Origin of the sequence: Clostridium ljungdahlii, from assembly GCF_001636845.1 — a bacterium.
Taxonomy (GTDB): domain Bacteria; phylum Bacillota; class Clostridia; order Clostridiales; family Clostridiaceae; genus Clostridium_B; species Clostridium_B ljungdahlii_A.
The window spans coordinates 1-57,317 of record NZ_LITT01000001.1 but is presented as its reverse complement, the minus strand read 5'-3'; the positions used below and the strand labels follow the sequence as shown (position 1 = coordinate 57,317).

The window sequence follows — 57,317 nt, the reverse complement described above, 5'->3', positions numbered from 1 at the left end:
ATTTTCATCTCCAGCCATTTCTCCACACATTCCACATATTTTTCCCTGTTTATGTGCAGCCTCTATGGTCATCTTTATAAGTTTCAAAACTGCTGGATGCATTGGATTGTAGAGATAAGCTACTTTTTCATTCATCCTATCTGCCGCTAAAGTATATTGTATTAAATCATTAGTTCCAATACTGAAAAAGTCCACATACTTTGCAAGTTCATCTGAATTTACTGCCGCTGCAGGTATTTCTACCATTATTCCTGTTTGTAAATCCTTATTAAAACTCTTTCCCTCTTTAGTAAGTTCATCCATACACTCTTTTAATATTTCCTTGGCCTTTAGAACTTCTTCCAAAGAACTTATCATTGGAAACATTATTCTTAAATTTCCAAAAACAGATGCTCTCAAAAGAGCTCTTAGCTGGACTTTAAATATATCCGTTCTGTCCAGACAAAGCCTTATGGCCCTATACCCTAAGAAAGGATTCATTTCCTCTGGTACAGGTAAATAGGAAAGCTTTTTATCTCCTCCTATATCTAATGTTCTTATAATTACAGGTCTTTTACCCATTTTCTCCACTACAGTTTTATAAGCATTAAATTGCTCCTCTTCTCCAGGCATACTGTCCCTATCCATATATAAAAATTCGGTTCTAAAAAGTCCTATGCCCTCGCCGCCATTTTTTAGCACCTGATCTACATCCTCTGGCTTACCTATGTTTCCAAAAACCTCTACTTTCTTTCCATATTTTGTGAATACTTCTACATCTATTAAAGCTTTAAGTTTTTCTTTTTCTTTTTTATAATTTTCTTTTTTTATCTTATAAGTATCTAAAGTATCTTTATCTGGGTTTATTATAACTTCACCCTCTACTCCATCTACTATAATAATATCTCCATCTTTGACTAAATCTGTTATATCGTTTAAGCCAACTACTGCTGGTATTTCAAGGGTTCTAGCCATAATTGCACTGTGAGAAGTTCTTCCTCCAATGTCTGTAACAAAGGCTATTACTTTACTCTTATCCAGCTGTGCTGTATCTGAAGGAGTTAAGTCATGAGCTACAACTACCGTATTATTTTCCATGTCAATTATGGAAGAGTTGTTACCTGTAAGGTTTGCAAGTATTCTACTACCTACATCTTTTATATCTGCTCCACGTTCTCTCATATACTCGTCTTCCATAGCCTGAAAGGTTTTCATATATAAATCTACTATATCATAAAGTGCACTCTCTGCATTCACATGATCATTTTCTATCTTTACTGTTACTGCACCTGCAAATTCTACATCATCTAAAAGCATGATATGACTTTCAAATACTTCCGCCTTATCTTTGCCTACCTCTTTTTCAGCCTTTGCTTTAATTTTTTCCAATTGACTTTTTGATAATTCAAGGGCTTTTTGAAATCTTTCCTTTTCTTGTATCACATCATCTATATGCCTTTTCTCTATATTTATTTTAGTTTTCCTTTTTACAACTACCTTTCCTATTGCATAACCTTTAGAAGCCGATATACCTTTTTTCATTTATTTTCCTCCTAAAATTGTGTATTTATACAAAGTTGTATATAAATCTATGTTAATCTTGATTTAAACATTTATTTTTATACATAATTATACCTCATATTTAAAAATTTTTAAATATATGTACTATAAATTTACTGCCGCTGCAGGTATTTCTACCATTATTCCTGTTTGTAAATCCTTATTAAAACTCTTTCCCTCTTTAGTAAGTTCATCCATACACTCTTTTAATATTTCCTTGGCCTTTAGAACTTCTTCCAAAGAACTTATCATTGGAAACATTATTCTTAAATTTCCAAAAACAGATGCTCTCAAAAGAGCTCTTAGCTGGACTTTAAATATATCCGTTCTGTCCAGACAAAGCCTTATGGCCCTATACCCTAAGAAAGGATTCATTTCCTCTGGTACAGGTAAATAGGAAAGCTTTTTATCTCCTCCTATATCTAATGTTCTTATAATTACAGGTCTTTTACCCATTTTCTCCACTACAGTTTTATAAGCATTAAATTGCTCCTCTTCTCCAGGCATACTGTCCCTATCCATATATAAAAATTCGGTTCTAAAAAGTCCTATGCCCTCGCCGCCATTTTTTAGCACCTGATCTACATCCTCTGGCTTACCTATGTTTCCAAAAACCTCTACTTTCTTTCCATATTTTGTGAATACTTCTACATCTATTAAAGCTTTAAGTTTTTCTTTTTCTTTTTTATAATTTTCTTTTTTTATCTTATAAGTATCTAAAGTATCTTTATCTGGGTTTATTATAACTTCACCCTCTACTCCATCTACTATAATAATATCTCCATCTTTGACTAAATCTGTTATATCGTTTAAGCCAACTACTGCTGGTATTTCAAGGGTTCTAGCCATAATTGCACTGTGAGAAGTTCTTCCTCCAATGTCTGTAACAAAGGCTATTACTTTACTCTTATCCAGCTGTGCTGTATCTGAAGGAGTTAAGTCATGAGCTACAACTACCGTATTATTTTCCATGTCAATTATGGAAGAGTTGTTACCTGTAAGGTTTGCAAGTATTCTACTACCTACATCTTTTATATCTGCTCCACGTTCTCTCATATACTCGTCTTCCATAGCCTGAAAGGTTTTCATATATAAATCTACTATATCATAAAGTGCACTCTCTGCATTCACATGATCATTTTCTATCTTTACTGTTACTGCACCTGCAAATTCTACATCATCTAAAAGCATGATATGACTTTCAAATACTTCCGCCTTATCTTTGCCTACCTCTTTTTCAGCCTTTGCTTTAATTTTTTCCAATTGACTTTTTGATAATTCAAGGGCTTTTTGAAATCTTTCCTTTTCTTGTATCACATCATCTATATGCCTTTTCTCTATATTTATTTTAGTTTTCCTTTTTACAACTACCTTTCCTATTGCATAACCTTTAGAAGCCGATATACCTTTTTTCATTTATTTTCCTCCTAAAATTGTGTATTTATACAAAGTTGTATATAAATCTATGTTAATCTTGATTTAAACATTTATTTTTATACATAATTATACCTCATATTTAAAAATTTTTAAATATATGTACTATAAATTAACCATTTTAATACAAAATATTACAATTTGGAAAATAGCTGTCTAAGTTATGCATAAATAGTATCTATCTAATTAAATCTTGAAATTGACTTGAATCTTTTACAGGATCAAAATCCTTCTCTTCTCTAGCAATAGACTTAATATCTGGTGACATATCTACGGCTATTTTTAAAAATTTAACTGTATTTTCAACATCTCCCCGTCTGCCATATATGCTAGCCTTTCCATAATAACTCCAAATATACTTTTCTATCTCCAAATCTTTATCATACCAATTAAGTGCATCATCGTATTTGCCATAAAGTTCATAAGCCAGAGCTTTATTGAACCTGGCGTATCCAAAATTAGAGTTGATTTCAAGTGCTTTATCTATATTTTTCATACCTTCTTCATAATTATTACTGTAACATAATGCTATACCCTTTATATTATAGGCTTTATAAAATTCCTTATCCTCATTTATAATTTCATCTGCTTTGGCAATAGCATCAGAGTACTTTTTATTGCTAAAAAAATTTTGTGCTTCATCATATTTTTTCTCTTCATCTTTTTTCCCATCTGCAGGTTTTATAACTGAATTTTCTGTTATATTATTAGATTTTTGTATAACGTTTTCATTTTTTTTATTCACATAGATGTCTTTTCCTATAAAGGCTATGGAAATGATACAAAGAACACAAAATATTATCACTTTAGTCTTTAAAGAAAACTTTCCGAATAATCTGGAACCCATTCTTTTTCTATTTTTAAGAGCCATCTACTTCTCCCCCTAAAAAAGCTTATGAAGCCTATTCTCTATAATGTCTCTTCCTCTATCAGAATTTAAAAATTTCCAGGTAGATTGTGGAACAATTTTCTCTATTACATCCATTCTACCTGCACATAAAAGCTCCCTTACCTTAGAAGCACTTATATATTCTCCATTATACTTTTCTCTTTCAATTTCTACAACCTCTACATTATAGGTAGGCATAATTTTTTTCAAGGCTTCATTGTAAGTGCTAGTAACCTCACAATAAGGTTCCTTTCCTACAAATCTTTTTTTTATATTAAACCTCTTACAAATATACTTCCCAAATATGCCGCTGTCTATTTCTTCATAAGCCTGTAATCTTTCATCTGCTTTTTTTATGAAATAGTTGGGGAATGTAGCCTCAGATATAATATATTCTCCTGCTGGAATTACTTTAACATTTTTTAAATCTTGTGTTCCTGTTTTTACCATAGTATATCTATCAGAAAATGGGAAGTCAGATCTATCCTCCTCCACCAAAAACAATAAAACCTGATTACAGTTTTTAGCAGCTTCCTCTATCAAATACCTGTGTCCTTTTGTAAAAGGATTGCAATTCATCACTAAAGCAGTACTTTCTATACTATTGTCTATAGAATATTTTTTACCTATACTATCTAAAAATTTATTTATATTATATATACCATATTCTAAAAGGGCAGCTTTTTCTGCCCTATATAAAAGTTTAAAATTTAAAGAAGTAAATACATTGATTCTATCTGGTTTTGTAAATATAAAATTATGAAATATTCCCTCATTAAAACTCTTGTCAATTAAATGGGATATAAGTGATGAAGTTAAGTTTTCCCCTCTCATGTCTTCTGACACTGCAAAACATTTGAATATGTTTCCTGCCTTGGAGCAAGTTGCCTTTATATTTCTATTATTGTCTCTAAGTGCTACAGTGTAGTCTACATCTTCGTCCAGCGTCAAATTAAACTTTTGTAAAAAGCAAATTACCTCATCTTTTTCCTGCTCCGAACTCAAATCTATACTTTCAAGGGATAAATCGTACATAACCTCATCCTTCCTTCCCATCTTTTTATAAAATTAAGATATAACTTTTCTAACTACATCAATTACAGTTCCATCTCTATACTCAACTACTGCTACTATTTCATCAGAAGTTTTTATATCTTCTGGTTTTCCTGTCATCTTCTCAGCTGTTTCCTTTAATTCTTCTATAGTCATAACTGGCAAATTAGCTTTCTCTAATTTTTCTATTAAATCTTCTCTTTTTGGATTTACTGCTATTCCTCTATCTGTTACGACCACATCTATACTTTCTCCTGGTGTGGTTACTGTAGTTACCTTGTCCTTTATTATTGGCAGTCTGCCCTTTATAAGATTTGTAACAACTATGGCAAGCTTTGCTCCTGCTGCAGTATCGCTGTGCCCACCTGAGCCTCCCATTATCATACCATCTGATCCTGTTGTTACATTTACATTAAAATCTGTATCTATTTCTGTAGCTCCTAATATCATCACATCTAGATTATTTACTACTGATCCTCTGTTATGTGGATTGCCATACATAGAACCTGACATTGTCTGATGTTTTGGATTGTCTCTATAAGATTCCACTGCTTTTAAGTCAAAACACTGTACATCAAAAATGTTTCTAAACAGTCCTTCTTGAAGCATATCAACTATATATCCTGTTATTCCTCCTGCTGCAAAACTGCCTGTAACTTCTTTTTTCTTCATTATATCTTTTAATTCCATAGCTACTGCAAGAGAAGTTCCTCCTGCTCCTGTCTGAAAAGACATTCCTTCTTTTACAAGCCCTGATGCTTCTATTACCTTTGAAGCCATCTTTGCTATTTTAAGTCCTACAGGATCTTTTGTTATCCTGGTAGTTCCTGATACTATTCCTTCAGGGTTTCCTATGGAATCCATTTTTACTACATAATCTACATATTCCTGACTTATTTCTATTGGACATGCAGGATAAGGTACTAAGTTATCTGTAACTGCCACAACTGTATCTGCATACTGGGCATCTGCTATTGCATATCCGAGAGATCCACAAGCAGATTTACCATACACTCCATTTACATTTCCATAAGTATCTGCTGTAGGGGCACCAATAAATGCCACATCTATATGAAGATCACCACTTTCAATTGCCCTTGGTCTTCCACCATGGGTCATCATGATTGAAGGTTTCTTTGAATATCCCTTTGATATTGCTTCTGCTACTGGTCCTGATATATAATCCGCTATAATCTGGGTAACTACTCCATTTTTCATATGCTCTACCAGCGGCTCATGTATTGGAAATATACTACTTGCTGCTACAGTTATATCCTTTATTCCTCTTTTGGCAAGTGCATATATTACATTGTTAAGTACAAAATCTCCATTTCTCAAATGGTGGTGAAATGATACAGTCATTCCATCTTTTAATTCTATCTTATCTAGTACTTCATCTATACTATTTAATACCTTATTTTCTCCAGGTTTTACACTTTTTATTTTTACTCCTGCTTTTTCCCTTATTCCATAGTTTGCAAAGGCACCTTCAAAAGGCTTTACCTTTCCATAACCTTCTATGTAATCAGGAACTTCTCTTCCGACTGAATTTCTCACTGTAATCCCTCATTTCTACTTATTATTCTTAATTTATCCAATCAGATAAACAGAATTCTTGGCATCAAATAAATCCAAGTAATTTTGCTAGTTCTACAGTAGTTACTGCCCTGCTTATTACTGGAGCATCTACCATTTTCCCATCTAATGAAAATACCCCAAGTCCTTTTTGTTGTGCTTCATCTCTTGCTTTTAGTACTCTAACAGCATGGTCTATTTCTTCTTTTGCAGGTGCAAATACTTCATGTATGCTGTCAATTTGTCTTGGATTTATAGCTGCCTTTCCTGTAAATCCTAACTTTTTCGCTGTTGTTGTATCTTTTTTCAATCCTTCATAATCATTTGTATCTGTAAATGGTGTGTCTATAGCATCTACCCTAGCTGCCCTACAAGCTGTAGAAACCCTATTTCTTGCATAGAATATTTCCTGACCTTCCTTTGTTCTCTTTATTCCAAAGTCAGAAGTCAAATCTTCTGCTCCTAACAGTACAGCTGCCACTCTTTTTGATGAGTTTATTATGTTATATACGTTTTCAAGTCCATAGGCAGTTTCAACTATAGGTATTAACTTTATTGAACCTTTTTCAAATGATTCTTCTTCCTCTATGCCAGTTAATATTTTATCTATTTCCTCTAATTGTTTCTCTGTTGCCTTTGGAATCATTAATGAATCAGGTTTAACTCTAGCTATAGTGTCTATATCCTTTGGTCCATATTCTGTATCCAAAGGATTTACCCTGACTACAAGTTCTACCTTAGAATAATCTATATTACAAATAGCTTCTTTTACAAGTAATCTTGCACTATCTTTTTCTGTAAGACTTACTGCATCTTCCAAATCAAGTATGACAGAATCTGCTCCAAGTATAGGTGCATTTTGAAGCATACCTGGATTGTTTCCCGGCATAAAAAGCATTGTTCTTCTCAATTTTTTCATTACAATCACCTCTCTATAATGCTCTTCTCAAAGCTGTTTCAACTCTTGCTTTAATAGTATAGTCCAGTGCTCCCTTATCCTGAGCTTTTATCACCGCACTTTTTACTCCCAGCTCATTTACTTTATCTAATATGGTCTTTTTTATTTGTTTCCCAAATTGTTTCATAACTACACTCTCAAGTTCAAGTTCTATACCATCCTTGTCATTTGGCATTACCATGATGAGTATATCATTTGACTCAAGAGTACCTGCCTTTGCTGGTTTATTTATTTTCATAAAATGTTACCTCCTTAAAATATGGATTATCCTGCATAATGGCAGCATAATCCACATCAATTGTTTGCTTCTAAAATCTATCAATGAATCTTACTTAGACTGGCCCACAGAGTCCAAGTACTCTTTTCGTCCTGATTCATATAAATTATTGCCCTCTGAATCTATTACTACAATTACAGGTAGGTCTTTTACTTCTAATTTTCTTATAGCTTCAGAATCCAAATCTTCATAAGCTACTACTTCTGCTTTCTTTATGGATTTTGCTACAAGTGCTGCAGCCCCGCCTATTGCTGCAAAGTAAACAGCCTTATTTTTCTTCATGGATTCTATAACTTCTTTTGAACGAAGGCCTTTTCCTATCATTCCCTTTAACCCTATATCAAGCAATCTTGGTGCAAATGGGTCCATTCTATAACTACTTGTTGGTCCTGCTGAACCTATTACATGCCCTGGTTTTGCAGGACTTGGTCCTGCGTAATATATTATTTCATCTTTTATATTTATAGGAAGGGATTTACCTTCATCTAATAACTCAACCAATCTCTTATGAGCAGCATCTCTAGCAGTATATATTGTCCCTGATATTAAAACACTATCCCCTGCTTTTAAAGTTTTAACCTTTTCTTCCGTTAACGGAGTAGTTATCTTTTTTTCCATATATATGCCGTTAAATAAAACGGCTTTTCAACTCCTCTCTGAATTTCAAACTAAAATTTAATATTACAACTCTATTTCCTTATGTCTTGTAACGTGGCAATTTATATTTACGGCTACAGGTAATCCTGCTATATGCGTAGGATAAGTTTCTATATTTACTGCAAGAGCTGTAGTCTTTCCTCCTAGCCCTTGAGGTCCTATACCAATAGAATTTATTTTGTCTAAAAGTTCATTTTCTAAATCTGAATAAAACTTGTTTTCATTTCTTTCAGATAATGGTCTTACAAGAGCTTTTTTTGCAAGATTTGCAGCCTTGTCAAAAGTTCCTCCTATACCCACTCCTACAACCATAGGAGGACATGGATTTGGTCCTGCGTCCTTTACTACCTTTATTACAAAATCTTTAACACCCTTAAGTCCATCTGCTGGTTTAAGCATTTTTATCTGGCTCATATTTTCTGATCCAAATCCCTTAGGCGCCACTTTTATGTTAAGTTTATCTCCTGGAACTATTTCATAATATATCACTGCAGGAGTATTATCCTTAGTATTAACTCTATTTATAGGATCGGAGACTACAGATTTTCTTAAATACCCTTCTACATATCCCTGGCCTACTCCCTTATTTATTGCGTCTTCTAAACTTCCTCCTACTATATGAACATCCTGGCCAATTGTTACAAATACACAAGCCATTCCTGTATCCTGACACATAGGCACATCTTCATTTTTAGATATATCTATATTTTCAAGTATTTTACCTAAAATGTCTTTTGCAGTAGGCCATTTTTCTTCCTCTTCACATTCTTTTATCTTTTTCTTAACATCCTCCGAAAGATAATAATTGGCATCTATACAGAGATTTCTAACAGCTTTTGTTATAGTGGATACATCTACTTCTCTCATAATTTAACACCATTCTCCTTAATTGTATTTTTAATGTATAACAAGCTCATTATATAAGGTTTCAAAGCGAAAAATCAACTCGTTTTACGTATACTAATTTTTAATTACTAAAATACATCTAAAAATTAATAAAATATATTTTAGATCCAATAAAGTATATATGAAAAGGCAGTTTAAAAAACCGCCTTTTCATATATTTTCTATTTTCATATATTTTCTATTTTCTTCTATTTACTAATGCAACTACTCTATTCATTTCATTATTAACTATCATATATCCTTCATCTACACCCATACCTGGTTTTGCAATAACTTGTTTTGCACCGCAGGCCATTCCTATGTTGGTTGTAACTTCTGCGGATCTGTTTGTTTCATTACAAGTTCCTCCACAATAAGCTCCCATACCATGATCTTTACAATACATGATGGCATCAGCTATATTGTTAACTCCACCTAAATCTGGAGTTTTTATTTGAACCATATGACCTGCTTTATTGTCTGTAAAGAATTTAACATCATCTACTGTATTACACCATTCATCTGCTACTAATTCTACATCTATTTTTCTTCTATCTATTTCTGCTGTTAAATCCCTCAGAGCTTCCATCTGTTTTTGTCTATCTTCTACATCCATTGGTCCTTCAATTCTCAAATGAAATGGTTTTGCTGTTTCTGCAAGTGAAGCTATATAATCAGCCATAGCTTTTGTATTATATTTAAAGGCTATACCTATAGTTCCGTATACATCAATGTGGAATATTGGGTTGTAATCTTCAGAAGTTCTAAGCTCTATTACTCTATTTCTAAGCCACTTAACATATTCTAAAAGTTTTTCTCCATGCATTCCAAGCTTTTCTTCTACATTGTTTATAAGGGCATGTGGCATAACATCTGCACCTTTTATTATCATCTTATCTACGTTATCATATCTGTCATCGCCGGATTGTGTAAATATTGGGACTCTCTTTATTTCACCCTTTGGATTATATTCATCTCTTATAACTTCTGCCATTGTTATTTTTTTTGATTTTGCTACAGCATCTAATATAGCTTGTGTTATACCATATCTTATAGCTGTATGAAGTCTCTTACCATTTACCTTCATACTATCAAATTCTTCTGCTAGTGACTTAAACTCATCTAATTCTCTTCCTATTAGTTTTGGAGCTATTTCCTTTTCTATAACTGGTATAAAATCTTTAGCTAAAAATAATGGGTCTCTTCCACCTGCACCTGAATATTGAACAGCAGCACAATCACCATAAGCTACCTGTCCATCTTCTAGTACTAGCATTACAGATATAGCTTCTCCTGCCTGTCTAACTTTAGCAAATCCATCTGTTACAGGTTCGCCTACATAAGTAAATCCATTATGTTTAGCTCCTTTTTTTATAGCTCTCTGATCATCAAAATAAAATCCTGTTTTTCCTTCTGAGCAAATTACATCAACTATTTTCATTTTAAGTCCTCCTTGAAAATTAAACTGTTTTTTTAATTATTTTTCTTTTGGTCTTCCTATAAGCACTCCCTGTCCAACTGCAAATATATCATCTATAGTCATTTGAAAGCTTACTTCTCTATTTTCAAATTTTCCTCTTTCCTGTAACTTTCTCTGATTAAAGTCTTTTAATTCCTGATTAAAAGGAACATTTCCAAAGTGCAAATATCTAACTGCTCCTGTATTATCTCTTGCTGGCATCATCTTGCCTGCATTATATTTACTTGGTGCAAACGGTACATCTATAACTCCAGTTTCAAATGCCTTTACTGTTCCTACAGCTAAATCTCCCTTTCCAAGTTCAAATACCTTATCCAATATGCATTTTACTTCTGCTTTAATTACTGATATTTCATCTTCCAGATCTTTTGACATAGGAAGTCTTTGTCCACTTAACATATTTAAAGCCATTTTTGTAGCTTTTATTCCTGCTGCATTAGCTTCTTTAGTAGGGATTCCTATAGCTTCATGAGGTGTCTTAACTATAACTTTTGTTGCTCCTGCAAGGGCTGCTGTAGCTGCTCCTGTAGATATAACTCCAAAAGCTTTTGCTTCATCTGCAGGGAATCCTCCCATCCACTGATGAAATACTGTAGTTATATAAACATCATTGTATCCATACTTTTTCAAATATTCATCTATCTGCTGTTCTAATGCTTTCATAGCTGCTACATCCTGAATTAAATTACCACACTCGCCATATCCTACAGTTATATTTTTAACACCCTGTTCTGCTGCAAGTAACCCCTCTATTATAGCTACTGCATTTGAAGTACTTGGTGGTACTAATGTTCCTGTAAGCGGTCCAAACGGTTCCCTATTTATAGATACTCCATTTTCTTCATAAAACCCAACTAATCTATCGCAATACTGCCAATCTACAAGTGACTTAGCTATTGAAACATTCTTTGCATAAGGCACATTATAGGATATACATCCTCCTTCATTTGAAGTAAATCCACCTGCATGAATTATTTCTGCTAAAAGTCTTGAATCTGGAGTACCATGTCTAGCCTGTACTGGTAAATCCAATGCTTCTACTACTTGCCTACATCCCTTAACTCCATGATTTACTCCTGGGAATCCATTTAAAAGTGACCTTCCCTGAGCTTTACTTTCTTTTATACCTACTTCACATTCATCATATCTATTTTGTCTCGTATAACTATCTATAGTTGTTGGAAGGAGATCAGCTCCTCCTTCATCTTGTAAATGTTTTAATAATTTAATATGATCATCTATAAGTGCAACTCCAGCTCTTGGTTGGGCTAAAGTAATTCCCTGTTCTTTTGCCTTTATTAACTTTTTAGAGAAGCTTTTATGCTCAGGTAATTTCTTTAAATAATCTACTGCTTCCTTAAGATCAACTTCCTTACCTGTTGGCCATTGACTTAAAACTTCTTCTCTAACTTTAAAAAATTGTTCTTCTGACCATTTTTTATTTTTAAGTTCCATATCTTTACCCCCTTATATTTTCTATTTTGTTATACAACATATCTTTTTAGTGTTAACTAAATATTTTTTCATTATTCTAACTGCTATATCCGGATACTCTTCTGAAAGCAGTCCCATAGCAGATAATATATAACTTCTATCTATTAAATACTCTGGATTCTTTGGTTTCAAATGCATAGGATCTTCTGTCGTAAAAATTCCTGCTTTCAATATTTCTTCAGGATTCTCACTGTGAACCAATACTCCACCTGTTCCTATGAGATATTTAGTATTCAAAAGGTCTTTTCCTATCTGAGAATACACAACTCCACAAGGGGTATACACACTAGTTAAAACTCCAACGTGTCTTTCCATAGCCATTTCTGTAGCTACCTTTGCCATTGCTTCATCAAATTTTATATCCCTTTCATTATCAGGAATCATTTTTATATTTTCACTTCTATATTTACAGCCAGCCTCTATATCTATGCTTTTATCATCTAAATATTTGAGTACCCTTTTAGTACTGGCAGCTTCCCACAAGGACACTGCGGAATATCTCATTCCCAAGTCTCCTTCTACAGTTCTCTTTGCAAAAGGCTCCTGTAATCCTCTTAAAGTTACTGCTGGTTTTGTAGGTTCTCCGTCAGCCAAAGAGTGTACATCCGTAGTAGCTCCACCTATATCTACTACTACTAAATCACCTATGCCCTCTTCTTTATCACTTCCAAGACTCAAAGTTCTGGCAGCTTTTAATACAGCAGCTGGTGTAGGCATAAAGATACCATTTATATATTTTTCAGCATTTTTCATACCTTTAGCTTCAACTATTTTTTCCATGAATATTTTTCTTATTTCTTCTCTGGCTGGTTCAACATTCAAAGTATTTAGCTTAGGCATCACATTTTCAGCTACTTTATAAAACATTCCTGCATCTTCTAATATTTTTGATATTTCATCTTCTGCTACTTTATTTCCTGCTACAACTATTGGAATATCCATTCCACTTTTAGCTAGCAATTTAGCATTGCCAATTATACACTCTTTATTTCCTCCATCTGTTCCACCGGCTAAAAGTATCATGTCTGGCTTTGAATTTTTTATCTCTTCCATCTCTTTTGAACTCAAATCATAACTATAAACATGCATAACTCTTGCTCCAGCACCAAGTGCTGCCCTTTTAGCAGCTTCAGCAGTAAGCTCTGGTACAAGTCCTATAGCAACCATTTTTAGTCCACCTGCAGCAGACGAACATGCTAGTTTCTTTACAAAATCAACTTTTTTATCTTTTAATTTACTTTGTAATTCTGTATAGGCCCTATTAAAACCTATCATTATGTCATCTTCCACTGTAGTTATAGCTTTAGCTGTACCCAAAATCACTTCGTTTTCTATATCTACAGCTGTCAGCTTTGTATAGGTACTTCCAAAATCTATAAGCAAATATCCTTTCATAATTAACCACCTCTGTTCTCATAAAGAGGATTCAATAATTAGATTATTTTTATATTACTTTTATACATTTAAATCTTTTTTCAAATCATCAATTGTAATTTCAGGTAACGTTCCTGGTGGATATATTCTATCAAATCCCATACTCTTAAATTTATTATATACATCTTCCCACTTTTGTTTTCCAACCACTAAATTTCCACCTGCATAAATCAGTATACCTTTAAGACCTGATTCATCACATTTTTCTCTAAGTCCCCTGCAATCCATTTCTCCATGTCCATAAAGTGATGATACTAAAATAGCATCTGCTTTCGTTTCAATTGCAGCATTTATAAAATCTTCTTGTGGTGAAAGAACTCCTATATTTATTACGTTAAATCCAGCTTCCGTAATGGCATGATCTAATATTTTATTTCCAACTGCATGACAATCAGAGCCAATTACTCCTAAAACTATGGTTTTCATTATAAAACACCTCCAAATTGCATAAATACCAATTAGTTAAAATCTTTATTAACATACATTAATCATATATTAAAAAATAAATAATATTATTTATTTTCAATCTTATTAAATGTCAATTTGCATACTTTAGCTTAATTATTTTGGTTGAGTTCAACTATTTTTGATTTTAGATCTTTAATTGAATTATCATCGAGATTATATAAAAATCTCATTATATGCTTCTTGTCCACATTATGCGACTCAACATCTTTATATCTTCCTGGTGAAACTATCAATATATCTACATTATTTATAACTTTTTCAAGTTCCTGATCATTAAAAGTATTAGTAAATTGAATATCAATATCTCCAAGCCCTGCTCTTTCAAGTGCTCCTCTTGCTTTAAACATAAACTCCTTAGAAATACATACAAACGCAAATCTAGTATTACTAGGATACCTAGCAATCTTAACTATTGTTGCCAAATCTACATTTATGGCTACACCTATTACTTCTTTGTGTAATCCTTCCGTTAGTTTAATTACTTCATTCACATGGTTAAAAGTTGCTATTATAACTTGGCTTTTTTCTATAATCTCCCTAGTTTCGCTGCTTATATTCCTTATGTCATCAAGAGTAAAAGGTACTATATTCATGTCCGTGCTTTCCATAAGCTGTTTACTAAACATTCTAGATTGCTCTATATTACATTCCACATATACTGCACTAATTTTACTTATAAGTTCTTTCTTTTCCCTTATTCTTTGAGTGACAACTTCTAAAAATACATCTGGATCTATACCCGATTCAATAGCTTCTTCAAACGCAAGATCTATAAACTTTGTTATTTTTTCCTTTGTATTTTGAACTTTCCAAGGATTCGCTTCTTCTGCTACAAAAGTTCCTCGTCCCTGGTAAGATTTTAAAACGCCATCCTGTTCTAATTCATTATAAGCTGTGCTTATAGTATTTCTACTTACATTAAGTTTTTCAGATAATTCTCTTTCTGTAGGCATTTTTTCGCCTACCTTAATGAGGTTACCTTTAACTAAATCCATTATTTGGCTTTTTACTTGTAAATATAATGGTACTCCACTATCTTTATTTATTTTAATGTTTATGGCAATCACCTCAAATTATTGGATTAATGGATTAATCCATTACTTTACCTAAAGGGTACCATAATGCAAGATTAAAATCAATAGCTTTTTGTTAACTTTCAATTTTCAGAAAATTCTTATGAAATTGTTTTCAGAATGTGTTTTTAGAGGATTAGAGACTAAATAAAATGCTTCTTCAATTAGTCTAAATTTAAGGATGGCTGCCATTAATTAGTCCAATTTTACTTAACGCGAACATAAAGTCCAATTTTGAGAAATGTCTCCTGAAATAAAAGATTTGAACAATTCCCCCTTAAGAATTGCATATCCATATGCAATTCTTAAAATTATCCCTCTATAAAGGCTATTTTACTGTAAATATTGGGGAATATAATTTTTTCAGTATAGATTTTCAGTGTAGATATGTTAGATTTTTTATTTAATTATTATTTCCCTGAAAAACATCATCCTTTTTTTTAGTTACATTTTTATTAATCCCAAATGCATAATAACATATAATTAAACCTGCTATCCAAATAGGTCCTAATACAACTGCTATTAAAGTATCTGGATTAAATGCCATCATTATAAATACAAATACTAGATATGCCAAACTAATATAACTTACATAAGGATATCCTTTAGCTGGGAACTTCAATTTTTTTATTTGTTCTTGTGTGAGAGTTTTTCTAAATTTCATTTGTCCAAGTACAATCATAAACCAGGCAAAAAGCCCTGCAAAAGTTGCAACAGATGCAATATATGTAAATACTTGTGCTGGAAGAAAATAATTAAGTATAACACCTATAAGCATACATGCTGCAGAACCTAATATTGCATTCTTAGGTACTTTTGTACTACTAAGCTTGTTAAATATTTTAGGGGCTCCTCCTTGAAGAGATAAATTATATACCATACGTCCTGTGGTATAAATACCACTATTGCATGAAGACAGTGCTGCAGTAAGTACAACAAAATTTATAATTCCAGCTGCAGCTTTAATTCCTATTTTATTAAATGTTAAAACAAAAGGACTTCCTATTGTTCCTATTTTATTCCAAGGATAAAGTGACATAATTACTGTTAATGATCCAATATAAAATATGCAAATTCTCCAAAAAACCTTATTAATGGCTGATGGTATGGTTTTTTCAGGATTTTTTGCTTCTCCTGCCGTAATTCCTATAAGTTCAGTTGCGAAAAAAGCAAAAGTAACTAGTGGAAGTGCCTTTAGTAAACCTTTTATTCCATTGGGGAAAAATCCTCCATTACTCCATAAGTTTCTAAATCCTACTATCTTTCCTCCATTTCCTATTCCAGTAAATACCACAATTAAGCCTAAAATTATCATGGCAATAATAGCAACAACTTTTATAATTGCAAACCAAAATTCAAATTCTCCATAAGCTTTTACATTAGTTAAGTTTACAGTTATCATTAAAGCAAGTGCTACAAAAGCAGATATCCACCTTGGAACTGATGGAAACCAAAAATTTATGTAAATACCAATAGCCGTAATTTCTGCCATACAACATGAAATCCAATTTAACCAATAAGTCCATCCTGTTAAATAACCCGCAAGTGGTCCTATATACTCATTAGCATAAGCACTAAAAGAGCCTGCAAGCGGCTGTTCCACTGACATTTCACCAAGTGCTCGCATGATAAAAAATAAAATCATTCCACCTATGGCATAATCCAGTAGAATTGAAGGTCCTGCCATATTAATAGTAGTTGCAGATCCTAAAAATAATCCAACTCCAATAGCACCACCCAGTGCTATTAACTGAATATGCCTTTCTTCCAATCCACGATTGAGATCTTCATGTAAACCAGAATTTTCATTGCCCATGTAAAATCCTCCCTTTATTTTTATATTTATAAGTCATATCTCCTTATATCTCTATATAACGTAGACACACTTATTCCTAACTCTTTTGCAATCCTCTGTTTTGCTAAAAAAGTATTACCATTGGGACTGTCAATGATTAAAGGCTTACCATTTTTAATAACATAGTCATTGGCACATCCCTTAGGAAGAGCTTGCCCAATTGATTTTTTGAATAATCCACTTGCTGCAACCCTTACTAAATGGCTATCTACAATATAAATATCAAATTCAATAACCGAACTTGTCGTCTCTATTAAATTTTATATAAATTCTCTTATCTCATACATTGAACTATACATATTATTCCACTATCCTGCCTAAAACCTGTATGCTACTTTATATTAATTAGCATAACATAATAATGAGTAAATATTTCCTGCCATACTGCTTGACAATATGACATATTTACATTTTATACTTAAATATATCTAAAACTACATAATTATACTTAAATATACTTTATACATAAAATATACAATTAAGCCATAGTAACCTTACTTTTTCTAGACATCTTGTTTTCTCTACATGCCTCTATAAATGCCCTAAAAATAAAGAGTTGTTCACCATGTTTTTCTTCTAACATTTCAGGATGCCACTGCGTCCCTAATATAAAAATCTATCTTCTTTCATTTCTATAGCCTCTACAGTACACTGTTCACTTTTATTTTAGAAATAAAACTCATTTTGACAGTACATTTGTCAAAATGAAAATCACTTCTAATTGGGCAAAAATAAAGTAGACTTTGCTCCTATCACAAAATCCACTTTATTTTAGTTGATATTTAATTAGAAGAATAATATTCTTTCACTGACCTAGCTATAGAATCTGCTATTCTATTTTGATATTCATCTGTAATCAATTTACTTTTTTCCTGAGCATTAGATAGGAATCCACATTCTACAAGTACAGAAGGTCTAGTATCTTCACATCTAAGTACCTTATAACAGTTTTTTGCTGCTTTTTCCTTTCTATTATTGTTCTTGTCAAGATCATTTACCAAATTTTTTTGAAGAATATAAGCTAACTTTTTACTATTCTCATTTTTAGAATACCACACTTGGGCTCCATAGTATTTAGCCTGAGGGAACATATTTAAGTGTATACTTATAAACATATTACAATTTGTACTTTTTTTCAATTCACACCTATTATTTAAATCTTCAACCTTCTTTTTTCTTATTCTACCATCATCTGTATACAGACCCTCGTCTTTTTCTCTAGTCATAACAACTTTGAACTTCTCTTTTAGTAACTTGTCCTTAAGTTTATTACTTATTTTTAAATTTATTTCCTTTTCCATTATTCCATCTTTTGATATCGCTCCACTATCTATCCCTCCATGCCCAGGATCTATAAGTATAGTGCTACTTTCTTTAGTAACATTTTCATTACCTAATACTAAAGATGGACATACCATATTTATGCTGCATATTATCAATATCAACAATATAACTCTTGCTTTTTTTATGTTCAATATACACCCACTCCTTATAATTATTTAGAGCCTTAATATATATTTACCCAAAACATAAAAAGTTATTAAATTATTTTCAATAAAAAATAGCTTATACACACACAAATTTTGTATGTATAAACTATTTTGAATTCTGATATTATCTCTTTGAAAATTGTGGAGCTCTTCTTGCTTTCTTAAGACCATATTTCTTTCTTTCTTTCATTCTTGGGTCTCTTGTTAAGAAACCAGCCTTTTTAAGTTCCGGTCTTAAATTCTCATCTGCTTTTAAGAGAGCTCTTGATATTCCATGTCTTATAGCTCCAGCCTGACCTGTAAATCCTCCTCCATGAACATTTACAAGTACATTAAACTTTCCTTTAGTTGAAGTCAATTCCAATGGTTGGTTAACTATAACCTTTAAAGTATCCAATCCAAAGTAATCATCCATATCTCTCTTATTTATAGTTACTTTACCTTCTCCAGGTACAAGTCTAACTCTTGCTATTGACTTTTTTCTTCTTCCTGTTCCAAAATACTGAACCTTAGCCATTTTTTATCCTCCCTCCAGCTCTAACCTAATATTTTAATTCTAATACTTCTGGCTTTTGAGCTTCATGATTGTGCTCAGCACCTCTGTATACTTTTAATTTTTTAAACATTTGTCTTCCTAGTGGACCATCTGGAAGCATTCTTCTTACAGCTTCCTGGAATACAAATTCTGGTTTCTTTGCTAAAGCATCTCTATAAGAAATTTCCTTTAATCCACCTGGATATAAGGAATGATGTCTCAACATCTTTTGATCTAATTTTTTACCAGTTAAAACTACTTTTTCTGCATTTATTACTATTACAAAATCTCCTGTATCAACATGTGGTGTATATATTGGTTTATTTTTACCTCTTAATATTGAAGCAATTTGACTTGCTACTCTTCCAAGGGGCTTTCCTGCAGCATCAACAATGTACCATTTTCTTTCAATTTGTTCAGGTTTTGCTATATATGATTTCATGGCTTTCCCGTTATACAATTAACGGTTTTCAACTCCTCTCTTATTCTAGTTTCTTTTAATCTCTAAAAAAAACTTCTAAATTTTCATAAACGATTCTCTATATAAAGACCCGGGGCTGGTGGATCCTTTATATCCAAAATACAAACAATTTATATTATAATACAATGTGCCTGGTGTGTCAATCTAGTAAAATATTTTTTCCAAACAAAGGCCTAAGGCTGGTACAGGCTTCCCGGCTTTTGACCTATCCTTAGACTCTAAAATATCTTTCACATATTCTGGCGTAAACCTTCCTAACCCTACTTCTAATAAAGTACCTACTATTATCCTTACCATATTGTACAAGAATCCATCTCCAACTATACTAAACTTAATCAAATTGTCTTCTTGTACAATAGTTAACTCTCTCACTGTTCTAACAGAAGATTTAACAGAACTTCCCTTTTTCTTAAAAGCAGAAAAATCATGAGTACCTATAAAGTACTTACATGCATTTTTCATTTTACCAATATCCAATTTTCTCCTAAAGTAATAAACATATTGTCTTCCAATAACAGGCCTATTATTTCCCGTTACTATTGTATAAACATATTTTTTACCTAAGCTGTGATACCTAGAATGAAAACTATCATCCACTTCTCTGGCGTTTAATACAACTATATCTTTAGGTAATACTCCATTTAGCGCCATTTTAAAATTAGAACTTGGTATTTTACTATTAGTAAAAAAGTTGCACACAAATCCTCTTGCATGAACTCCTGCATCAGTTCTGCTTGCACCTATAACTTCAGAAAAACTCCCTGTAATTTTTTTAATAGCTTCCTCTAATCTTTGCTGAATTGTCATAGCATTATCTTGTCTCTGCCATCCAGAATAATTTGTACCATCATATTCTATTGTAAGCATTACATTCTTCATTAATGCCACCATACTCTACTGAATATAGACACACACACCAATGCAAAAACACACACTGATGCCGTAAAGTCCTTATTAGTTAACTTAAGCTGTTTCATCCTAGTCCTGCCTTCTCCACCTGTGTAACATCTAGCTTCCATTGCCATTGCCAGTTCATCTGCACGCCTAAAAGAACTTATAAAAAGTGGAACTAGGATTGGGATAAGATTCTTAGCTCTCTGAATTATGTTTCCAGATTGAAAATCCGCTCCTCTTGCCATTTGAGCTTTCATTATTTTATCTGTTTCATCCATCAGTGTCGGTATAAATCTAAGTGCTATGGTCATCATCATAGCTAACTCATGAGCAGGCACTCCTATTTTTTTCATTGGACTTAAAAGTTTTTCTATTGCATCTGTGAGTTCAATAGGAGATGTAGTTAAAGTTAGTAGTGAGGTTCCTATAATTAAGAATACAAGTCTAACTGCCATAAATGCAGCCATAACTAATCCTTCTTTATACACAACTAAAAACTTCCACTTAAATAAAGGTGGATTAATTCCCGTTGTCATAAATATATTCAGCACTGCAGTTATAATAACTAATATGAATATTGGCTTAAGTCCTTTATAAATGTATGAAAACTGTATCTTAGATATAAGTATTGAAATTATAGTGAATAATACTATAAATATATAGCCTTTAAAGCTGTTTACTATAAATAAATCTACAATATATATTAAAGATATCAATATCTTAACTCTTGGATCCAACTTATGAACAAAAGAATTCCCAGGTACATATTGACCTATTGTAATATCTTTAATCATTTACTAGCTCTCCTAACTTTTACTTAATATTTTGAGTATTTCTTCTTTTGCCTGCTTTACTGTAAATACATCTTTTGATATATTTATGCCCTTTTCCCTAAGCTTTTTTACCATATATGTTACTTGAGGTACTGCAAGTCCTACACTTTCCAAAGTGTCAACCTCATTAAAAACTTTTTCAGGAGGGCCATCAAGTATACATTTTCCCTGATGCATTACAATTATTCTACCAGCCAGCTTAGCTACATCTTCCATGCTGTGAGATACAAATATTATGGTCATATTGTATTCACTATGTAAATTTTTTATCTCTGAAAAGATGTCATCTCTTCCCTTGGGATCAAGACCTGCTGTTGGTTCATCTAATATGAGTACTTTAGGCTCCATAGCAACTACTCCTGCTATAGCAACTCTCCTCTTTTGCCCTCCGCTTAATTCAAAAGGAGATTTATCCTTGTAATCTTCATATTTTAATCCCACCATGTTCATGGCTCTCTTCACTCTTTTATTTATATCATCATCACTCAATCCCAAATTTTTAGGACCAAAAGCAATGTCTTTTTCTATAGTTTCCTCAAATAACTGATATTCAGGATACTGAAATACAAGTCCTACTTTTTTTCTTATAAAATTCAAATTTATCTTTTTATCAGTAATATCTACTCCATCTACTATTATCTTGCCTGAACTTGGTTTTAAGAGTCCATTTATATGTTGAATAAGTGTTGATTTTCCCGAACCCGTGTGTCCTATCAAAGCAACACATTCTCCATCTTCTACTTCAATATTTATGTCATCTAGTGCTTTTTTTTCAAAAGGTGAACCTTTCATATATATATGAGTTAAATTTTCTATTTTAATCGGCATAATTCACTCACCATCTCATCTATAGTTAATATATCAGGTTTAATATCTACACCACTATTCCTAAGCTCATAGGCTAATTCTGTCATTTGAGGTACATCAAGTCCTATTTTTTTCATTTTGGATACCTGACTAAATATATTTCTAGGAGATCCTTCCATTATAATTTTACCTTCATCCATAACAATTATTCTATCTGCTTCTACTGCTTCTTCCATATAATGTGTAATTAGAATTACTGTCATATTGTACTTGCTGTTTATATCTTTTATTGTACTCATTACTTCACGCCTACCAGACGGATCAAGCATTGCAGTTGATTCATCAAATATTATACAATCTGGTCTCATAGCAAGCACTCCTGCTATAGCTACCCTTTGCTTTTGTCCACCTGAAAGTAAATGAGGTGCATGTCTCCTATATTCATACATATTTACTCTTTTTAAACACTCATCAACTCTTGCTCTTATTTCCGCTGATGGAACTCCTAGGTTTTCTGGTCCAAAAGCAACATCTTCTTCTACTATAGTAGCAACTATTTGGTTATCTGGATTTTGAAAAACCATTCCTGCCTTATTTCTTATCTTCCAGGTATTTTTTTCATCTGAAGTATCTATATCTTCTACATATACTTTTCCATCAGTTGGAACTAAAAGAGCATTTATATGTTTAGCCATAGTAGATTTTCCAGATCCATTTCTTCCAAGCACTACAAGGAATTCTCCCTTTTTTACTTGAAAATTCACATGATCTACAGCTAATTTTACATTTTCATTATCATTGTCCTTATATTTATAGCTTACATTATCACATACTATTATATTTTTTTCCATAGAAACACCTCACTAATTTGATGAGCAACAAAATTGAAACAGCATTTTATAGAAAAACAGGGATTAAGCTAGTCTTTACTTAATCCCTTTAATTTTATACTAACTCTAGTATAACTAATTCGGCTCCGTCGCCTCTTCTTGGACCCATTTTATACATTCTAGTGTATCCACCATTTCTTTCAGCATATTTAGGAGCTATATCTGTAAATAAATTTTTTACAACTTCTTCTTCAGTTACAAAAGAAAGTACCTGTCTTCTAGCATGAAGATCTCCTCTTTTTGCAAGAGTAATCATCTTTTCTGCTAAACTTCTTGTTTCCTTTGCTCTAGTTACAGTTGTCTGTATTTTACCATGCTTTAAAAAGTTAGTAACAAGACTTCTAAGCATTGCTCTTCTTTGGTCAGATGGACGTCCTAATTTACGATACTGTGCCATTTATATCCCTCCTTACTGTAGGTAATAAGTTTATCCGTTCGTTATTTTAACAAATTTTAGTCTTCACTTTGCTTTAATGATAATCCTAAGGCATCAAGCTTTTGCTCAACTTCTTCTAAGGATTTTTTACCTAAATTCCTTACCTTCATCATATCATCCATTGTTCTTTCTGTTAACTCTTGAACTGTATTTATTCCAGCCCTCTTTAGACAATTATAACTTCTCACTGAAAGGTCTAATTCTTCTATTGTCATCTCAAGAACCTTTTCCTTCTTATCCTCTTCCTTTTCAACCATTATTTCTACATTATTAGCATGATCAGTAAGAGTCATAAATAGTTTGAAATGTTCTATGAGAATTTTAGCTGATAAACTTACAGCTTCATCTGGTAATATAGTTCCATTAGTCCATACTTCCAATGATAATTTATCATAATCAGTTATTTGACCAACTCTTGTATTTTCTACAGCAAAATTAACTCTTTTAATAGGAGTGTATATTGAATCTACAGGAATAGTACCTATTGGCATGTCTTCAGACTTATTCTTTCTTTGAGAAACATATCCTCTTCCTCCGTTGACAGCAATCTCCATATAGAGTTTGCCATCATCATCTAAGGTAGCTATATGTAAGTCTTTATTAATTATTTCAACATCACCATCTGTTTTTATGTCTCCTGCAACAACTTCTCCTGGTCCTTGTGCATCTATATATATAGTTTTAGGACCTTCTCCATTCATCTTTAAAGCTAATTCTTTTATATTTAGAATTAGCTCTGCAACATCCTCTTTTACTCCACGAATAGTTGAAAATTCATGAAGTACACCATCTATTTTTATATGATTAGCAGCAACTCCTGGAAGGGAAGAAAGAAGAATCCTTCTAAGTGCATTACCAAGAGTAATACCATAGCCTCTTTCAAGGGGCTCCACTACAAACTTTCCATAGTTACCATCTTCACTAGTTTCAACACATTCTATTTTGGGTTTTTCTATTTCTAACATGAATATAACCCTCCTTCTATTTATCTAATAATGTATTCTGAGGGCAACTGATTCTATATTAACTACTTGCTGTATAACTCTACGATTAATGTTTCGTTAACAGGAACATCTATATCCTCTCTTGTTGGCTGTCTAAGAACTTTTGCTTGGAAATTTTCTACATTTCCTTCTAACCAAGTTGGTAAAGTTTTTGGGTTTTCTGCAAAAGTTTTAAATTTCTCTGATGATTTGCTCTTATCACTTACAGTTATATTATCATTAATTGATACCTTAAAAGAAGGTATATCCACTTTTCTTCCATTAACTAAAAAATGGCCATGAGTTACCAATTGTCTAGCTTCTGCTCTTGACTGTCCATATCCTAATCTATAAATTACATTGTCAAGTCTTGTTTCAAGTAGAACTAACAAATTTTCACCTGTTATTCCCTTTTTCCTATCAGCTGTTTCATAGTATTTTCTAAATTGTCCTTCTAATAGTCCATATATTCTCTTAGCCTTCTGCTTTTCTCTCAATTGTAAACCATAGTTTGATACTTTTTTTCTTCTTTGACCATGTTGTCCTGGTGCATATCCTCTTCTTGAAAATGCACATTTATCTGTATAACATCTATCCCCTTTAAGGAATAATTTTAAGCCTTCTCTTCTGCAAAGTCTGCATACTGATCCAGTATATCTTGCCATTAAAACTTACACCTCCCGTTACTAAACTCTTCTTCTTTTTGGTGGTCTGCATCCATTATGTGGAATTGGAGTAACATCTTTTATCAATGTAACTTCAAGTCCTGCTGCCTGTAATGACCTTATTGCGGCTTCTCTACCAGCACCAGGTCCCTTAACATATACTTCGATGCTTTTTAATCCATGTTCCATAGCTGCTTTAGCTGATGTTTCAGCTGCCATTTGTGCAGCAAATGGGGTGCTCTTTCTAGAGCCTCTAAATCCTAAACCACCTGCACTAGCCCAGGATAAAGTATTTCCCGCAGCATCGGTAATTGTAACTATAGAATTATTAAAAGTTGATCTTATATGTGCACAACCATGCTCAACATTTTTTCTTTCTTTTTTTCTCTTAGTTGTCTTTCTAACTTTTCCAGCTGCCATCTTTTTACCTCCTTATATTATTTTCCTACTACTTTCTTCTTGCCTGCTACCATTTTCTTAGGTCCTTTTCTTGTTCTTGCATTTGTCTTCGTTTTCTGTCCTCTGACTGGCAGACCTCTTCTATGCCTTATTCCTCTATATGAACCTATCTCTATCAATCTTTTTATATTAAGAGCAATCTCTCTTCTCAAGTCACCCTCGATTGTTACATTCTTTACGTAATTTCTCAAAGAGTTAACTTCTTCTTCTGTTAGGTCTTTAACTCTAGTGTCTGGATTTACTCCAGCTTCTTTTAGAATTTTTTGAGAAGTTGATAACCCTATGCCATATATATAAGTTAGACCTATTTCAACTCTTTTTTCCTTTGGTAGGTCAATACCTGCTATTCTTGCCATTAAAATTTACACCTCCTAAAATCTGATTGGTAAGGATTAATTTACTTTATTTATATTATATTAAGCTTTAAAGCCAGCAAAGTAAATAACTTTACATTGCTGCAGCCGCACCTTAAAACGTTATTAACTCATAAATCATACATTAAGTATTAATAACGTGTTTTACTAATACTTACTTTTTATTAGTTTAGCCTTGTTTTTGTTTGTGCTTAGGATTTTCACAGATAACCATTACTCTTCCTTTTCGCTTTATGATCTTACACTTTTCACACATAGGCTTAACTGATGGCCTTACTTTCATAGCTAACCCTCCTTATTACTTCGCTCTCCAAGTTATTCTCCCACGAGTCAAATCGTAAGGAGAAAGCTCTACTGTAACTTTATCACCTGGTAATATTCTTATAAAATTCATTCTTAATTTACCAGATATATGTGCTAATATCTTATGTCCGCTTTCTAATTCTACCTGAAACATAGCATTTGGTAAAGCTTCTAAAACAGTACCCTGAATTTCAATAACATCATCTTTTGACATAAGGTATAATCAAACCTCCTTGTTATTGCTGACTGCAAAAAATCTGTTTAGCACCGAGCTTATAATCACTTTCAACGTACCAGTAAATTATGCTTCATATACTTACAGTCCATATTAATCCATAATACTAACACTTTAAATTAAAGTCAATATTTCTGGAGTATTTTCTAAAACACTATCGTCTTAATATATACTCCTCTGAAATTCTATCCAATTATTCAGTAGTTATTCTAGATTTTACTGTATCATCAGCTTTTGCTTGGTTTTCAACTTACAGGTTCCAGCATATCTATCTCTATTTGTGTTAAATTATTTGCAAATAGATTTTAAATTTTCTTTTACTCTTTGAAAAACCTCATTTATTTCTCCAGTTCCGTCTGCTATAGAAAGTGCTTTCTGCTTTTTATAGTACCCAATCAGAGGTTGAGTTTGCTTATCATATACATCTAACCTATCCTTAACAGTTGACTCAGTATCATCTTTTCTTTGTATAACATCACTATGACACACATCACACTTGCCTTTAACTTTAGTAGGATTAAATTTTATATGATAACTTGCGCCGCAAGATGGACAAACTCTTCTACCTGTCATTCTTTCAAGAATTAATTCTTTAGGAACATCTATAAGGAGAGCTGTATCTATCTTTTGCCCTTTATTATTTAAAAATAAGTCTAGAGCTTCAGCTTGATTTACGGTTCTAGGAAATCCATCTAACAAAAATCCGTTTTTGCAATCATCCTTGCCTAATCTATCTTTAACTATATTTATAGTAACCTCATCTGGTACTAATTGTCCGTTATCTAAATACTTTTTTGCCTCAACTCCAAGTGGAGTCTTCTCTGAAATATTCTTTCTAAAAATATCCCCAGTGGATATATGAGGTATGGAATATTCTTCACTAATAAATTTAGCTTGAGTCCCTTTTCCAGCTCCTGGAGGACCTAATAAAATTATTTTCAACAGCACCATCTCCAAAAATATTTTATCAATTCAAAAATCCATGATAATGACGCATTACTAGTTGCGATTCTAATTGTCTTATGGTCTCAATAGCTACATTTACTATAATTAATAGCCCTGTTCCACCAAAATATATGCCTTTAAAACTAGTATAAGTTTCTGCTACTATAGGAGATATTGCTATTATACCTGCAAAAGCTCCTCCTAATACTGACACTCTGGCTAAAACTCTTTCAATAAATATAGCCGTAGGCTCTCCTGGCCTTATGCCAGGTATAAATCCTGAGGACTTATTCATATTTTCGGCCATTTCCTCTGGCTTCATAGTAACTTCAGTATAAAACCATGTAAAGAAAATTGTAAGCAAGAAATAAAGCACTAAATATAACCAATTACTTTCTTTAAACGGACTATACACACTTCCTGTTATAAACTTGTTAAAAGCTGAGTCCGGCCAAAATTGCCCTATAGTCATTGGAAACTGCATAACTGATATAGCAAATATGATTCCAATAACAGCTGCTCCATTTACATTGATTGGAATATTAGTGGACTGACCTTTATACATTCTTCCTGCATTTGTTTTTCCTGCATACTGTATAGGAATCCTTCTCTCAGATAAACTTGAAATTACAACTCCTAAAAATAGCAAGAATATAACTGCTGCAAGTCCTATTACTTCCACAAAGTTAACTGTTTCAACCTGCTGCATTTTTAAAATTCCAGATACTGCAGAAGGAAATCTCGAAATAATGTTTATAAATATTATAAGAGATATTCCATTTCCAATACCATGCTCAGTAATCTGGTCACCAAGCCACATGAGAAAAGTTGACGCTACAGTCACAGTAAATATTATCATAAATATATTGAACTTATCAGATGGATTTGAAAGCGCACCTGCTCTATTTATAATAACATATATGGTTATTCCTTGAATTATACCTAGTGGTACTGAAGCATATCTAGTATATTCCTGTATCTTCTTTCTACCTTCTTCTCCTTCTTTAGATAATTGCTCTAAACGAGGCAAAGCAACTGTAAGAAGTTGGAATATGATGGAGGAATTGATAAATGGAATAACTCCCATAGCAAATATACTAAATCTGCTAAATGCTCCTCCTGCTAGAAGATCATAAAAGCCAAACAACGAGCCATTGCTAGTTAAACTACTTAACTTTGTAGTATCAATTCCTGGAACAGGAATAAAATTTCCCATTCTAAAAACTATTATCATAAATAAAGTAAATAGCAATCTTTTCCTTAGTTCAGGAACTTTCCAAGCATTACGCAAGGTTGATAGCACTTTATATCACCTCTACTTTTCCTCCAGCTGCCTCTATCTTTTCCACTGCAGTTTTAGTAAATTTAGCTGCTTTTACTGTGAGTTTCTTTTGCAATTCACCATTTCCAAGTATTTTTAAACCATCTTTGGACTTTTTAATTACCTTTTTCTCTAAAAGTAATTCTGGAGTAATTTCTGTTCCATCTTCAAATGCGTTTAGTCTTTCAACATTTAATTCATAATATTGTTTTGCAAATATATTAGTGAAGCCTCTTTTAGGAAGTCTTCTATACAATGGCATCTGTCCGCCTTCAAATCCTATTCTTACTCCACCACCGGATCTAGCTTTCTGTCCATTTTCACCTTTTCCAGCATTTCTTCCAAAACCAGAACCAGTACCTCTTCCAACTCTTTTTGGTGATTTTCTTGATCCTTCTGCTGGTTTTAATTCATGAAGTTTCATTCGTACTTACACCTCCTTCGTATTATGCCTCTTCTACCTTTAAAAGATAGCTAACTTTTTGGATCATTCCTCTGATCTGAGGATTATCCTCTTGCTCTACAACTTTTCCTATTTTTCTTAATCCAAGAGCATTTACAGTTGCTATATGATCTTTTTTTCTTCCTATTAAACTCTTTTCTAGAGTTATTTTAAGTTTAGCCAAGGTCATTCACTCCTAACCTAAAATCTCTTCGACAGTTTTTCCTCTAAGACTAGCTATATGTTCTGCTGTCTTTAGTCTTGATAAACCGTCAATAGTAGCATTTACCATATTTCTTGGATTATTAGAACCAACTGATTTTGCTCTAACATCCTTTAATCCTGCAAGTTCAAGAACTGCTCTAGAAGGTCCACCGGCTATAATTCCAGTACCTTCAGGAGCTGTCATTATAAGTACTCTTCCTGTTCCAAATTGACCAGCTATACTATGAGGTACTGTTGTACCTATAATTGGAACTTCGATTAAATTCTTCTTAGCATCTTCTATTCCTTTTCTGATTGCTTCAGGTATTTCTATAGATTTTCCAGTTCCTACGCCTACGTGGCCATTTTCATCTCCCACTACAACTAGGGCACTAAATCTAAAATTTCTACCACCTTTAACAACCTTAGCAACTCTATTTATGAATACAACCTTCTCTTTAAGATTTAAAGCGCTAGGATCGATTCTCATTTATTTCCCTCCTTATTAGAATTCTAAGCCAGCTTCTCTTGCACCTTCAGCAAGATTCTGTACTCTTCCATGATATATATATCCGCCTCTATCAAAAATTACTTCTTTGATTCCTTTTTCAATAGCTTTCTTAGCTATTGTCTGACCAACAACTTTTGCTGCTTCTTTATTACTTCCAACTCCTTGAAAATCTTTATCTACACTTGAAGCAGAAACTAGAGTTGTTCCCTTTACGTCATCTATTATTTGAGCATATATATTTTTTGCACTTCTATATACTGCAAGTCTTGGTCTTTCATTTGTTCCAGAAATTTTTCTACGAACTCTAAGATGACGCTTTGATCTTAGTTTTTTCTTATCATCTTTTTTAAACATAAGGTTCACTCCTTTCTACTACTTCTTACCTGTTTTTCCTTCTTTACGTCTTATAACTTCATTTTCATATTTAATTCCTTTTCCCTTGTAAGGTTCAGGTCTTCTCCAATTTCTTATATCTGCTGAGACATCGCCTACTAATTCTTTGTCGATACCTTTTACTACAACTTTTGTAGGTGCAGGTGTTTCAAAAGATATTCCTTCAACTGCCTCTACTTCAATTGGATGTGAAAATCCTAAGTTTAAAACTAACTTTTTTCCTTGTAACTGAGCTCTGTAACCAACACCTACTAATTCTAATGTCTTTGCATATCCTTCAGTTACACCAATAACCATATTATTTATCAATGCTCTAGTCAATCCATGAAGAGCTCTAGATTCTTTTTCATCATTATTTCTTTTAACTACTATTGAGTTATCCTCAACAGCAATATTCATATCTTTTCTCATAGCCTTTACAAGTTGGCCTTTAGGTCCTTTTACAGTAACAACGTTGTCTGGTGTTACTGCAAAGGTGACACCACTTGGAATAGCTATTGGAAGCTTTCCTATTCTTGACATCATTACACCTCCTGTATTCCTAATAGGTTCATAATAAATATCATTTACTACTAATCTTAGCTTATTTCTAAAACTACCATATGTAGCAAAGTACTTCTCCACCTACTCCTAATTTTCTTGCGTCTCTATCTGTAACAATTCCTTTAGAAGTTGATATTACTGCAACTCCAAGTCCATTTAAAACTTTAGGAATTTCTTCTTTTCTACAATAAACTCTTAATCCAGGTTTAGATATTCTCTTGAGTCCTGTTATAACCCTTTCTTTATCTTTACCATACTTCATTGAAAGTCTTATCATGTTTACAGAACCATCTGTATATTCCTCTACATTTTTTATATATCCTTCTTGAAGCATTATATTTAATAGTGCCTTCTTAATAGTTGAAGAAGGTACTTCTACTATTTCGTGTCTAACAATATTTGCATTTCTTATACGAGTAAGCAAATCTGCTATAGGATCAGTCATTACCATTTATTGTGCCTCCTTTCATCAATAACTAACATTTACCAACTTGCTTTTCTGCAGCCAGGTATTTCACCCTTATACGCAAGTTCTCTAAAGCATATACGACATATACCATATTTTTTTAATACAGCATGAGGTCTTCCACATATTCTACATCTTGTGTAAGCCCTTGTTGGATATTTAGGTTCCTTTTTCCACTTTTCTATCAAAGCTTTACGTGCCACGTTTTTCCCTCCTTATTTTTGAGCAAATGGCATTCCAAGAAGTTTAAGCAACTCTCTTGCTTCTTCATCAGTATTTGCAGTAGTGACAAAGATAACATCCATACCTCTGACTTTATCTATTTTATCATATTCTATTTCAGGGAATATTAATTGCTCTTTAATTCCTATGGAATAATTTCCTCTACCATCAAAAGATTTATCTGGAACTCCTGAGAAATCTCTAACTCTTGGTAGTGCTATATTAATTAATTTATCTGCAAATTCATACATATATTGTTTTCTTAAAGTAACTTTACATCCTATAGCCATATTTTCTCTTATTTTAAAGTTTGCTATAGATTTTTTTGCTCTAGTTAAAACTGGTTTTTGTCCTGTAATTAAAGTTAAGTCGCTAACTGCTGATTCTAAAACCTTTGGATTGTCCTTAGCTTCTCCTACACCCATGTTTATAACTATCTTATCAAGTTTTGGTGCCTGCATTATGTTCTTATATTTAAACTTATCCATTAAAGCAGGAATAACTTCCTTTTCATATTTCTCTTGTAACCTTGAACTCATATTTTTGCCCTCCTTTCAAAGATTAAAATGTTTCTCCGCACTTTTTACATACTCTTACTTTTGTTCCATCATCTAATATCTTGTGACTTATTCTAGTTACACTTTTACATTTGTCACAATATAACATTACTTTTGAACTATATATAGGAGCTTCTTTTTTAATTATGCCACCCTGCATATTTTGCTTATTTGGTTTCTGATGTTTTGAAACTACATTAACATCTTTAACAATGACTTTACCTGTTTTAGGCATAGCCTTTAAAACTTCTCCTGTTTTTCCTTTATCTTTACCGGATATAACCATGACTGTATCCTTTTTTCTAACATGTATCTTTGCCATTATAGCCACCTCCTTATCTTATAGAACTTCAGGCGCTAGTGATAATATTTTTGTATAATCTTTATCTCTTAGCTCTCTCGCAACTGGTCCGAAGATACGAGTTCCCTTTGGTTGCTTATCATCTTTTATTATAACAGCAGCATTCTCATCAAACTTTATATATGAACCGTCTGCTCTTCTAAGTCCTCTTACAGATCTGACGATAACAGCCTTTACAACTTCTCCTTTTTTAACAACACCGCCTGGTGTTGCACTTTTAACGCTAGCAACTATTGTATCACCGATGTTTCCCCATTTTCTCTTGGATCCACCTAAAACTCTTATACACATAATTTCCTTAGCTCCGGAATTATCTGCAACTTTCAATAATGTCTGTTGCTGAATCATTGAAAATACCCTCCTTTCAGCTATTATACTATTTAGCCTTTTCTACTATTTCCACAAGTCTCCATCTCTTATCCTTCGATAAAGGTCTCGTTTCCATTATTAATACTCTATCATTATTCCTTGCTTCATTGTTTTCATCATGAGCTTTAAATTTAGTAGTTCTGTTAACTGTTTTTCCGTACAGTGGATGACGTACTTTAGTTTCAACTGCAACTACTATAGTTTTATCCATTTTATCTGAGATAACTCTTCCTGTTCTTGTCTTTCTGTATCCTCTTTCCACAGAATAAACCTCCTTTCAAACTATTGTTCAAATGATCTTAGCTCTTCTTCCCTAAGGATGGTTTTAATTTGGGCTATAGATTTTTTGACTTCCTTTATTCTCATTGGATTTTCTAATTGACCTGTAGCCAATTGAAATCTCAAATTAAACAATTCTGACTTAAGATCTTGTACTTTTGCCTGTAAATCTTGAGTGCTGCTTTGTCTTAACTCTTGCAATTCTCTAGCCTTCATTGCTTTCACCACCCACTTCTTCAAAATCTTTTCTTGTAACGAACTTAGTCTTTATAGGCAATTTATGTGATGCAAGCCTCATTGCTTCTCTTGCTACTGGTTCAGGAACACCTGATAGTTCAAATAATACCCTACCTGGTTTAACAACTGCTACCCAATATTCTGGTGATCCTTTACCTGATCCCATACGTGTTTCAGCAGGTTTTTCTGTAATTGGTTTATCTGGGAAAATCTTTATCCAAAGTTTTCCTCCCCTTTTGATATATCTATTTATAGCTATTCTGGCTGCTTCTATCTGATTTGCTGTTATCCATGCACATTCTGTAGCCTGTATAGCGTAATCTCCATATGCTATAAAATTACCTCTTGTAGCTTTGCCTTTCATTCTACCACGTTGTACCTTACGATGCTTAACTCTCTTAGGCATTAACATATGCTATTCCTCCTTCCCTATGCTTTAACTTCTTCCTTGTTTTCAACAGGCTTTTTAGCAGGGAGCACTTCTCCTCTATATACCCATACTTTTACACCTATTTTACCATATGTGGTATTTGCTTCTGCAAATCCATAATCTATGTCGGCTCTTAATGTCTGGAGTGGAATTGTACCTTCATGGTATGACTCAGCTCTTGCAATTTCTGCGCCACCAAGTCTTCCTGAACATGTAGTCTTAACACCCTTAACACCAGACTTCATAGCTCTTTGTATTGTTTGTTTCATAGCTCTTCTAAAGGAAATTCTCTTTTCCAATTGCAAAGCTACATTTTCTGCCATAAGCTGGGCATCAGCCTCTGCCTGCTTTACTTCAACAATGTTTATAAGCACAGTTTTTTCAGTAACCATTTTTTGAATTTCAGCTTTTAAAGCATTAATTCCTTGGCCGCCTTTTCCTATTATCATTCCAGGTTTTGCTGTAAATACATTTAACTTAACTCTTTTTGCTGCTCTTTCAATTTGAATCTTTGAAACTCCAGCAATAGCAGTTTTTGCTTTTACAAATTTTCTAATTTTATTATCTTCAACTATATTGTCTGCAAAATTTTTCTTATTTGCATACCATTTAGCATCCCATTCTTTAATAACACCAACTCTTAGGCCATGTGGATGTACTTTCTGTCCCATCTGTTTCCCTCCTTCTTATTACTCTCTTTCCTTAACTACCAAAGTTATGTGACTACTTCTCTTATTTATTCTAAATGCTCTACCTTGAGCATGTGGTTGAAATCTCTTTAATGTCGGACCTTCACAAGCATAAGCTTCTGAAACATATAGATTATCCTTATCTAAATCCAAATTATTCTCTGCATTAGCAACTGCTGATTTAAGAACTTTATTAACCACTACAGCTGCATCTCTTGGAGTATATTTTAATATAGCAAAAGCTTCATTTACATTTTTACCTCTAACTAAATTAAGTACAACTCCTACTTTCATTGAAGACATTCTAACATATCTAGCTATAGCCTTAGCTTCCATTTATTCTACCTCCCTTCCTAACTACTTTTGAGGAGCAACACGAGTTGTTTTTTCAGTTTTGTCTGCGGCGTGTCCCCTGTATGTTCTAGTTAGTGCAAATTCTCCTAATTTGTGTCCTACCATATCCTCTGATATATATACAGGAACATGCTTTCTTCCATCATGAACTGCTATAGTGTGACCTATCATCTGAGGAAATATCGTTGAACTTCTTGACCAAGTTTTTATAACTTTCTTTTCACCATTTTTATTTAATTCATTTATTTTCTTTAAAAGTGCTTCTTGGACATAAGGTCCCTTTTTAACTGATCTGCTCATTCATTTTGCCTCCCTTCATACAATTTGCATGATATAACTTTTTGTTTATAGCTAAAAGCAACTGGTTCGTTAAATAGAAGTCAGTGAAGAGAACGTATATTCTCTTCAAACTATTTACTATTTCTTCTCTTAACTATAAATCTGTCTGAATACTTATTATGTTTTCTAGTCTTATATCCTAATGCAGGTTTGCCCCACGGAGTAAGTGGTCCTGGATGACCTACTGGAGCCTTACCTTCACCACCACCATGTGGATGATCATTAGGGTTCATAACAGAACCTCTAACTGTAGGTCTTACTCCTAAGTGTCTCTTTCTTCCTGCCTTACCTATGTTAACTATCTCATGAGTTAAGTTTGAAACTGTTCCAATTGTAGCTCTACATGCTATTCTTACATGTCTCATCTCACCACTTGGAAGTCTTAATGTTGCATAGTTTCCTTCTTTAGCCATAAGCTGAGCTGAAGCTCCTGCAGATCTTACAAGTTGTGCTCCCTTTCCTGCTTGTAATTCTACATTATGAATTATAGTACCAACAGGTATATTTACTAGTGGCAAACAATTTCCAACTTTTATATCTGAATCTGCTCCTGAGACTACAGCATCTCCAACTTTTAATCCAACTGGAGCTATTATATATCTCTTTTCTCCATCTGCATAAACTACCAAAGCTATATATGCTGATCTATTAGGATCATATTCTATAGTAGCAACCTTTGCTGGTATGCCATCTTTATTTCTCTTAAAATCTATTAATCTATACTTTTGTTTTGCTCCGCCACCTATATGACGAACTGTTATTTTACCGTGAGCATTTCTACCACCACTTCTTTTTAAAGCTGCAAGAAGTGATTTTTCTGGTACATCTGTAGTTATTTCTTCAAATGTACTTACAGTCATATTCCTTCTTGAAGGTGTAGTAGGTTTAAATCCTTTAACTGCCATAACGGTATTCCCTCCTTTTTTCGCTTATCTGGATTTCTCCAATAACTGCTTTAATTATTGTTCCATTCCATCAAAAAACTCTATTGTCTTACTGTCTTCTTTAAGTTTTACAATAGCTTTTTTGAAATCCGCTCTTTTTCCAATATGAACGCCAACTCTTTTTTTCTTTCCTATATATCTTGCTGTTGTTACATTTTCAACGCTTACTCCGAAAACATCTTCTACAGCTTTCTTTATCATTGATTTGTTTGCATGTATGTCAACTATAAAGGTGTATTTCTTCTCATTCATACCAGCCATGCTCTTTTCTGTTACAACAGGCCTTCTTATGATATCATAATTAGTATATTTCATTATGCATACACCTCCTCAATTTTTGATACAGCGTCCTTTGTTATTATAAGTTTTTCATATTTTAACAAATCATAAACATTTAAATTGTTAACAGGTATAACTGATACGCCCTGTATATTTCTACCTGATACATATACATTTTTATTTGATTCAGCTGTAACAATTAATGCCTTCTTTGCATTAAATGCACCTAACATCTTTACTATTTCTTTTGTCTTTGGAGCTTCTAATTCTAAGTTTTCCAAAACAACCATTTCATTATCTGCTACTTTGCTTGACAATGCTGATTTCATGGCTACTCTTTTAACTGATTTTGTAAGTGAGATTCTATAATCTCTAGGTTTTACAGCAAAAACTATACCACCATGAATCCATTGTGGTGCTCTTATAGATCCTTGTCTTGCTCTACCTGTTCCCTTTTGTCTCCATGGTTTAATTCCACCTCCAGAAACCTCAGATCTAGTCTTTGCTGACTGAGTTCCCTGTCTCTTGTTAGCAAGTAATGCTACAACTACTTGGTGAACAGCATTTTCGTTTACTTCAACTCCAAATACTCTATCTGATACTTCAAAATCTCCAACTTTTTGACCTTCTTTATTAAATAATCCTAATTTAGGCATTCTGCATCCTCCTTTCTACTAAGACTAAGCCTTAACTGTATTTCTTATTGCTACAAGTCCTTTGTTAGGTCCTGGTACTCCACCTTTTATTAAAATAATGTTTTTCTCAGGAATAACTTTTGCAACTTCCAAATTTAACACTGTTGTGTTTCTATTTCCCATATGTCCTGCCATTTTCATATTCTTGAATGTTCTGGATGGATCTGAGCAAGCTCCCATTGAACCTGGTGCTCTGTGGAATTTAGAACCATGGGACATTGGTCCTCTTTGAGCATTCCATCTTTTTATTGTACCCTGGAACCCCTTACCTTTAGAAACTCCAGACACATCAACTTTATCTCCTGCTGCGAAAACATCTGCCTTTATTTCCTGGCCTTCCTTGTATTCACTAACATTTTCAAGTTTGAATTCCTTTATAAATCTCTTTAATGTAACTCCTGCTTTTTCAAAATGTCCCTTCATTGGTTTGTTTACCAACTTTTCTCTTATATCGCTAAAACCAACCTGTACAGCCTCATACCCATCTTTTTCTACAGTTTTCTTCTGTATAACAGCACAAGGTCCTGCTTCAATTACTGTAACAGGAATTACCTTTCCATTTTCATTAAATATTTGAGTCATACCAAGCTTTCTACCTAATATAGCTTTTTTCATTTACATACACCTCCTAAACATATTAGCGGATCGCCAAAACGGTCATAATAGTTAGTAATAAACCACTTACTACAATTTTATTTCAATATCAACGCCTGCTGGTAAGTCAAGTCTCATTAACGCATCAACAGTTTTTGGTGATGGGCTTATTATATCTATCAATCTTTTATGAGTTCTTATTTCAAATTGTTCTCTTGAATCTTTATATTTATGTGGGGCTCTCAAAATTGTAACCACATCTTTTTCTGTAGGCAGTGGTACTGGTCCTGCTACTTTTGCCCCTGTGGACTTAGCAGTTTCTACTATCTTTTCAGATGATTGATCTAATATTGTATGATCAAAAGCCTTTAATCTTATTCTAATTTTTTGTTTTGCCATTGTTATTTCCCTCCTTTTCATGCACGCTATGCTTCTTACGTACAACAGCGGATATATTCTGTAAACTGTTCCAGGCGTTTCTTTTATTTTATGAAAGCACTGCCTTTACAAAATCACCGTCGCCTAAGTTCAAGACTTAAGCATACTCAGCCAAGAATTACCCGGAAGCCCGGCAACCTCTTGCCTCATCGCTGTTATAACATCACAACTTCTTAATTATACAATAAATTTATATACATGACAAGTAAAAATTTATATTTCTACTTATTAAAAAGGAAAGAGTGCACTCTTTCCTTTTTTAATACAATATATTTAGTAAGTTTTACAAGTAATATATTTCTAGTTTAATTACTCAGTTATTGTAGTAACAACACCTGAACCAACTGTTCTTCCGCCTTCTCTTATTGCAAATCTTAGTCCTTCATGCATTGCTACTGGTGTTATAAGTTCTACGTTCATATCTATATGATCTCCTGGCATTACCATTTCTACTCCTTCTGTTAGTGCGATTGATCCTGTTACATCTGTTGTTCTGAAGTAAAATTGTGGTCTGTATCCATTGAAGAATGGTGTATGTCTTCCGCCTTCTTCTTTCTTAAGTACATATACCTGACCTACAAATTTCTTATGAGGATGTACTGTTCCTGGTTTTGCTAGTACTTGACCTCTTTCTACTTCTTCTCTCTGTATTCCTCTTAATAGTACTCCGATGTTATCTCCTGCCATTGCCTGGTCTAGAAGTTTTCTAAACATCTCTACTCCTGTACATGTTGTCTTCTTCTTTTCTTCTTTTAATCCTACTATTTCTAATTCGTCTCCGATTTTTAATACTCCACTTTCTACTCTTCCTGTTGCTACTGTTCCTCTTCCTGTTATTGTGAATACATCTTCTATTGGCATTAAGAAGTCTTTATCTGTTGGTCTTTCTGGTGTTGGTATATACTCATCTACTGCATCCATTAATTCATGTATGCATTTTGTTGTTTCTGGATCATCTGGGTTCTCTAATACCTTTAATGCACTTCCTACTATTATTGGAACATCGTCTCCTGGGAATCCATACTCACTTAATAACTCTCTTACTTCCATCTCTACTAATTCTAGTAATTCTGGATCGTCTACCTGGTCTGACTTATTTAAGAATACTACTATATACTGTACTCCTACTCTGCTTGCTAACAATATATGTTCTCTTGTCTGTGGCATTGGACCATCTGCTGCACTTACTACTAGGATTGCTCCATCCATCTGTGCTGCTCCTGTTATCATGTTCTTTACATAATCTGCATGTCCTGGACAGTCTACGTGAGCATAGTGTCTCTTATCTGTCTCATACTCTACATGCGCTGTATTTATTGTTATTCCTCTTTCTTTTTCTTCTGGTGCTTTATCTATTTCATCATATTTTGTTGCTGCTGCTTTTCCCTCTTTTGACAATACCATTGTTATTGCTGCTGTTAATGTTGTCTTACCGTGATCTACGTGTCCTATTGTTCCTATGTTTACATGTGGTTTTGTTCTTTCATACTTTTCTTTTGACATTACTCTTCCTCCTTGTTGGTTATACACATCTTATTTAAGTAAACTCATCCTGGTGTGTTGTAAAAACTTTATACATCATTATTGGAGCCCATGACCAGGATTGAACTGGTGACCTCCACCTTACCAAGGTGACGCTCTGCCTACTGAGCTACATGGGCAATTTCTCTTGGAGCGGGAAACGGGACTCGAACCCGCGACGGCCAACTTGGGAAGCTGGTGTTCTACCACTGAACTACTCCCGCCAATAAACTTCAATTAAATATCAAAAGTAACATATCAGTTATTAATTCTAATACAAGTATATTTTTTTGTCAATATACTATTTTTTATTTATGAATTAAACATTTTTCCAGTTTTCTTTTAACTCTCTGTAAAGCATTATCTATAGACTTGGCATGTCTATCTAAATCACATGCAATTTCTTGATATGACTTCCCATCTACATAAGACATAAGTACTTCCATTTCTAAATTTGACAACACTTCTCCTATTTCACTTTGTATATGATTTAGCTCTTCCCTTCCAATTACAAGTTCTTCGGGATCTGCCACCTTAGTTTCAGATAAAACATCCAATAAAGTTCTATCTGATTCTTCATCATATATAGGCTTATTTAAAGATATATATGTATTTAATGGAATATGCTTCTGTCTAGTAGCAGTTTTTATAGCAGTTATTATTTGACGGGTCACGCAAAGTTCTGCAAAAGCTTTAAAAGATGATAGCTTATCTGGTTTAAAATCCCTTATAGCCTTATATAAACCTATCATACCTTCCTGGTATATATCCTCCTTATCCGCACCGATTAAAAAATATGACTTTGATTTTGATTTAACAAAATTTCCATATTTATTTATCAGGTACTCTTGAGCACTTACATCCCCTTTTTTTGCTTCAATAACTATTTCTTCATCTAATTTCTCTTCAAAGGGGGAAACTTTCCTAGCATTATAACTCCTATTATCCAAGATATCCCCTCCAACACAATTATAAACCACTGCTACAATTATACATTAAAAGTAAATTTATAGTCAATACATTTTAGTCACTTTTACGAATCTTTTCAAGTATTTCCAATATATCCTCTTTTATCCTATCTTCCAAAGTATCTCTTTGCTCGTAATATTTCTTTTCAATTTTACTTTTTATATGATTCTCCACATTATTAACTTCATGATAAAATTCAATAGAGGACATCCTAACAGCACCTCTCTGAAATGTTACTTGCTGTTCCAGCGAATCAGAAGTTACTACAAACACTTCATTTTTACGTCCTATATTATTTACAGTTCTTTCTATAAAACTATCTGCCGTCTCATTTTCTTTAGTAAATACTACTACAACATTTTTATTAATTTTTTCTTTTTTTTCTAAGCTTCCCGATACCATATGGGCATCAAATACTATAAAAACTTTATAGCCCTTATATACCGAGTAATTGCTTAAAGTTTCTATAAGCGACTGTCTTGCGGTTTCAAGGCTATAATTCTTTATATTATTTAACTTAGGCCAACTATTTATAACATTATATCCATCTACAAAAATATTTCTCAATTTCTACCACATTTTATTCTTTGCTTTAATATTTCATACATCAATATGCCACCTGCCACAGAAGCATTTAAGGATGATACTCTTCCTACCATAGGTATCTTTACCAGCACATCACATTTTTCTTTAGTCAGTTTAGCTATTCCTCTTCCTTCACTTCCTATTATTAAAGCCGCAGGTCCCTTAAAATCAACATCAAAGCAATAATTTTCTCCACTCATATCAGCCCCATATACCCATATACCATCTTTCTTTAATTTTTCTATTGTAGTATTTAAATTTGTAACTTTACATATTTTCATATACTCTGCTGCTCCTACAGAAGATTTATATACTACAGGCGTAATTCCCACATTTCTTCTTTTAGGTATTATAATTCCATGAGCACCGCATATTTCAGCAGTTCTTATTATTGCACCAAAGTTATGAGGATCTTCTATTTCATCTAATACAATTATAAAAGGAGCTTCTTTTTTTTCTCTAGCGTATCCTAATATATCCTCTACTTCACAGTATTTATAAGGAGTTATTTGTGCAATTACCCCTTGATGTGCTCCTGTCTGGGAAATTTTATCTAACTTTTTTCTATCCACCTGTTTTACAACTATATGCTTCTCTTTAGCTTTAGCAAGTATTATATTTATAGAACCTGACATATTTCCCTCTGCAAGAAAAATCTGTTCTATAGTTGTATTACTTGACTTTAAAGCTTCAATAACTGCATTTCTGCCTTCAATTAAATCCTCTCTAAACTCAGTTTTATCTGTCAAGTTCGTTGACTTTTTATACTTATTTTTCATAATCCTACCCTTTATACCTCAATTTCTTATTTACTTTTTTCGTCTACCTTATATTACTTTCATATCTCTTGTAATTTTCCACAAGTCATTTTTCCTTCCGAACAAGATCCATTTACACAGGAAGGTCCACAGTTCACAAACAAATTAGGCATATATTCAATTAACTTAACCTTTAATGCCAATTAAAATTCCCCTTTATTCTTCAAGTTTATTATAAACCTAAATAAATAATTTAATCTATCTCGGTTACCTATTAAATATAAAAAGCCAATTAATGTTTCAAATCCAGTTGCAAATCTATACTCCTGTACATCTGCGTTTTTAGGAACTGTCCCTGACTTAGCATTTCGTCCTTTTTTAAAAAAATACATTTCCCTATCAGATAACTCTTGTTCCAATTTTTTTATAATTTCACTCTGAGAATGGGCCTTTACAAATTTTATAGCTTCCACATGCAAATTATGTACAGACATATTTCTGTTTTTACTGGCTAAGTAAGTTCTTACAAACACCTCATATACAGCATCTCCAATAAACGCAAGTGCAAGGGGACTCATCTGTCTTACCTCTGTTTCACTCATTCTTATCTCTAACAAATCATTTTCCATCTTTATCCCCCGTTAAATTATAATCTCTATACTCTTTTCCATCTTACTCCTTCTGGTGTATCTTCTAATACTATTCCCTGTGCCTTCAAATCATCCCTTATTTTATCGGAAAGTGCCCAGTTTTTTTCACTTCTAGCTATTTGTCTCTTCTCTATTAAAGCTTCAATTTCTTTTTCAATGCTTCCTCGCTTAGATTGCTGTAGTATTCCAAGTGGAGCTCCCAGTTCCCTTATTAAATTGAGCGAATCTCTAATCACTTCCACAGAGGAATCCTTATTTATGCTTACATTTATATCCTTTACCAAGTCAAAAATTACAGAAATAGCATCTGCTGTATTAAAGTCATCGTCCATCTTTTCAATGTATCTTTGCTTATATTTATCTAATTTATTTCTATATTCTTTTTCATTTTCTGAAATTGATATATTTTTTTTATTATCTAAAAGACTTTCTAAATTTGTTATTGAATTGTACAATCTATCTAACGCTGATTTTGTAGAATCTAAAAGTTCTATACTAAAATTTATTTGAGTTCTATAATGACCTGATAGCATAAACATTCTTATTACGTCCGATTCGTACTTTTCCAAAATTTCCCTTACAGTAAAAAAGTTGTTTAATGATTTTGACATTTTTTGGTTATTCACATTTACAAAAGCAGAATGCATCCAATACCTAGCAAATGTTTTACCGGTTCTACCTTCACTTTGAGCTATTTCATTCTCATGATGGGGGAACATTAAATCAGACCCTCCTGCATGTATGTCTATAGTTTCTCCTAGTAAATCATGTGCCATACAAGAGCATTCTATATGCCATCCTGGCCTTCCCATTCCCCAAGGGCTTTCCCATGCAGGTTCACCAGGTTTTTGCCCTTTCCAAACTGCGAAATCCATAGGATCTTTTTTTCTCTCATCAACATCTATTCTAGCTCCTGCCCTAAGATCATCTATATTTTGTCCAGAAAGTTTTCCATAATTGCTGAATTTTTTTGTACTAAAATAGACATCCCCATCTATCTCATAGGCATAGCCTCTATCTATTAAATCTCCTATAAATTCAATTATTTTTGTTATGTATAAAGTAGCTCTAGGATTTACAGTAGCCCTTTTTATGTACAAGGCATCTGCATCCTTATAATATTCTTTTATAAACTTATCTCCTAGTTCTTTTACAGTTATATGTTCATCTTGTGCTCTTTTTATCATCTTATCATCAATATCCGTAAAATTTTGTATGAATCTTACTTTATATCCCTTGTACTCTAAATATCGTCTAACAGTGTCAAACACAACAAAAGTTCTTGCATTGCCTATATGAAAAAAATTATATACTGTAGGACCACATACATACATTTTTACTTCATTAGAATCTAATGGAACAAATTCTTCCTTTTGCCTGGTCATTGTATTAAAAATTTTCATGATATTTTGACCTCCTTGTTTAGTTTCTCTATTTATATAAACTAAATTAAAAATATAAATAAAGTTTTTTATACCAATAGAATTATTATCCATAGAATCCTTAGAATTTCTCATCTGTAATAGATACCTATTGGATAAAATTCTTACTTCAATTTCGATTTAAATTCCCTAAATATTTTATCACATTATTATAACTTATTTAAGTGCTATTAATATTTTTATCCCTCTTGCTTTACATAAGGAAGACCTATAAGTATCCATAACATCATGGAAACTTATAGGTCTCTAACTCAATTTAATATTTTCCAACTATACTTTCAGCTATATTTAAATCCTCCGGTGTAGTCACTTTTATATTTTCATAGTTGCCTTCATACAAATAAACCTTATTTCCATAATGCTCTACTACCATAGTATCATCAGTAACACACAATTTTTCATTCATTAATTTTTTATGGCATCCATAAATTAAATCATATTTAAAACACTGCGGAGTTTGAACTGCAAATAGACTTTTTCTCTCTAATGTAGAAGAAGAGAATCCACTTTCCCCCCTAACTTTTAGTGTGTCCTTAGGCCTAACTCCACAAGCACAAGCCCCATACCTATTAGAATATTTTATTCCATCGTCAATAATCTTACTAGTGACAAAAGGTCTAGCTCCATCGTGAATTAGAACAACATTACAGTTTTCTTTTTCTAAAACTTCTAATCCATTAAATACCGAATCCTGACGTTCTTTACCCCCAGCAACTAATTTAATTACCTTCTGGAGTTCATATTTATCTACTACTTCTGTTTTACAATATTCTATCTCAGTTTCTGCACATACAAGTATAATTCCATCTATAAGGGGATTTGTGGAAAATGCCCTTATGGAATAATATAATATAGGCTTACCCTTAATTTTAATAAATTGCTTATTAATAGCAGCTCCCATTCTTTTTCCCTTGCCAGCAGCTACAATAATAGCATAATTACCCTTCATAAGCTATAGATCCCCTTTTTGTCTTGCAAATATCATTCTCCCTGCTGCTGTTTGCAGAACAGAAGTTACTACCACACCTTTTGTATCTCCTATATACTTTTTTCCACCTTCTACAACTATCATTGTTCCATCATCTAAATATGCAATACCCTGTCCTGATTCTTTTCCGTCCTTAATTATTTGTACATTCATTTCTTCTCCTGGAAGTACAACAGGTTTCACCGCATTAGCGAGTTCATTTATATTAAGTACTGGTACTCCTTGGAACTCTGCAACTTTATTTAAATTGTAGTCATTAGTCACTACTTTTCCATCTAAAACTTGTGATAGTTTTAAAAGCTTGGCATCCACTTCTGGTATGTTTGGAAAATCTTTTTCATATATCTGAACGTCAATATTTAACTCTTTCTGTATCTTATTTAATATATCTAATCCTCTTCTTCCCCTAGTTCTCTTCAATCCATCTGAAGAATCAGCTATATGTCTTAATTCTGCTAGTACAAAGTTTGGAATTACAAGTGGTCCCTCTATAAATCCAGTTTGGCATATATCAAATATTCTCCCATCTATTATTACAGAAGTATCTAAAACCTTAGGATAACCTTTATGTGCATGTTGGTGCTCCCCTTTAGATTTTTTTTCTCTAGTTCCCTGAAGTCTTTTAGTTGCTACACTAGTGGCTATATTAGAAAACATGGACATTAATTCTTCTCTTTTTCGTATAGCAATATTTGTACCTAATGCAGCCATAAGTATAGCTACTATTACTGCAAGCACAGTTCCCACAACTGGTATCTTTTCTAACAAATTAAGAAATACTGCTGATATTAGAAGTCCTATTAATGCTCCCAAAACACCTAATAATATTTCTACTGCAGGAAGCTTTTGAAGGCTTTTTTCGATATAATCCATAGTTTTCATAATAATTGAATTAATCCATGGTGATATTAAAAATAACATGATTCCAAAAAACAAGGTTAATATAGATAAAAATAAAAATTGTTTAACTGGACTATTTCCTAAATAAAATATTTTAACAAAGTAGTTAGAACTTAACGCACTCTTTCCCAGCAAATATCCTAATATTAAGCCTATTATTGTAAAAAGTCCTCTCAGTATTTTTTTTAACAATAGACTCACCTCCCTTACATTGATATTTTTTCATTACATTTACTATATATTAATAAACTAGATTTTTCAATAAAACCAAATTTATTTAATAAATTATTTACTTTACGTCCTTAATTTAACAAGCCCCTTTAGATAATTATACCAAAAAATAAAGTTTATAAACACTTTTGTCCATTATTTCACATGATAATCCCCCTATTCATAAATTTATTCTTGGTTTATTATATATGCATAGAGCAATTTTACTTAGTACTAACTAAAGTTTACAAATAATATCCTAAATATATAAGGAGTTGAACTTGATGAAAGATATAATTTTTGATAACTTTCAAAACACAGTAAGTGAATCTCTATTAAGGCATAAGAGTATTTTAGATATAATTACGAAACTTCAGGAATCAAATGCTAGAATAAATAGAGCTGTTGCGAAATCTATTACTAATTGCGGATGTATAGAAGTTTGTGGTAAGAAACAACATATTCCATCGGAAAATAATAATTTGGATATTGAATCCCTAAGATCTTGCTTAAGTACACATGTAAAAGGTAAGCTATGTGACAACTGTAGAGATGTAATACAAAACGAAATAGGAAATAATTTATTTTATCTTACTTGCTTATGTAATACACTGGATATAAATCTATATGACATACTTTTAAAAGAATATGACAAAATAAATACTCTAGGTAAGTATTCCTTCAGATGATTTCTAGCACAAAATAATATCAGTCATATTATTTTGTGCTTAAAATTTACTATCTATCATTATCTGTTCTCTAAGCCTTCTCAATCCATTCTTTATAGCTCTGGCCCTAGCTTCTCCTATTCCTTCAACTTTATCAAGCTGCTCATAGGATGCTTCCATAACACCTTTAAGCTCCTTAAAATTTTTCACTAAGTTTTCTATTACATTAGTTGGTATCCTAGGAATTTTATTTAACATTCTGTATCCCCTTGGCGATATCAATGTATCAACTAGAGGAGCTCCTGCATATCCCAAAGATTTAGAAATACTATCCAGATTGAATAGTTCACTTGAACTTATTTCTTGAAGTTGCTTATATATTTCATCATAATCCATACCACCTTGACAATAGTCTCTTATCATAAATATTCCGTCTCTTTCAACGCTTTTAATTAATTCGTTTAATTGCATTGAAATTAATCTTCCTTCATTTCCAAGTTCACATATGTATCTTTCAATCTCCGATACTATTCTCATTACCATTTCAGTTCTTTGGATAGCCGTCATTACATCAAATAGTGTTACTATGTCTTGAAACTCTAAAATATTAAGATTGTTAACAACCCCATCAAGTACGGAAACATACTTTTCCAAAGTTTGCAGTGCTTGATTAGCCCTTCCAAGCATAATACTACTGTCCTGTAATACATATTTAATGTATCCTTTATATACGGTTATGACATTTCTCCTTTGAGAAATAGCAATAACTATTGCACCTGTTTGTTTAGCCACTCTATCTGCGGTTCTATGCCTTGTTCCAGTTTCAAAAGTTGGAATAGTTGAATCTGGAATAAGTTGAGTATTTGCATATAATATTCTCTTTAAATCACTACTCAATATTATAGCACCATCCATTTTTGCAAGCTCATATATATAAGAAGAACTGTATTCAGAATTAATGGCAAATCCACCATCTACCACCTTCATTATCTGTTCACTATCTCCTAAAACTACAAGTCCACCGGTTTTAGCTCTCAAAATATTTCTAAGGCCTTCCCTAAGTTGAGTTCCTGGTGCTAAAAGTTTTAATATACTTTTAAGTTCTTTATCTTTTTCTAATCTCAAAATCATCACCCTAATTAAAAAACTTTATTTAATGCCTCCTTCAGAGAGGATATACCTATAACATTTATATCTTTAGAATTTACCTTTCCCTTATTTCTATCTGGTATTACTATATTTCTAAATCCCATTTTTTTTGCTTCATTTACAATTCTATCACAAAATGATACTGGTCTAACTTCACTTGTAAGCCCAATCTCACCTACTGCCAAAAGATTATCTAGCTTTATTTCCCTAGATTTAGCACTAGATATAAGTGCAAGGGCAAGCCCTAAATCTCCAAAAGTTCCCTCTATCTTAAGTCCTCCTACTACATTTACATAAACATCGCAATTATAAAATGTAATCCTAAGTTTTTTCTCAAGTACTGCTAAAATTAAATTTAATCTAGAAACATCTACTCCAACGGCTGTTCTTCTTGGTATAACTGCTTTAGTTTCGCTAACCAACGCTTGTATTTCTACCAGTATAGGTCTTCTTCCTTCCATTATACCAATAATTACAGAACCTTCTTTTTGAAATTCTCTATCTTCTAAAAATGCTGCAGAAGGATTTAGTATTTCTTTAAGCCCGCTTCCTGCCATTTCAAATACACCAATTTCGCTGGTAGTACCAAAACGATTTTTTACAGTTCTTAAAATTCTTAGTTCTCCCGTTCTTTCTCCTTCAAAAGACAGTACAGTATCCACCATGTGTTCTAATACCCTAGGTCCTGCTAGCTCACCCTGCTTTGTAACATGCGCCACTATAAAAAAAGATATATTATTAGACTTCCCTATACGCATAATATCGTTAGAAGTTTCCCTTACTTGAGACACACTACCCGGTGCTGAGCTAATAGATTCTTTAAATAAAGTCTGAATAGAATCCACTACTACAAATACGGGTTTAGTTTGTTCTATATGAGCCTTTATTTTATCAATATTAACTTCTGAAACTATATAAAGATCATTAGACAAAGAATCAAGTCTATCTCCCCTCATCTTTATCTGTTCTTCTGACTCTTCTCCTGAAACATACAGCACTTTTCCATACTTTTCAGCAATATTGCTGGCCGTCTGTAAAAGTAGAGTTGATTTCCCAATACCAGGAGCTCCGGATATAAGTGTTATTGAACCTTTTACAATTCCTCCTCCAAGAACTCTATTCAATTCCATTATACCAGTATCTAGCCTTTCGTACTCACCGGATTTTATATTATTTATACTCTTTGGTGTGCTGCTAAACTTCATATCAGAAAATGTTACTTCCTGAGGTGACTTAATCTCTTCTACCATGCAGTTCCATTTATTACAGTTAGGACATTTACCCAGCCACTTTGGAGATTCATATCCACATTCTTGGCATACAAAAACTGTTTTTTTCTTTACCATTGAATCATCTCTTCCTGTATAAATCAATAAAAATAGTTAAATTTATATAAACAGAGTTCTTAGCATAAAATGGAGTTTTAACTCCATTTTATGCTAAGAAATCGTTATCCAGGGACGTAGCTGCTCTTTACTCCCATTTGGATAAAAGTAGGTGTCCCAAGCTCTTCCATTTGATGACAGTCGCTTTCACGGAGTGCGTGGGAGTATTAGAGCAGGTAGTCATCGGATAAAAATTAAACTTTATACTGTAAAAAGTATAAAGTTTAATTTTACCTGAGTCAATAATTAATTGACTTTACTAAATAATAATTCTCCTTTTTCTACAACTACTTTAACCTTATCTCCCTTTTTAACATTGCCTCTAAGCATTTCTTCAGAAAGTCTATCTTCTACAGTTTTTGTAATTGCTCTTCTAAGCGGTCTTGCACCATAAGTTAAGTCAAAACCCTCTTTTGCCAAAAGCTCCTGTGCTTTATCTGTAAATCCAATTTCTATTTCCTGATCTTTAAGCCTTGAGGAAACATCTTTTAACATAAGTTTTACTATTTGTTTCAAATCTTCCTTTTCTAACTGGTGAAAAACTATAATATCATCAATTCTGTTTAAGAATTCAGGCCTAAAAGAATTTTTAAGTTCTTCCATTATATTATCTTTCATCTTTTCATATTGACTTTCCTTGTCATCACCTTTAGAAGCAGTAAATCCCATAGATTTTTGTTTTCTAATAGTAGCCGCCCCTACATTAGAAGTCATTATTATTATGGTATTTTTAAAGTTTATTGTTTTTCCTTTTCCATCAGTTAATCTTCCATCTTCAAGTATTTGAAGCAATATATTAAATACTTCTGGGTGTGCTTTTTCTATTTCATCAAACAGTACTACTGAATAAGGATTTCTTCTTACTTTTTCAGTAAGCTGTCCTCCTTCATCATAGCCTACATACCCTGGAGGTGATCCTATAAGTCTAGATACCGTATGCTTTTCCATATATTCTGACATATCAATTCTTATCATATTGTTTTCGTCGCCAAACATAGCCTCTGCCAAAGCTTTTGACAATTCAGTTTTTCCAACACCTGTAGGCCCCAAAAATATAAATGAACCTATAGGTCTCTTTGGATCTTTAAGTCCAACTCTAGCCCTTCTTACTGCCTTAGAAATGGATTTAACTGCTTCATCTTGACCCACTACTCTCTTATGAAGAATTTCCTCTAATTTGAGCAATCTCTCTGATTCCTTTTCAGTTAACTTCTCTACAGGTATATTGGTCCACTGAGATACTACTGATGCAATTTGATCTTCTCCTACCGTAAGTGTTGATACTTCTTTTTTAGTCTTCCAGTTAGTTTTTAATCCTTCTAATTTATTTTTTAATTCCTTTTCTTTATCCCTTAAACTAGCAGCTTTTTCAAAATCCTGTACCCTAATAGAATCCTCTTTTTCCTTAGTTGCCTTTTCTAATTCTTCTTCTAAATTTTTTAAATCTGGTGGGGCAATTAAATTTTGTATTCTAACTTTAGCAGCTGCTTCATCTATAAGATCAATTGCCTTATCAGGTAAATATCTATCAGTAATATATCTATCTGACAAATTTACTGCTGCATCTATAGCTTCATCTATTATTTTTACTCTATGGTGGGCCTCATATTTATCTCTAAGACCTTTTAATATTAGAACCGCCTCTTCTTTAGTAGGTTCTCCTACTATTATAGGCTGAAATCTTCTTTCAAGTGCAGCATCCTTTTCAATGTATTTTCTATATTCATCTATAGTGGTGGCTCCTATGCATTGTATTTCTCCTCTAGCTAAAGCTGGTTTTAATATATTAGATGCATCTATAGCACCTTCTGCTGCTCCTGCTCCTATTATAGTATGGATTTCATCTATGAATAATATTACATTACCTGATTTTCTTATCTCTTCCATAACTTTTTTAAGTCTTTCTTCAAATTCTCCTCTATATTTTGATCCCGCTATCATTGAAGAAAGATCTAATGTTACTACTCTTTTTCCCCTTAAAAGTTCAGGTATATTACACGATACTATCTTTTCTGCCAATCCTTCTGCAATTGCAGTTTTACCTACACCAGGATCTCCTATTAGACAAGGGTTATTCTTAGTTCTTCTACTTAGTATTTCCAAAACCCTCTGAGTTTCCTTATCTCTTCCTATAACAGGGTCCAATTTTCCCTCTTTTGCCATGTCTGTTAAGTCTCTTCCAAACTGGTCTAAAGTTGGGGTTGGCTCTCCATTTTCTTTCTTAGTACCGCTTGAATTCATCGATGATTGTTCTCCCGAAAGTGAATCCACAAGTTCTTTCCTCAATTTGTTAAAATCCACTCCCAAATTGTTTAAAATAGTAAATGCAACTCCCTCTGCCTCTCTTATAAGTGCAAGTAGAATATGCTCTGGACTTATATAATTATGGTTTAGATTTCTGGCTTCAAACAAACTTAGCTCTAAAAGTCTTTTCGTCCTTGGAGTAAGCGGGATTTCCTTATTGTACAAATTTATTTCTCCCCTACCCTCATATTCTTCTATAAAATTTCTTACTGTTTCAATGTTTACATTCATATCACTTAAAAGATTTCTGGATATTCCTTCTTCTTTTAATATTCCCAAAAGTATATGTTCTGTACCTACATATCCATGTTGAAGTGCTTGTGCTTCTTCTTGAGCATAAACTAATACTTTTTGTGCCCTTTCCGTAAATCTTCCAAACATCATAGTGTATTTCACCATCCTTCTTATTGAACTTCATCAATATTTAATTTTTCTTTCACAATTTTTGCTCTATTAAGATTCATCTCAATGCCTGATAAAATTTTCTCATTTCCATCTTGTATTGTAGCAGGCTGTGTACTTACTAAAAGATTGTTCAAGGTGGCCTTGCTTATATTCTTAATTATTCCCATTTCAACGCCTAATCTTACATCAGACAAAAGCTTGAAACATTCATTTACATTTAAAATCACTGCTGATTTTAATATACCCAATGCTCTGTAAATTTTATCTTCTAACTCATATTTAAATTTTTTCATAAGATTTTCTCTAGAAGTCTTTTCTTCATTTGTTACCTGAACAACTACAGCTTTTAAATTGCTCAGTATTTCCTCTTCGCTTCTGCCTAAAGTAACCTGATTAGAAATCTGATATATATTTCCTATAGCCTTTGAACCTTCACCATACAATCCTCTAACAGTCATTCCAACTTGAGATAGTGCATTTAAAAATCCATTCATCTGATTGTTTAAAGAAAGTGCTGGCAAATGCAGCATAACAGAAGCTCTAAGTCCCGTTCCTATATTAGTAGGACATGCCGTAAGATATCCTAAATTTTCATCAAATGCATATTTTAAATTTTCTTCCAATAAATCATCTATTTTATCACTTACATTATACACTTCTTCTAAATTTAACCCTGCTGTTATACATTGGATTCTAATATGATCTTCTTCATTTATCATAATACTTATAGTCTGCTGATTATCTAGTATAAAAGCAGATTTGTGGCTGTTATCTATCAAATTTTTGCTTATAAGATGTTTTTCCAGATAATTTCGCTTCTCATTATCAGTTTCTTCCCACAAATAATTGGTTTTAAATGTGTCCTTATTACTGGAGGGTGTATAAAAAGCATTCTCTACTAGTTTAATTACCTCTTTGCTTTTTTCTTCATCTAATTTATGTGGAAATGGAACTTCAGCCAAATTTCTAGCCAATCTTATCCTACTACTTATTACTAAACCTCCGTTGCTATCATCACAAGTAGTCGTCCAATTATTCAAAATTAACCCTCCTTCCTATTCTCGCTGCTCACATGAACTTGTTTCTCAATTTCTTTTATAGCATCTCTTATAGTTGCTGCTTTTTCATACTCCTCTAAGGATACTGCCTTTTGAAGATCTGACTTTAACTTCAAAAGCTTATTTCTTTCAATAATACCTTTCCCTTGGTTTTTAGGTATTTTACCTGTATGACCTAAATTTGCTTGAACCCTCTTAATTACAGGTCCTAAAATATTACTAAAATTTTCATAACACTCACTGCATCCTAAAAGACCTGTTTTCTTAAATTCACTATAAGATGTGCCACAGTTTTTACAAGATATATCAAAGGTCTCATGCTCTTCATTATTGCTGCTTGTCATATAATCCATAATTCCACTTAAAATATTTTGAAATCCAAATGGAGAAACAAAGTCTATTTGAGGTACAAAATTAAGTTCTCCCTTTTCCATAGCACATTTTTCACATAAATTAATATCCTGCTTGGAACCATTTATTATTTTCGTTATATGAACTGTAGCTTCATTTTTTTTACATATATCACAAATCATATCACCACTCCTATACACATATGATTAACATTTAATGTAATTTAATACAATAAATATTATATCATATATTTATCTATTCATACCAAATTTAGGACTCCTGAATATAACTACTATAATTGATTTTAATATATCTGCCCTCAATTTATTTTTATTATTCAATTCAATATTTAGTGTCCTATCATTTATTATAGTTTTTAATATTATGTTTTCTCTTTCCGTTATAACCTTCTCTTCAAGTAGCGTTTCTATAAGCTGTGCAGCAGCATTGTATGTTATGGTGTCCCCTATTTTTTCTATTATACTTTTAAGTAAATTCTCATTACAGTCAAATTCTACTTTTCGTATAATTATGCATCCGCCGCCGCCCCTCTTGCTTTCTATGTAGTAACCTTTATCCATAGTAAATCTAGTAGTCAATACATAATTTATCTGGGAAGGCGCACAACTAAAATAGTTAGCTAGTTCGTTTCTGCCAATTTGAAGTTTAGTCTCCTCACTATTATTAAGCATTTCTTTTATAAAGTCTTCTATTATATCTGATAATCTTGCCAATTTATCACCTTCTTGACTTTGACTTTCTTTGACTTTAAATTAATAATATTATTAATTCAGGTTTTATTCAACTTCTATATTTGACTAAATATATTTGTTTTATACACAAATACTAAATTCAAATACTATTCTCTCCATTTTTCTAATACATACTATTGTATACTGTTTATATGTGTTAAATGAGAATAATCACCATGTAGAATAACTTTAACATTACCTTTATTTATGTTTACCTGGCTTAAGCTTGCTTGATAAATATAAGGTGAATTCCAAAATTTTTCCAGAGATGTATTTTCAAAATATGCCATTATGGTCTTTAAAGTTATAGTATGAGTCACAAGCAGAACCTTCTTCCCTTCACAGTTATTTATAATATCTTTTATTAAGGATACTGCCCTAACCTTAACCTGTTCAAATTTCTCACCATTGTCAGGTTTATAAATTTTAGGGTTTGTCCCAAAATTATAAAGCTCTTTTGAGTTTTTCACCTTAATTTCTTTTTCATTCAATCCTTCCCAGTCCCCTAAATCTATCTCCATAAGTCTATCATCTTTTATTATTGGTATATTCCTTTGTGCTCTTATTATTTTTGCTGTTTCCATTGCTCTACCTAGGGGACTGAAGTATATTACATTAAAATTTATATTTTTTATCCTTTTCGCCAGTTCATTAGCTTGCTTTATCCCCTTTTCCGTAAGAGGTGAATCTTTTCTACCCTGCATTCTTTTTCCCGTATTCCATACTGTTTCTCCATGTCTTACTATATATAATTCGATCATATCTTTATCTCCTTTTCCATTAGACAAATATAGATCTTATAATTTTTCATTATAACATATATATAGTAACTATATAATTTAATCCACATTCTTAAATGCTTTTATACAATACTTTCCTCCATCACAGGTTTCATTTTGATTAACAGTAAAATACTTATTTTTTAACATATTGCACACTATATCTACATTTTTATCTTCGTTACTATCTACAACTATAGTTAATTTATCATTTTTATTTACTATTGCTATATAATCATATATACTACTATAATCTTCCAAAGTAATTTTACCTTTTATGCTCATTTTATATTCAGACATATAATCTCTCCTTAATTGAAAAGTTCATCTAATGATTAATAAAATTATTATTCATTGTAGTGAATTAAAATATACACAATATTTAATTTTAAAAAACCTCAATAGAATTATATTCTATTGAGGCTGAAATTTATTCTTGCCTAACTTTTATTTTATTTTTGCTTTCTATTATCTTATTTGCTTGAACATCTGGAACCTCTTCATATCTTTCAAATCTCATGTTGAAACTTCCTCTAGCTTGAGTCATGGACCTTAAATCTGTAGCATACTTAAACATTTCTGCTTCAGGTACTTCAGCTATTATTATCTGATTTTTCCCGGAAGTCTCCATTCCAAGTACTCTCCCTCTTCGTTTATTTATATTCCCAATTATATCTCCCATATACTCTTCAGGAACACATACTTCTACATGTAAAATTGGTTCTAATAATACAGGATCAGCTTCTAAAATTCCTTTCTTATAGGCTAAAGATGCAGCTACCTTAAAAGCCATTTCTGAAGAATCTACTGGATGATATGATCCATCATGTAATGTAGCTTTTATCCTTATTATAGGATATCCAGCTAAAACCCCATGATTAATACATTCTCTCAATCCTTTTTCAACTGCTGGTATATACTGTCTTGGAACTACTCCTCCTACTACTTTATCCACAAATTCTAGATCATCTTGATTATCATTTCTTGGTTCAAACTTAATTTTTACATCTCCATACTGTCCATGTCCTCCTGATTGCTTTTTGTGTTTACCCTGTACATCTGAGGTTTTCCTTATTGTTTCTCTATAATGTACTTTTGGTTCTCTCAGAATAACATCAGTTCCAAATTTAGACTTTAATTTAGATGATATCACATCAATGTGAACTTCACCTTGTCCAGAAATTATAGTCTCTGCATTTTCTACATCTCTAGATATCTTAAAAGTAGGGTCTTCTTCTAACAATTTACTTAGTCCATTAAATATTTTATCTTCATCATTTTTAGATTTAGGTAACATAGCCATCGAAATTACTGGTTCCGGAAATTCAATATCTTTAAACACAACTAAAGACGATGGGTCACATAAAGTATCCCCTGTGCTCGCAAATTGTAATTTAGCAACAGCTCCCATATCTCCAGCTCCTATTTCAGATACAGGTATCTGCTGTTTTCCCTTTAAAAAATATAAAGTCCCTATTTTTTCACTTTTATCTTTTTTCACATTATATACTGTCATATCTGATTTGAGCTTACCAGTCATAACTCTAAATAAAGATAACTTACCTACAAAAGGGTCAGCTATAGTTTTAAAAATAAAAGCTGAAAGGGGACTTTTTTCGTCTGCTTTAACTACAACTTGTGATTTTTGTTCTAAATTAACATCAATTACCTCTGAAACCTCAGGAGATGGGAAACATTGAATTATATCTTCTAATAAAGTATCTATTCCTATCCCATTTACAGCAGATCCGCACATCACAGGTGTAATTTCACCTTTTAAACAGCCTCTTACTAATCCTTTGTAAATGTCCTCATCACTTAAAGTACCCTCACTAAAATATTTATCTAAAAGCTCCTCATCTGTTTCTGCCACAGCTTCTATAACCATATCTCTACATTTTGTGATTTTATCCAAAATGTCTTTTGGTATACTAGTTTCTTCTGCTATGTTCTTGAGTAAACATAGGCGTTACCGCCCATGCTCCTCTATAAAACCGTACGTGCCCTATTAAAGCATACGGCTTTTCACATCATATTTAATCATCTATAGAATAAGCTTACGCTTATTTTCGGTTCTAATAATGGAAAAGTTCTCAGTAAACCTTTATAGAATGTTTCTACTGTATAGCTCTCCTTTTGGCTCCTTCTATTTAACCACTTAAAGAGCAACCATTTTACAACATTTTGATAACTCTTCACACTTCTTGTATTATCAGTGACCCCATAATACTGATAGTGTCCTCTTAGTTTCTGATTAATTTTCTTAATCAATTCACCTACTGGCATTATCCTATTCTTCTTAATCCATTCTTTCATTGTCTTAACTTTACTTCTGAATTTCTTCTTACTAGTCTTAACTTTACATCGAAAGAACT

70 protein-coding genes, 2 tRNA genes and 2 pseudogenes (1 of these 74 running past the window's edge) are annotated in these 57,317 nt (G+C 32.6%); 1 reads left to right on the top strand and 73 read right to left on the bottom strand.

The window, feature by feature from the left end; translation table 11 throughout:
* The 63 genes and pseudogenes from ptsP (WY13_RS00365) to WY13_RS00060 all read right to left on the bottom strand — a co-directional run.
* Nucleotides 1-1,521, bottom strand: the 5' portion of a protein-coding gene (ptsP, locus tag WY13_RS00365; protein ID WP_063553738.1) for a phosphoenolpyruvate--protein phosphotransferase. Its footprint begins 93 nt before the window's first position; the window shows 1,521 of its 1,614 coding nt (coding positions 1-1,521); its start codon is at nucleotides 1,519-1,521; the stop codon falls past the left edge of the window.
* 132 nt (nucleotides 1,522-1,653) lie between these two features.
* Nucleotides 1,654-2,955: pseudogene (ptsP, locus tag WY13_RS00360) on the bottom strand (phosphoenolpyruvate--protein phosphotransferase); the annotation flags it as partial.
* Between the two features lie 196 nt (nucleotides 2,956-3,151).
* Nucleotides 3,152-3,844 (bottom strand): tetratricopeptide repeat protein, encoded by a 693-nt coding sequence (locus WY13_RS00355; RefSeq protein ID WP_063553737.1) that lies wholly within the window; start codon nucleotides 3,842-3,844, stop codon nucleotides 3,152-3,154.
* A 12-nt stretch (nucleotides 3,845-3,856) separates the two neighbouring features.
* Complete coding sequence (citC, locus tag WY13_RS00350; RefSeq protein ID WP_063553736.1) at nucleotides 3,857-4,897, bottom strand: [citrate (pro-3S)-lyase] ligase; 1,041 nt, start codon at nucleotides 4,895-4,897, stop codon at nucleotides 3,857-3,859.
* A gap of 33 nt (nucleotides 4,898-4,930) precedes the next feature.
* A complete protein-coding gene (gene citF / locus WY13_RS00345; protein ID WP_063553735.1) occupies nucleotides 4,931-6,472 on the bottom strand; it encodes a citrate lyase subunit alpha in 1,542 nt (513 codons plus the stop codon).
* A 64-nt stretch (nucleotides 6,473-6,536) separates the two neighbouring features.
* Nucleotides 6,537-7,409, bottom strand: coding sequence for an HpcH/HpaI aldolase/citrate lyase family protein (locus WY13_RS00340; protein WP_063553734.1), 873 nt, complete (start codon nucleotides 7,407-7,409; stop codon nucleotides 6,537-6,539).
* Between the two features lie 13 nt (nucleotides 7,410-7,422).
* Nucleotides 7,423-7,686 (bottom strand): citrate lyase acyl carrier protein, encoded by a 264-nt coding sequence (gene citD, locus WY13_RS00335; protein ID WP_013240647.1) that lies wholly within the window; start codon nucleotides 7,684-7,686, stop codon nucleotides 7,423-7,425.
* 90 nt (nucleotides 7,687-7,776) lie between these two features.
* Entirely contained in the window at nucleotides 7,777-8,343 is a 567-nt protein-coding gene (locus WY13_RS00330) for a Fe-S-containing hydro-lyase (protein ID WP_063553733.1), read from the bottom strand.
* Between the two features lie 63 nt (nucleotides 8,344-8,406).
* Nucleotides 8,407-9,249, bottom strand: coding sequence for a fumarate hydratase (locus WY13_RS00325; RefSeq protein WP_063553732.1), 843 nt, complete (start codon nucleotides 9,247-9,249; stop codon nucleotides 8,407-8,409).
* Between the two features lie 217 nt (nucleotides 9,250-9,466).
* Entirely contained in the window at nucleotides 9,467-10,708 is a 1,242-nt protein-coding gene (locus WY13_RS00320; protein ID WP_063553731.1) for a methylaspartate ammonia-lyase, read from the bottom strand.
* Nucleotides 10,709-10,744: 36 nt separating this feature from the next.
* Entirely contained in the window at nucleotides 10,745-12,202 is a 1,458-nt protein-coding gene (locus WY13_RS00315; RefSeq protein WP_063553730.1) for a methylaspartate mutase subunit E, read from the bottom strand.
* 21 nt (nucleotides 12,203-12,223) lie between these two features.
* Complete coding sequence (glmL, locus tag WY13_RS00310; RefSeq protein WP_063553729.1) at nucleotides 12,224-13,636, bottom strand: methylaspartate mutase accessory protein GlmL; 1,413 nt, start codon at nucleotides 13,634-13,636, stop codon at nucleotides 12,224-12,226.
* 60 nt (nucleotides 13,637-13,696) lie between these two features.
* Complete coding sequence (gene glmS, locus WY13_RS00305; RefSeq protein ID WP_063553728.1) at nucleotides 13,697-14,101, bottom strand: methylaspartate mutase subunit S; 405 nt, start codon at nucleotides 14,099-14,101, stop codon at nucleotides 13,697-13,699.
* A 131-nt stretch (nucleotides 14,102-14,232) separates the two neighbouring features.
* Complete coding sequence (locus WY13_RS00300; protein ID WP_063553727.1) at nucleotides 14,233-15,210, bottom strand: GntR family transcriptional regulator; 978 nt, start codon at nucleotides 15,208-15,210, stop codon at nucleotides 14,233-14,235.
* Between the two features lie 409 nt (nucleotides 15,211-15,619).
* Nucleotides 15,620-17,032 (bottom strand): amino acid permease, encoded by a 1,413-nt coding sequence (locus WY13_RS00295; protein ID WP_063553726.1) that lies wholly within the window; start codon nucleotides 17,030-17,032, stop codon nucleotides 15,620-15,622.
* Between the two features lie 821 nt (nucleotides 17,033-17,853).
* Nucleotides 17,854-18,489: an N-acetylmuramoyl-L-alanine amidase CwlD gene (cwlD, locus tag WY13_RS00290; protein ID WP_242866291.1), complete on the bottom strand. Its 636-nt coding sequence runs from the start codon at nucleotides 18,487-18,489 to the stop codon at nucleotides 17,854-17,856.
* A gap of 196 nt (nucleotides 18,490-18,685) precedes the next feature.
* On the bottom strand, nucleotides 18,686-19,078 hold the full coding sequence (gene rpsI, locus WY13_RS00285; protein ID WP_013240659.1) for a 30S ribosomal protein S9: 393 nt from the start codon (nucleotides 19,076-19,078) through the stop codon (nucleotides 18,686-18,688).
* Between the two features lie 25 nt (nucleotides 19,079-19,103).
* A complete protein-coding gene (rplM, locus tag WY13_RS00280) occupies nucleotides 19,104-19,538 on the bottom strand; it encodes a 50S ribosomal protein L13 (protein ID WP_013240660.1) in 435 nt (144 codons plus the stop codon).
* 183 nt (nucleotides 19,539-19,721) lie between these two features.
* A complete protein-coding gene (truA, locus tag WY13_RS00275) occupies nucleotides 19,722-20,456 on the bottom strand; it encodes a tRNA pseudouridine(38-40) synthase TruA (protein WP_063553725.1) in 735 nt (244 codons plus the stop codon).
* Nucleotides 20,456-21,265, bottom strand: coding sequence for an energy-coupling factor transporter transmembrane component T family protein (locus WY13_RS00270; RefSeq protein WP_063553724.1), 810 nt, complete (start codon nucleotides 21,263-21,265; stop codon nucleotides 20,456-20,458). Before WY13_RS00270 ends, truA begins: the two co-directional genes overlap by 1 nt.
* A 12-nt stretch (nucleotides 21,266-21,277) precedes the next feature.
* Nucleotides 21,278-22,132: an energy-coupling factor transporter ATPase gene (locus WY13_RS00265; RefSeq protein ID WP_063553723.1), complete on the bottom strand. Its 855-nt coding sequence runs from the start codon at nucleotides 22,130-22,132 to the stop codon at nucleotides 21,278-21,280.
* A complete protein-coding gene (locus WY13_RS00260) occupies nucleotides 22,117-22,962 on the bottom strand; it encodes an energy-coupling factor transporter ATPase (RefSeq protein WP_063553722.1) in 846 nt (281 codons plus the stop codon). Before WY13_RS00260 ends, WY13_RS00265 begins: the two co-directional genes overlap by 16 nt.
* Nucleotides 22,963-23,056: 94 nt before the next feature.
* Nucleotides 23,057-23,398 (bottom strand): 50S ribosomal protein L17, encoded by a 342-nt coding sequence (rplQ, locus tag WY13_RS00255; protein WP_013240665.1) that lies wholly within the window; start codon nucleotides 23,396-23,398, stop codon nucleotides 23,057-23,059.
* 56 nt (nucleotides 23,399-23,454) lie between these two features.
* Complete coding sequence (locus WY13_RS00250) at nucleotides 23,455-24,402, bottom strand: DNA-directed RNA polymerase subunit alpha (RefSeq protein WP_063553721.1); 948 nt, start codon at nucleotides 24,400-24,402, stop codon at nucleotides 23,455-23,457.
* Nucleotides 24,403-24,464: 62 nt separating this feature from the next.
* The gene (gene rpsD / locus WY13_RS00245) at nucleotides 24,465-25,085 is read right to left on the bottom strand and encodes a 30S ribosomal protein S4 (protein WP_063553720.1); all 621 of its coding nucleotides are present in this window, start codon (nucleotides 25,083-25,085) and stop codon (nucleotides 24,465-24,467) included.
* Between the two features lie 21 nt (nucleotides 25,086-25,106).
* A complete protein-coding gene (gene rpsK, locus WY13_RS00240) occupies nucleotides 25,107-25,505 on the bottom strand; it encodes a 30S ribosomal protein S11 (RefSeq protein ID WP_013240668.1) in 399 nt (132 codons plus the stop codon).
* A gap of 17 nt (nucleotides 25,506-25,522) precedes the next feature.
* A complete protein-coding gene (rpsM, locus tag WY13_RS00235; protein WP_013240669.1) occupies nucleotides 25,523-25,900 on the bottom strand; it encodes a 30S ribosomal protein S13 in 378 nt (125 codons plus the stop codon).
* Nucleotides 25,901-26,087: 187 nt separating this feature from the next.
* Complete coding sequence (gene rpmJ, locus WY13_RS00230; protein ID WP_007062395.1) at nucleotides 26,088-26,201, bottom strand: 50S ribosomal protein L36; 114 nt, start codon at nucleotides 26,199-26,201, stop codon at nucleotides 26,088-26,090.
* A gap of 15 nt (nucleotides 26,202-26,216) precedes the next feature.
* Nucleotides 26,217-26,435 carry a translation initiation factor IF-1 gene (gene infA / locus WY13_RS00225; protein WP_013240670.1) on the bottom strand — a complete coding sequence of 73 codons (219 nt, stop codon included), beginning with the start codon at nucleotides 26,433-26,435 and terminating at the stop codon, nucleotides 26,217-26,219.
* A gap of 309 nt (nucleotides 26,436-26,744) precedes the next feature.
* The gene (locus WY13_RS00220) at nucleotides 26,745-27,398 is read right to left on the bottom strand and encodes an adenylate kinase (RefSeq protein ID WP_063553719.1); all 654 of its coding nucleotides are present in this window, start codon (nucleotides 27,396-27,398) and stop codon (nucleotides 26,745-26,747) included.
* A 25-nt stretch (nucleotides 27,399-27,423) separates the two neighbouring features.
* Nucleotides 27,424-28,704 (bottom strand): preprotein translocase subunit SecY, encoded by a 1,281-nt coding sequence (secY, locus tag WY13_RS00215; protein WP_063553718.1) that lies wholly within the window; start codon nucleotides 28,702-28,704, stop codon nucleotides 27,424-27,426.
* A gap of 1 nt (nucleotide 28,705) precedes the next feature.
* Nucleotides 28,706-29,146: a 50S ribosomal protein L15 gene (gene rplO / locus WY13_RS00210; RefSeq protein ID WP_063553717.1), complete on the bottom strand. Its 441-nt coding sequence runs from the start codon at nucleotides 29,144-29,146 to the stop codon at nucleotides 28,706-28,708.
* A gap of 22 nt (nucleotides 29,147-29,168) precedes the next feature.
* Nucleotides 29,169-29,348 carry a 50S ribosomal protein L30 gene (gene rpmD / locus WY13_RS00205; protein ID WP_063553716.1) on the bottom strand — a complete coding sequence of 60 codons (180 nt, stop codon included), beginning with the start codon at nucleotides 29,346-29,348 and terminating at the stop codon, nucleotides 29,169-29,171.
* A 12-nt stretch (nucleotides 29,349-29,360) separates the two neighbouring features.
* Complete coding sequence (gene rpsE / locus WY13_RS00200) at nucleotides 29,361-29,858, bottom strand: 30S ribosomal protein S5 (protein ID WP_013240675.1); 498 nt, start codon at nucleotides 29,856-29,858, stop codon at nucleotides 29,361-29,363.
* 15 nt (nucleotides 29,859-29,873) lie between these two features.
* Complete coding sequence (rplR, locus tag WY13_RS00195) at nucleotides 29,874-30,233, bottom strand: 50S ribosomal protein L18 (protein ID WP_063553715.1); 360 nt, start codon at nucleotides 30,231-30,233, stop codon at nucleotides 29,874-29,876.
* An 18-nt stretch (nucleotides 30,234-30,251) separates the two neighbouring features.
* Nucleotides 30,252-30,794, bottom strand: coding sequence for a 50S ribosomal protein L6 (gene rplF / locus WY13_RS00190; protein WP_063553714.1), 543 nt, complete (start codon nucleotides 30,792-30,794; stop codon nucleotides 30,252-30,254).
* A 73-nt stretch (nucleotides 30,795-30,867) separates the two neighbouring features.
* Nucleotides 30,868-31,266: a 30S ribosomal protein S8 gene (gene rpsH / locus WY13_RS00185; protein ID WP_013240678.1), complete on the bottom strand. Its 399-nt coding sequence runs from the start codon at nucleotides 31,264-31,266 to the stop codon at nucleotides 30,868-30,870.
* A gap of 32 nt (nucleotides 31,267-31,298) precedes the next feature.
* Nucleotides 31,299-31,484, bottom strand: a complete 186-nt coding sequence (locus WY13_RS00180; protein WP_013240679.1) for a type Z 30S ribosomal protein S14 — start codon at nucleotides 31,482-31,484, stop codon at nucleotides 31,299-31,301.
* Between the two features lie 12 nt (nucleotides 31,485-31,496).
* A complete protein-coding gene (gene rplE, locus WY13_RS00175; protein WP_013240680.1) occupies nucleotides 31,497-32,042 on the bottom strand; it encodes a 50S ribosomal protein L5 in 546 nt (181 codons plus the stop codon).
* A gap of 22 nt (nucleotides 32,043-32,064) precedes the next feature.
* Nucleotides 32,065-32,382 (bottom strand): 50S ribosomal protein L24, encoded by a 318-nt coding sequence (rplX, locus tag WY13_RS00170; protein ID WP_063553713.1) that lies wholly within the window; start codon nucleotides 32,380-32,382, stop codon nucleotides 32,065-32,067.
* 18 nt (nucleotides 32,383-32,400) lie between these two features.
* A complete protein-coding gene (rplN, locus tag WY13_RS00165) occupies nucleotides 32,401-32,769 on the bottom strand; it encodes a 50S ribosomal protein L14 (protein WP_013240682.1) in 369 nt (122 codons plus the stop codon).
* Between the two features lie 28 nt (nucleotides 32,770-32,797).
* Entirely contained in the window at nucleotides 32,798-33,052 is a 255-nt protein-coding gene (rpsQ, locus tag WY13_RS00160) for a 30S ribosomal protein S17 (RefSeq protein WP_013240683.1), read from the bottom strand.
* Between the two features lie 20 nt (nucleotides 33,053-33,072).
* Nucleotides 33,073-33,285: a 50S ribosomal protein L29 gene (gene rpmC, locus WY13_RS00155; RefSeq protein WP_013240684.1), complete on the bottom strand. Its 213-nt coding sequence runs from the start codon at nucleotides 33,283-33,285 to the stop codon at nucleotides 33,073-33,075.
* Nucleotides 33,275-33,718 (bottom strand): 50S ribosomal protein L16, encoded by a 444-nt coding sequence (rplP, locus tag WY13_RS00150; RefSeq protein ID WP_013240685.1) that lies wholly within the window; start codon nucleotides 33,716-33,718, stop codon nucleotides 33,275-33,277. Before rplP ends, rpmC begins: the two co-directional genes overlap by 11 nt.
* 17 nt (nucleotides 33,719-33,735) lie before the next feature.
* The gene (rpsC, locus tag WY13_RS00145) at nucleotides 33,736-34,407 is read right to left on the bottom strand and encodes a 30S ribosomal protein S3 (RefSeq protein WP_063553712.1); all 672 of its coding nucleotides are present in this window, start codon (nucleotides 34,405-34,407) and stop codon (nucleotides 33,736-33,738) included.
* 18 nt (nucleotides 34,408-34,425) lie between these two features.
* Nucleotides 34,426-34,761 carry a 50S ribosomal protein L22 gene (gene rplV / locus WY13_RS00140; RefSeq protein WP_013240687.1) on the bottom strand — a complete coding sequence of 112 codons (336 nt, stop codon included), beginning with the start codon at nucleotides 34,759-34,761 and terminating at the stop codon, nucleotides 34,426-34,428.
* Nucleotides 34,762-34,782: 21 nt separating this feature from the next.
* Nucleotides 34,783-35,079, bottom strand: a complete 297-nt coding sequence (gene rpsS, locus WY13_RS00135; protein ID WP_063553711.1) for a 30S ribosomal protein S19 — start codon at nucleotides 35,077-35,079, stop codon at nucleotides 34,783-34,785.
* A gap of 110 nt (nucleotides 35,080-35,189) precedes the next feature.
* Entirely contained in the window at nucleotides 35,190-36,023 is an 834-nt protein-coding gene (gene rplB / locus WY13_RS00130) for a 50S ribosomal protein L2 (RefSeq protein WP_063553710.1), read from the bottom strand.
* Between the two features lie 54 nt (nucleotides 36,024-36,077).
* Complete coding sequence (rplW, locus tag WY13_RS00125; RefSeq protein ID WP_013240690.1) at nucleotides 36,078-36,377, bottom strand: 50S ribosomal protein L23; 300 nt, start codon at nucleotides 36,375-36,377, stop codon at nucleotides 36,078-36,080.
* Nucleotides 36,377-36,997 carry a 50S ribosomal protein L4 gene (gene rplD, locus WY13_RS00120; RefSeq protein ID WP_063553709.1) on the bottom strand — a complete coding sequence of 207 codons (621 nt, stop codon included), beginning with the start codon at nucleotides 36,995-36,997 and terminating at the stop codon, nucleotides 36,377-36,379. The genes rplW and rplD overlap by 1 nt, the downstream gene beginning before the upstream one ends.
* 24 nt (nucleotides 36,998-37,021) lie before the next feature.
* On the bottom strand, nucleotides 37,022-37,651 hold the full coding sequence (gene rplC, locus WY13_RS00115) for a 50S ribosomal protein L3 (RefSeq protein WP_063553708.1): 630 nt from the start codon (nucleotides 37,649-37,651) through the stop codon (nucleotides 37,022-37,024).
* Nucleotides 37,652-37,720: 69 nt separating this feature from the next.
* Entirely contained in the window at nucleotides 37,721-38,029 is a 309-nt protein-coding gene (rpsJ, locus tag WY13_RS00110; RefSeq protein ID WP_011988802.1) for a 30S ribosomal protein S10, read from the bottom strand.
* 348 nt (nucleotides 38,030-38,377) lie between these two features.
* Entirely contained in the window at nucleotides 38,378-39,571 is a 1,194-nt protein-coding gene (tuf, locus tag WY13_RS00105; protein ID WP_063553707.1) for an elongation factor Tu, read from the bottom strand.
* A gap of 82 nt (nucleotides 39,572-39,653) precedes the next feature.
* Nucleotides 39,654-39,729: transfer RNA gene (locus WY13_RS00100), tRNA-Thr, on the bottom strand.
* A 9-nt stretch (nucleotides 39,730-39,738) separates the two neighbouring features.
* A tRNA-Gly gene (locus WY13_RS00095) sits at nucleotides 39,739-39,813 on the bottom strand.
* A gap of 84 nt (nucleotides 39,814-39,897) precedes the next feature.
* Nucleotides 39,898-40,539 (bottom strand): RNA polymerase sporulation sigma factor SigH, encoded by a 642-nt coding sequence (gene sigH / locus WY13_RS00090; RefSeq protein WP_013240707.1) that lies wholly within the window; start codon nucleotides 40,537-40,539, stop codon nucleotides 39,898-39,900.
* Between the two features lie 73 nt (nucleotides 40,540-40,612).
* Complete coding sequence (locus tag WY13_RS00085; protein WP_063553706.1) at nucleotides 40,613-41,125, bottom strand: NYN domain-containing protein; 513 nt, start codon at nucleotides 41,123-41,125, stop codon at nucleotides 40,613-40,615.
* The gene (gene rlmB / locus WY13_RS00080; RefSeq protein WP_063553705.1) at nucleotides 41,122-41,922 is read right to left on the bottom strand and encodes a 23S rRNA (guanosine(2251)-2'-O)-methyltransferase RlmB; all 801 of its coding nucleotides are present in this window, start codon (nucleotides 41,920-41,922) and stop codon (nucleotides 41,122-41,124) included. The genes WY13_RS00085 and rlmB overlap by 4 nt, the downstream gene beginning before the upstream one ends.
* Before the next feature lie 59 nt (nucleotides 41,923-41,981).
* The gene (locus tag WY13_RS21975) at nucleotides 41,982-42,104 is read right to left on the bottom strand and encodes a hypothetical protein (protein WP_278321755.1); all 123 of its coding nucleotides are present in this window, start codon (nucleotides 42,102-42,104) and stop codon (nucleotides 41,982-41,984) included.
* Nucleotides 42,105-42,530 carry a Mini-ribonuclease 3 gene (locus tag WY13_RS00075; protein ID WP_063553704.1) on the bottom strand — a complete coding sequence of 142 codons (426 nt, stop codon included), beginning with the start codon at nucleotides 42,528-42,530 and terminating at the stop codon, nucleotides 42,105-42,107.
* 26 nt (nucleotides 42,531-42,556) lie between these two features.
* The gene (gene cysS, locus WY13_RS00070) at nucleotides 42,557-43,954 is read right to left on the bottom strand and encodes a cysteine--tRNA ligase (RefSeq protein ID WP_063553805.1); all 1,398 of its coding nucleotides are present in this window, start codon (nucleotides 43,952-43,954) and stop codon (nucleotides 42,557-42,559) included.
* A 295-nt stretch (nucleotides 43,955-44,249) separates the two neighbouring features.
* On the bottom strand, nucleotides 44,250-44,942 hold the full coding sequence (gene ispD / locus WY13_RS00065) for a 2-C-methyl-D-erythritol 4-phosphate cytidylyltransferase (protein ID WP_063553703.1): 693 nt from the start codon (nucleotides 44,940-44,942) through the stop codon (nucleotides 44,250-44,252).
* Between the two features lie 3 nt (nucleotides 44,943-44,945).
* Nucleotides 44,946-46,073: a PIN/TRAM domain-containing protein gene (locus WY13_RS00060; RefSeq protein ID WP_063553702.1), complete on the bottom strand. Its 1,128-nt coding sequence runs from the start codon at nucleotides 46,071-46,073 to the stop codon at nucleotides 44,946-44,948.
* Between the two features lie 302 nt (nucleotides 46,074-46,375).
* On the opposite strand from WY13_RS00060, the gene WY13_RS00055 reads away from it, so the two are divergent.
* On the top strand, nucleotides 46,376-46,780 hold the full coding sequence (locus WY13_RS00055) for a hypothetical protein (RefSeq protein ID WP_063553701.1): 405 nt from the start codon (nucleotides 46,376-46,378) through the stop codon (nucleotides 46,778-46,780).
* Between the two features lie 39 nt (nucleotides 46,781-46,819).
* Here WY13_RS00055 and disA read toward each other — a convergent pair whose 3' ends face one another.
* From disA to WY13_RS00005, 10 genes and pseudogenes are all read right to left on the bottom strand, one after another.
* Complete coding sequence (gene disA, locus WY13_RS00050) at nucleotides 46,820-47,884, bottom strand: DNA integrity scanning diadenylate cyclase DisA (protein ID WP_063553804.1); 1,065 nt, start codon at nucleotides 47,882-47,884, stop codon at nucleotides 46,820-46,822.
* A gap of 14 nt (nucleotides 47,885-47,898) precedes the next feature.
* A complete protein-coding gene (gene radA / locus WY13_RS00045; protein WP_063553700.1) occupies nucleotides 47,899-49,254 on the bottom strand; it encodes a DNA repair protein RadA in 1,356 nt (451 codons plus the stop codon).
* Between the two features lie 285 nt (nucleotides 49,255-49,539).
* Nucleotides 49,540-51,981, bottom strand: coding sequence for an ATP-dependent Clp protease ATP-binding subunit (locus tag WY13_RS00040; protein WP_063553699.1), 2,442 nt, complete (start codon nucleotides 51,979-51,981; stop codon nucleotides 49,540-49,542).
* A gap of 20 nt (nucleotides 51,982-52,001) precedes the next feature.
* Nucleotides 52,002-53,042 carry a protein arginine kinase gene (locus WY13_RS00035; RefSeq protein WP_063553698.1) on the bottom strand — a complete coding sequence of 347 codons (1,041 nt, stop codon included), beginning with the start codon at nucleotides 53,040-53,042 and terminating at the stop codon, nucleotides 52,002-52,004.
* A 2-nt stretch (nucleotides 53,043-53,044) separates the two neighbouring features.
* Nucleotides 53,045-53,593, bottom strand: a complete 549-nt coding sequence (locus tag WY13_RS00030) for a UvrB/UvrC motif-containing protein (protein ID WP_063553697.1) — start codon at nucleotides 53,591-53,593, stop codon at nucleotides 53,045-53,047.
* 69 nt (nucleotides 53,594-53,662) lie between these two features.
* Entirely contained in the window at nucleotides 53,663-54,145 is a 483-nt protein-coding gene (locus tag WY13_RS00025; protein WP_063553696.1) for a CtsR family transcriptional regulator, read from the bottom strand.
* Between the two features lie 152 nt (nucleotides 54,146-54,297).
* Entirely contained in the window at nucleotides 54,298-54,924 is a 627-nt protein-coding gene (locus WY13_RS00020) for a histidine phosphatase family protein (RefSeq protein WP_063553695.1), read from the bottom strand.
* 78 nt (nucleotides 54,925-55,002) lie between these two features.
* On the bottom strand, nucleotides 55,003-55,242 hold the full coding sequence (locus WY13_RS00015; protein ID WP_063553694.1) for a hypothetical protein: 240 nt from the start codon (nucleotides 55,240-55,242) through the stop codon (nucleotides 55,003-55,005).
* 130 nt (nucleotides 55,243-55,372) lie between these two features.
* Nucleotides 55,373-56,884 (bottom strand): annotated as a pseudogene (locus tag WY13_RS00010) (elongation factor G); the annotation flags it as partial.
* 98 nt (nucleotides 56,885-56,982) lie between these two features.
* Nucleotides 56,983-57,317: group II intron maturase-specific domain-containing protein (locus WY13_RS00005; RefSeq protein WP_278321754.1), on the bottom strand; the 335-nt coding region annotated here is incomplete at its 5' end.

What these genes read in the sequence shown, in the direction of transcription:
- WY13_RS00325 (WP_063553732.1), bottom strand. Translation starts at nt 9,249, where the DNA reads ATGAGAGAAGTAGATGTATCCACTATAACAAAAGCTGTTAGAAATCTC.
- WY13_RS00075 (WP_063553704.1), bottom strand. Translation starts at nt 42,530, where the DNA reads ATGGAAAATGATTTGTTAGAGATAAGAATGAGTGAAACAGAGGTAAGA.
- rlmB (WP_063553705.1), bottom strand. Translation starts at nt 41,922, where the DNA reads ATGAAAAATAAGTATAAAAAGTCAACGAACTTGACAGATAAAACTGAG.
- rplV (WP_013240687.1), bottom strand. Translation starts at nt 34,761, where the DNA reads ATGGAAGCTAAGGCTATAGCTAGATATGTTAGAATGTCTTCAATGAAA.
- rplO (WP_063553717.1), bottom strand. Translation starts at nt 29,146, where the DNA reads ATGAAACTTCATGAATTAAAACCAGCAGAAGGATCAAGAAAATCACCA.
- rplN (WP_013240682.1), bottom strand. Translation starts at nt 32,769, where the DNA reads ATGATTCAGCAACAGACATTATTGAAAGTTGCAGATAATTCCGGAGCT.
- infA (WP_013240670.1), bottom strand. Translation starts at nt 26,435, where the DNA reads ATGTCAAAAGATGATGTTATTGAAATTCAGGGTACTGTTTTAGAAGCT.
- rplD (WP_063553709.1), bottom strand. Translation starts at nt 36,997, where the DNA reads ATGCCTAAATTAGGATTATTTAATAAAGAAGGTCAAAAAGTTGGAGAT.
- rplB (WP_063553710.1), bottom strand. Translation starts at nt 36,023, where the DNA reads ATGGCAGTTAAAGGATTTAAACCTACTACACCTTCAAGAAGGAATATG.
- WY13_RS00320 (WP_063553731.1), bottom strand. Translation starts at nt 10,708, where the DNA reads ATGAAAATAGTTGATGTAATTTGCTCAGAAGGAAAAACAGGATTTTAT.
- rplF (WP_063553714.1), bottom strand. Translation starts at nt 30,794, where the DNA reads ATGTCAAGAATAGGAAAGCTTCCAATAGCTATTCCAAGTGGTGTCACC.
- citD (WP_013240647.1), bottom strand. Translation starts at nt 7,686, where the DNA reads ATGAAAATAAATAAACCAGCAAAGGCAGGTACTCTTGAGTCAAATGAT.
- WY13_RS00015 (WP_063553694.1), bottom strand. Translation starts at nt 55,242, where the DNA reads ATGTCTGAATATAAAATGAGCATAAAAGGTAAAATTACTTTGGAAGAT.
- WY13_RS00340 (WP_063553734.1), bottom strand. Translation starts at nt 7,409, where the DNA reads ATGAAAAAATTGAGAAGAACAATGCTTTTTATGCCGGGAAACAATCCA.
- rpsJ (WP_011988802.1), bottom strand. Translation starts at nt 38,029, where the DNA reads ATGGCAAAACAAAAAATTAGAATAAGATTAAAGGCTTTTGATCATACA.
- cysS (WP_063553805.1), bottom strand. Translation starts at nt 43,954, where the DNA reads ATGAAAATTTTTAATACAATGACCAGGCAAAAGGAAGAATTTGTTCCA.
- WY13_RS00315 (WP_063553730.1), bottom strand. Translation starts at nt 12,202, where the DNA reads ATGGAACTTAAAAATAAAAAATGGTCAGAAGAACAATTTTTTAAAGTT.
- rplE (WP_013240680.1), bottom strand. Translation starts at nt 32,042, where the DNA reads ATGAGTTCAAGGTTACAAGAGAAATATGAAAAGGAAGTTATTCCTGCT.
- tuf (WP_063553707.1), bottom strand. Translation starts at nt 39,571, where the DNA reads ATGTCAAAAGAAAAGTATGAAAGAACAAAACCACATGTAAACATAGGA.
- radA (WP_063553700.1), bottom strand. Translation starts at nt 49,254, where the DNA reads ATGGTAAAGAAAAAAACAGTTTTTGTATGCCAAGAATGTGGATATGAA.
- truA (WP_063553725.1), bottom strand. Translation starts at nt 20,456, where the DNA reads ATGAAGAATGTAATGCTTACAATAGAATATGATGGTACAAATTATTCT.
- ispD (WP_063553703.1), bottom strand. Translation starts at nt 44,942, where the DNA reads ATGAAGGGTAATTATGCTATTATTGTAGCTGCTGGCAAGGGAAAAAGA.
- WY13_RS00260 (WP_063553722.1), bottom strand. Translation starts at nt 22,962, where the DNA reads ATGGAAAAAAATATAATAGTATGTGATAATGTAAGCTATAAATATAAG.
- rpsI (WP_013240659.1), bottom strand. Translation starts at nt 19,078, where the DNA reads ATGGCTAAGGTTCAGTATTTTGGAACAGGAAGAAGAAAAAAGTCAATA.
- cwlD (WP_242866291.1), bottom strand. Translation starts at nt 18,489, where the DNA reads ATGGTATGTCCATCTTTAGTATTAGGTAATGAAAATGTTACTAAAGAA.
- rplQ (WP_013240665.1), bottom strand. Translation starts at nt 23,398, where the DNA reads ATGGCACAGTATCGTAAATTAGGACGTCCATCTGACCAAAGAAGAGCA.
- WY13_RS00055 (WP_063553701.1), top strand. Translation starts at nt 46,376, where the DNA reads ATGAAAGATATAATTTTTGATAACTTTCAAAACACAGTAAGTGAATCT.
- rpsK (WP_013240668.1), bottom strand. Translation starts at nt 25,505, where the DNA reads ATGGCAGCTGGAAAAGTTAGAAAGACAACTAAGAGAAAAAAAGAAAGA.
- WY13_RS00250 (WP_063553721.1), bottom strand. Translation starts at nt 24,402, where the DNA reads ATGTTAGAAATAGAAAAACCCAAAATAGAATGTGTTGAAACTAGTGAA.
- rplP (WP_013240685.1), bottom strand. Translation starts at nt 33,718, where the DNA reads ATGTTAATGCCTAAGAGAGTTAAGCATCGTAAGGTACAACGTGGTAGA.
- rplX (WP_063553713.1), bottom strand. Translation starts at nt 32,382, where the DNA reads ATGGCAAAGATACATGTTAGAAAAAAGGATACAGTCATGGTTATATCC.
- rpsS (WP_063553711.1), bottom strand. Translation starts at nt 35,079, where the DNA reads ATGAGCAGATCAGTTAAAAAGGGACCTTATGTCCAAGAAGCACTTTTA.
- WY13_RS00295 (WP_063553726.1), bottom strand. Translation starts at nt 17,032, where the DNA reads ATGGGCAATGAAAATTCTGGTTTACATGAAGATCTCAATCGTGGATTG.
- rpmJ (WP_007062395.1), bottom strand. Translation starts at nt 26,201, where the DNA reads ATGAAAGTAAGGCCATCAGTTAAGCCTATGTGTGAAAAGTGTAAGATC.
- WY13_RS00330 (WP_063553733.1), bottom strand. Translation starts at nt 8,343, where the DNA reads ATGGAAAAAAAGATAACTACTCCGTTAACGGAAGAAAAGGTTAAAACT.
- rplR (WP_063553715.1), bottom strand. Translation starts at nt 30,233, where the DNA reads ATGTTTAAAAAAGATGATAAGAAAAAACTAAGATCAAAGCGTCATCTT.
- rpmC (WP_013240684.1), bottom strand. Translation starts at nt 33,285, where the DNA reads ATGAAGGCTAGAGAATTGCAAGAGTTAAGACAAAGCAGCACTCAAGAT.
- rpsC (WP_063553712.1), bottom strand. Translation starts at nt 34,407, where the DNA reads ATGGGACAGAAAGTACATCCACATGGCCTAAGAGTTGGTGTTATTAAA.
- glmL (WP_063553729.1), bottom strand. Translation starts at nt 13,636, where the DNA reads ATGAAAGGATATTTGCTTATAGATTTTGGAAGTACCTATACAAAGCTG.
- rpsE (WP_013240675.1), bottom strand. Translation starts at nt 29,858, where the DNA reads ATGAGAATCGATCCTAGCGCTTTAAATCTTAAAGAGAAGGTTGTATTC.
- citC (WP_063553736.1), bottom strand. Translation starts at nt 4,897, where the DNA reads ATGTACGATTTATCCCTTGAAAGTATAGATTTGAGTTCGGAGCAGGAA.
- glmS (WP_063553728.1), bottom strand. Translation starts at nt 14,101, where the DNA reads ATGAAAACCATAGTTTTAGGAGTAATTGGCTCTGATTGTCATGCAGTT.
- WY13_RS00270 (WP_063553724.1), bottom strand. Translation starts at nt 21,265, where the DNA reads ATGATTAAAGATATTACAATAGGTCAATATGTACCTGGGAATTCTTTT.
- WY13_RS00040 (WP_063553699.1), bottom strand. Translation starts at nt 51,981, where the DNA reads ATGATGTTTGGAAGATTTACGGAAAGGGCACAAAAAGTATTAGTTTAT.
- rplM (WP_013240660.1), bottom strand. Translation starts at nt 19,538, where the DNA reads ATGAAATCATATATAGCAAAACCTGAACAAATTGAAAGAAAATGGTAC.
- WY13_RS00020 (WP_063553695.1), bottom strand. Translation starts at nt 54,924, where the DNA reads ATGATCGAATTATATATAGTAAGACATGGAGAAACAGTATGGAATACG.
- WY13_RS00265 (WP_063553723.1), bottom strand. Translation starts at nt 22,132, where the DNA reads ATGCCGATTAAAATAGAAAATTTAACTCATATATATATGAAAGGTTCA.
- WY13_RS00030 (WP_063553697.1), bottom strand. Translation starts at nt 53,593, where the DNA reads ATGATTTGTGATATATGTAAAAAAAATGAAGCTACAGTTCATATAACG.
- rplC (WP_063553708.1), bottom strand. Translation starts at nt 37,651, where the DNA reads ATGAAAAAAGCTATATTAGGTAGAAAGCTTGGTATGACTCAAATATTT.
- rpsM (WP_013240669.1), bottom strand. Translation starts at nt 25,900, where the DNA reads ATGGCAAGAATAGCAGGTATTGACCTACCAAAGGAAAAAAGAGTTGAA.
- rpsH (WP_013240678.1), bottom strand. Translation starts at nt 31,266, where the DNA reads ATGGTAATGACTGATCCTATAGCAGATTTGCTTACTCGTATAAGAAAT.
- rpsD (WP_063553720.1), bottom strand. Translation starts at nt 25,085, where the DNA reads ATGGCAAGATATACTGGATCAGTATGCAGACTTTGCAGAAGAGAAGGC.
- WY13_RS00355 (WP_063553737.1), bottom strand. Translation starts at nt 3,844, where the DNA reads ATGGCTCTTAAAAATAGAAAAAGAATGGGTTCCAGATTATTCGGAAAG.
- rplW (WP_013240690.1), bottom strand. Translation starts at nt 36,377, where the DNA reads ATGAAATATACTAATTATGATATCATAAGAAGGCCTGTTGTAACAGAA.